Below are 43,690 nucleotides of genomic sequence, written 5' to 3'. Positions count from 1 at the left end.
GTGCGGCGCCCCAACTCCTACACGTGCTTGTGCGCACCGCGGCATAACGGGCTGCCGCACTCCGCTCTCACCTGCAAACCTACTCCGGTGGCAGACACAAGCGGCTTCAGCTGCGAAGCCAACGATGCTGGCGCTCGCGGTATCCACCATCGCCCGCTTCGCGGCTGAAGCGGCTCCTACAAGCGGGTGGTTTTACGGGGTTGTGCTGGCAATTAGTGATGCGTCACTTTAATGTGCACGCATTCGCAACAAGGGCAAATGTGATGGGTGACAAAAAACAGCCTCCTGCGCAGGAGGCCGTGGCCGATGCGCCACGCAAACGCGGGCGGCCGAAGATCTACAGCGAGCCGCTGACCCAGGCCGAGCGGGCACGTCGTTACCGGGCCAAGCGGGCCAATGACTTCAGCCCGCCGGGCGAGATGCGCGATACCGCGCTGATCGACGCGCTGCGCTGGTGCATCACCCATCAGCACGAGACGGTGGATTTGTATCTGGAAGAACTGGTGCGCCGTTACCACAGCAAGGGTGCCGAAGCCCTTAAGTAATCAGAGGCTGTTGCCTGATTGCGCCGGGCCGATTTGACCCGGCTCTCCTTCGGGAGCAAGCTCCTCCGGCAAGTTGTTGTTTCCACCTGACCCGGAGGATTCATGACTGTCGCCTCGTCCTTGCCCGCCTCGGGCAGCAAGCAGCCCCCATCCAGGCTTTGGCGTGTGTTCTGGCTGCAGGGCGTGATTCCCAGCAACATTCTCTGGGCAATCGCCTTGTGGGCCTTGTCGCAGGCCAATACGCCGCTGCTGCTGGCCATGTTCGCGCTGTTGCTGCTTTACACCGGCTGGATCATCCCGGCGGTGTGGCGGGCTGCGCCCTCCGCGCACAATCCAAACTTGGGCGTTGCCGCCCGCGGGCTCACCGTGGCCTGGGGGCTGAATACCGTATTGGTGGTGTTCTTCCTGACCTTGCAACTGGTCGCTCAGTAAAACTGGATGGGATTGCCATCGCGGTCAAAGGCCGCAAAGCGGCTGACCTGGCCGTCGTTGATGGCATTGACCATCAGTTGCAGCGGACGGGCGGCTTCATCACTGGAGGGGGCAAACCCGGCGCGGCCGTCCATTGCCGCGACGAACAGAACATCCCAGGTCATGCCGGTGTTGCTGGATTCATCGGCAAGTGCCGCAAACGAGGCGACCTCCTGCGGTGCCTTGTCCACGCACAGCACCGGGCTCAGGGTGCCGCCCTGGCCGCTGGCGTGGCGGTTGTGCTGGTCGGCGGTGGGGGATTCGGGCAGGTCGGCGCGGGCGAACACAAACAGCAGGCGCTGCGGTTCGGTTTGCTGGTGTGCCGCCTGCAACAGGCCATTGAAGTCATTGAGCATCATGATTGCTGTCACATGTCATAAGCATCTGAACAGGATGCTGACACAACACAGGGGAAGCTGGCAGGGCCGGCATTGATTTAAGTCATGCCACCCAAGGGTTGTCCCCCGTAGGCTGGCGGCCAGTTGATGCAGCGAGGGCCGTCCGGGGTGCCGGGTGATCGGGAAAACATGGAGTCAGAAGGTGGAACAGCCATGAGCCAACTCACCGACGGCTTCGGTCGCAGCTTTCCTTACCTGCGGCTGTCGCTCACCGAGGCCTGCAACTTCCGTTGCAGCTATTGCCTGCCTGATGGCTATCAAGCCGATGGCCGCCCGCAATTCATGGCAGTGGCCGAGATCGAACGGCTGGTGCGCGCGTTTGCCACCCTGGGCATGCACAAGATCCGCCTGACCGGGGGCGAGCCCAGCCTGCGCAAGGATCTGGACCAGATCATCGAAACCGTGGCGCGGGTGCCGGGCATCCGCAAGGTGGCCATCACCACCAACGGCTGCCTGTTGCCGCGCCGCCTGCCGGGCTGGCACCGGGCCGGCTTGACCGCCTTGAACGTAAGCATGGACAGCCTGCGCCGCGAGCGTTTCCATGCCATCACCGGCCACGACCGCCTGCCCGAAGTGCTGGAAGGCATCGCGCTGGCGCAACAGCTTGGCCTGCAGTCGATCAAGCTCAATGCGGTGCTGCTGCGCGGCCGCAATGACGATGAGCTGCAGGACTGGATGGCTTTCCTGCGCGAGCGGCCGATCAGCGTGCGCTTCATCGAGTTGATGCGCACCGGCGACAACCGCGAGTACTTCGAGCGCCATCACCTGGACGCGGACGTGGTGATCGACCAATTGCAGGCAGCCGGTTGGCAGCAGCGCCCGCGCGCGGCCGATGCGGGCCCGGCGCGGGAGTTCGGCCATCCGGACTACCGTGGCAGCATCGGCATCATTGCCCCGTATTCGCGGGATTTCTGCAAAGGCTGCAATCGCCTGCGGGTGACCGCCAAAGGCGACCTGCGCCTGTGCCTGTTCGGCGACTTTGGCGTGGCCCTGCGCCCGCTGCTGCAGTCCGACGATGACCATGACGCGCTGCTGGCGCGCATCACCACCCAGCTCGGCCTCAAGGCCGCCGGGCATGGATTACACCAGGGCCTGACCGGGCTTACGCCGCATCTGGCGTCAATTGGGGGATAGAGAACACGATGAGTGGTGAGATGAATGCGGCCTTCCATATGGCCGATGTCCGCAACAAGCGTGTCACCCGCCGCCGCGCGGTGGCCGTGGGTGAACTGCTGGCCGGGCCGGTGGCTTATCCGCTGATTGTCGAGCGGCGCCTGCCCAAGGGCGACGCCTTGGTGATGGCGGAAATCGCCGGCCTGCAGGGCGCCAAGATGGCCTCTGCATTGATGCCGCTGTGCCATCCGCTGCCACTGGAGCTGGTGCATGTTTATTGCGCCCCGGTGCCGGAACGGCACGCCATCCGCGTGTGGTGCGAATGCGCCAGTGAGGCGCGCACCGGCGTGGAGATGGAAGCCCTGGCCGGCGTCAATGCCGCCTTGTTGACGCTCTACGACCTGAGCAAGCCGGTGGAACCGGCACTGGAAATCAGCGCCATCCGTTTGTTGTTCAAGGAGGGCGGCAAAAGCGGCCTGTGGTTGCACCCGCAGGGCATGGACGATGCCGAGCGCGAACGTTTCCAGCCGCGCCCGCCGCGCGGATTGCAGGGGGCACGTTGCGCGGTGATCACCCTCAGCGACCGGGCTAGCCAGGGGGATTACGCCGACGAATCCGGCCCGCGCCTGATGCAGGGCCTGCAGGCATTGGGCGGTGATATCGCCAGTGCCGAAGTGCTGCCTGATGGTGTCGAACCGTTGGCCACGCGCCTGCATGCTCTGGCCAGCGAGGGCGTACGGCTTTGTCTGTGTACCGGCGGCACAGGATTGGGCCCGCGTGATCTCACGCCCGAGGCCCTGCAATCGCTGGGCGGCCGTCGCGTTGAAGGCCTGGCCGAAATGCTGCGCAGCCTGAGCGCGCAACACACGCAACACGCCTGGCTGAGTCGCGCCGAGGTAGTGCAACTGGGGCAGATGCTGGTGTTCGCCTTGCCCGGCAGCCCGCGTGCGGCCAGCCAATGCCTGGACATTCTGGCGCCGGTGCTGGGGCATGCGCTGGCGATGATCGACGGCCAAAGCCACGGCAAGGGCAGCCGCGCATGATCAGTTATGCGCAGGCACTGCAACAGTTGTTGGCCGCTGCCGAACCGCTGCCCGCACAGCGCGTGCCGGTGGCGCAGGCCGAAGGCCGCGTACTCGCTGCGGCCGTCGTCAGCGAGCAGGCCTTGCCGCCATTCGACAATTCGGCAATGGACGGTTTTGCGCTGCATGCCGGGGGCGAGGTGATCGCCGCTGGCAGCTTGTTTGATGTGCAGGGTTGGCAGGCCGCCGGTGACATCGCCGCCGATGGCGGGCAGGGCGCGTGGGAAATCATGACCGGCGCGCGCATGCCCAGCGGCTTGGACAGCGTGGTGCCGGTGGAACAGGTTGAAGTAGTGGAAGCGCAGAACGGCCGGCCGCTGCGCATTCGCCTGCGTGATGCACTCAAGCCCGGGCAGCATGTGCGTTTGCGCGGCCAGGACGTGGAGGATGGCGAAGAAGTGTTGGCTGCAGGCGCCACCTTGGATATCAATGCGATGACGTTGCTGCATGCCATCGGCACCGCCACGGTGCAGGTGCGGCCGCAGCCGAAGGTGGCCGTGATCGCCACCGGCAAAGAACTGGTGAGTGATCTGGCGCAATCGCTGGCGTCGGGGCAGATCCGCGACAGCAACCGGCCGTATCTTGTCCGTCGCCTGCAGGCCGCGGGCGCCGAGGTCGTGTGGCAGGGCGTGGTCGGCGATGACGTTGCAGCCTTCGACAAGGTGCTCGACACCGCATTGGCCGAAGGCGCGAACGTGCTGGTCAGCACCGGCGCGGTGTCGCAGGGGCGTTACGACTTCATTCCCGATGCGCTGCGTGCGCGTGGCGCTGAAATCATTTTCCACAAAGTTGCGATTCGTCCCGGCAAGCCGCTGCTGTTCGCGCGACTGCCAAATGGCGCGCTCTACTTCGGTTTGCCCGGCAATCCGATATCGGCGGCGGTCGGTCAGCGCTTCTTTGTCGAGCCGGTGCTGCGGCGCATGCTGGGCCTGGCCGAAGAGCCAGCGCTGCAGTTGCCGTTGCAGGCCGATGCACGCAAGCCGCCGGGCCTGCGCATGCATGCACGCGCGCGGGTGGAGCTGGATGGCAGCGGTCAGTTGTCGGTGCGCGTGCTTTCCGGGCAGGAATCCTTTCGTTTGAAGACCATGCTCAAGGCCAATGCCTGGGCGGTGCTGGACGGCGAGGGCGACCATGTCGCCGCCGGCAGCCGTATCCGCGTGCAGGGCTGGGGTCATCTGGACCCGGTGCAGCTGGCGCTACAGGAGTCACCATGAGACAGATAAATGTTCAGTTGTTCGGCGCCTTCTCGGAGCTGGATCCCCGTCGTGAGATCGCCGTGCAGACCAACGGCGAGCACATCGCCGACCTGCGCAGTGCCTTGCGCGAACTGATTGCCCAGCGCTGGCCGCAGTTCCGCGCCGGGCTGTTGGACTACTCGGCCTTTGCCGACGAACACCGCGTACTGCGTGACAACGAGCGACTGCCCGATGACGGCCGCGTTGCGATCCTGCCGCCGGTCAGTGGAGGTTGAGATGCCTGGTGCACACACCTGGAAAGTAGTGGATCGGGCCGAGGCAGCAATTGACCCGTCCGAAGGCATTCAATTTGTCTCTGACCCCGGTTTTGGCGGCATCGACGTCTTCATAGGCAAGGTCCGCGACCTCAACCAGGGCAGGCCGGTCCTGGGCATTACCTACGACCTGTTCGAGCCGCTGGTACTCAACGAAATCCAGCGCATGGTGGCCGAGGTGGAAGCCCAGTTCGGCCCCCGCATCAAACTGTATGTCGCCCACGCCAAGGGTCGCCTGGCCGTCGGCGATGTGGCCCTGGTGGTCGCTGCCGGCACCCCGCACCGTGATGAAGCCTTTCGCGCCTGCCGGCAGTTGATCGAAGACGTGAAGCACCGCTCGCCGATCTGGAAGCAGGAGCATTACCTGGACGGTGACAGCGAATGGAGTGAAGGCTGTGCGCTGTGTCATCACGAAGCAGAAGACGCTGGCGTGGCCCATGCGCACGATCACGCCCACCGCTGACGCGCCACGCATGGCCGGCATCGTGCTGGCCGGTGGCCTGTCCTCACGGATGGGCCGCGACAAGGCGTTGATGCCGTGGCAGGGCACAAGCTTGCTCGCCCACATGCATGGCCTGCTGCAGCAGGCGGGCGCCAGCCCCGTAAGAGTCAGTGGCAGCTATCCTGCATTTGATGGCGTCACCGACAGCGTTGCGCGCTGCGGCCCACTGGGCGGGCTGTTCAGCGTGGTGAGCACGCTGCCCGACGGCCTGGCCTGGGTCGTGCCGGTGGACATGCCACGGCTGGATGTTCCGCTGTTGCAGCGCCTGCATGACGCTCCAACCGCTGCCTGCGTGATCTTCACCGGGCAACCGTTGCCGATGCGGTTGAACATCGACGGGGCTTGCCGCAAGCTGCTGCAGTCCTTGATCGAAGACCCGGACGGCCCGCGTTCACTGCAGGCATTCCAGCGCAGGCTGGGCGTCCTTGAACTGCCTGTTTCGGCTGAAACCACCGCCTGTCTGGTCAACTGCAATACCCCCGCGCAATGGGAGGAACTTGCATCATGAAGATCCAGCTGCAACAGCAATCGGTACGCCTGAGGCTTGATGAAAGTGAATTGGCGCTGCTGCTGGAAGGCGAGCCACTTCACGCGTCCACTGGCTTTGGCACGGCCGGCCATTGGTCGCTGGTGCTGCAACTGCACGCTGGTGATAACGCAGCGCTGTCCAATGGCGCAGCTGCCGTGCAGATAAGGCTGCCGCGCGAGGCCGTGCTGGCCTTGGCCAGCCGGCTTCCCTGCCGCGAGGGGCTGGCCTGGGAGCTTGATGCAGGCGATGCCGTCGTGCATCTGCAGTTCGATGTGGATGTACGCGACAGCATGCGTGAGCGCGGCCCAAGGCGGCGTGCGGGGGCGGCCGCCATTTCAGCGGTTTGACATATGTCAGGAACACCGTTCTAAAGCCGTACGGATTGATCTAGATCAACCTCGTCAAGCAACACGCCGGGCTTAATAACGCCACGACGACGAGGCAATGCACAACGCGGAATTTCGTCGTCATTACATAGCCTGGAGCCATGCATGACCGTCGTTAGCGATGTCGCAAAAAACAAGAGTGGCCCTGGTCGTGTCATCACCGACTGGACACCAGAAGATCCCACCTACTGGGAGAAGACCGGGCATGGGGTGGCAACACGCAACCTGGTGATCTCGATCCCGGCGTTGTTGTTGGCGTTCTCGGTGTGGGTGCTGTTCTCGGCGGTATCCATCAGCCTGCCGCGCATTGGTTTCAACTTCACCACCGACCAGCTGTTCTGGCTGGTGGCCTTGCCCAGCCTGTCCGGCGCAACCCTGCGCATCTTCTATTCGTTCGTCATTCCCATCTTTGGCGGGCGGCGCTGGACGGCACTTTCCACCGCCTCGCTGTTGCTGCCGACGATCTGGCTTGGCTTTGCGGTACAGAACCCCAGCACGCCGTTCTGGATCTTTGTCTGCATCGCCATCCTGTGCGGTTTTGGTGGCGCCAACTTCTCTTCGTCGATGTCCAACATTTCCTTCTTCTATCCCAAGCAACGCCAGGGCATGGCATTGGGGTTGAACGCGGGGCTGGGCAACGTCGGCGTGTCGGTATCGCAGCTGGTGGTGCCGTTGGTCATCACGGTCGGCGTGTTCGGTGCGATGGGCGGTGCGCCGCAGCCGCTGGTGGAAGGCGGTGGCCAGCTGTTCCTGCAGAACGCGGGCTTCATCTGGGTTCCGGCCATTGCCGTTGCTGCCATCGCCGCATGGTTCGGCATGAATGACCTGACCAGTGCGCGTTCTTCATTCTCCGAGCAGGCCATCATTTTCCGCCGCAAACACAACTGGCTGATGTGCTGGTTGTACATCGGCACGTTCGGTTCCTACATCGGCTTTTCAGCGGGTTTCCCGATGCTGGTCAAGAGCCAGTTCCCCGACGTGAATCCGATGACGTATGCCTTCATCGGCCCGTTGCTGGGGGCGCTGATGCGCTCGGTCGGCGGAAGCATGGCCGACCGCTGGGGCGGGGCACGGCTGACCTTCTGGGTGTTCGCGCTGATGATCGCCGCGGTGTTCGGTGTGCTGCACTTCCTGCCGAACAACGGCACCGGCGGCAACTTCTACGCTTTCCTGGTGTCGTTCATGGCGCTGTTCGTGCTCAGCGGCATCGGCAATGGCACCACCTTCCGGATGATCCCGGTGATCTTCCGCACCCTGCATGAGCGCCTGTCGGCCAATGCCAATGCGCAGGGCAAGTCCGAGGCCGCGCACCAGGCCAGCATTGAATCGGCCGCGGTGGTTGGTTTCTCCGGCGCCATTGGTGCCTACGGCGGCTTCTTCATTCCGAAGAGTTACGGCTCTTCCATCACCTTGACCGGCAGCCCCGACATGGCGCTGTACGGCTTCATTGCGTTCTACATCACCTGCCTTGCCGTGACGTGGTGGTGGTACTACCGGCGCGGGGCCGAAACCCCCTGCTGACAACGCAGTGCACCGCAGCCAGATGACACACACAGCCACGATGCAGCAGTTTGCGAACGGAGATTCACCATGAGCTACTTCCTTGATCGCTTGCAGTTCTTCAAGCGCGATCCACAACCCTTCGCCGATGGCCATGGGTTCAGCAAAAGCGAAGGACGGGACTGGGAAAACAGTTACCGCGCACGCTGGCAGTACGACAAGATCGTACGCTCCACCCACGGCGTGAACTGCACCGGCTCCTGCAGTTGGAAGATCTACGTCAAGAACGGCCTGGTGACCTGGGAAACCCAGCAGACCGACTACCCGCGCACGCGCCCGGACCTGCCCAATCACGAGCCACGCGGTTGCCCACGCGGCGCCAGTTACTCCTGGTACCTGTACAGCGCCAACCGGCTGAAGTACCCGTTGATTCGCGGCACCTTGCTGCGCATGTGGCGGCAGGCACGCAAGACGATGGCGCCGGTGGATGCCTGGGCCAGCATTGTTGAGAACCCGGAGAAGTCGCGCGAGTACAAGCGCCGTCGCGGCATGGGCGGTTTCGTGCGATTGAGCTGGGACGAGGCCAACGAGATCATCGCCGCTTCCAACCTGCATACGGTGAAGGAATACGGCCCGGATCGCGTGGTCGGCTTCTCGCCGATCCCGGCGATGTCGATGGTGTCCTACGCCGCCGGTGCGCGCTATCTGTCACTGCTCGGTGGCGCCTGCCTGTCGTTCTACGACTGGTATTGCGATCTGCCGCCGGCCTCACCGCAGATCTGGGGCGAACAGACCGACGTGCCGGAATCGGCCGATTGGTACAACAGCCGTTACATCATCGCCTGGGGCTCGAACGTGCCGCAGACGCGCACGCCCGATGCGCACTTCTTCACCGAGGCGCGTTACAACGGCACCAAGACCGTGGCGGTCTGCCCGGATTACTCCGAGCTGGCCAAGCTCACCGACCATTGGCTACATCCCAAGCAGGGCACAGATGCCGCCTTGGCCTTTGCCTTCGGCCACGTGATCCTGCGCGAGTTCCATGTCGAAAAACCCTCGCAGTATTTCCAGGATTACTGCCGCCAGTATTCGGACATGCCGATGCTGGTGCGTATCGAACAACGTGAGGATGGCCGGCTGGTGCCGGGGCGTTTCCTGCGCGCCAGCGAGTTGGGCGGGCTGGGCGAAAGCAACAATCCGGAATGGAAGACGCTGGCACTGGACGAGATCAGTGGCGACATCACCGTGCCCAACGGTTCCATCGGCTTCCGCTGGGGCGAAAAGGGCAAGTGGAACATCGAGGAAAAGGCCAGCAATGGCAGCACCACGCGCCTGCGCCTGAGCCTGGCCGATGCCAACGACGGCATCGAAGGGGTGAGCTTCCCGTATTTCGGTGGCATTGAAACCGATGGTTGGACCTCCGCGCCGGTGGAAGACGTGTTGGAGCGCAACATCCCGGTGCGTCGCCTGCCGCTGGCGGACGGCAGCCAGGCAATGGTGGCCACGGTCTATGACCTGTTGCTGGCGCAGTACGGCGTTGACCGTGGTTTCGGTGGCAGCAACGTCGCCCGCAGCTTCGACGATTATGTGCCGGGTACGCCGGCATGGCAGGAGCGCATCACCGGCGTGCCGCGTGCGGAAGTGATCGAGATCGCCCGCGAGTTCGCGCGCACCGCCGACAAGACCCACGGTCGCAGCATGATCATTGTTGGCGCCGGCATGAACCACTGGTTCCACAACGACATGAATTACCGCGGCCTGATCAACATGCTGGTCATGTGCGGCTGCGTGGGCCAGACCGGCGGTGGCTGGGCGCATTACGTGGGCCAGGAAAAGCTGCGCCCGCAGACTGGCTGGCAACCGTTGGCGTTCGGCCTGGACTGGAGCCGTCCGCCGCGGCAGATGAACGGCACCTCGTTCTTCTATTTCAACACCGGGCAGTGGCGTTACGAAAAGCTGCAGGTGGACGAACTGCTGTCGCCGCTGGCCGATGCCTCCAAGTACAGCGGCAGCCTGGCTGACCTCAACCTGCGCGCGGTGCGCATGGGCTGGTTGCCGTGCGCGCCGCAGCTGGATCGCAATCCGCTGAAACTGGTGCGCGAGGCCGAACAGGCGGGCGTGGCACCGGCCGACTATGCGCTGGGCAAATTCAAGGATGGCTCGCTGGATTTTGCCTTCGCCGATCCCGATGCCAAGCAGAACCACCCGCGCATGATGTTCATCTGGCGCTCGAACCTGCTGGGCTCGTCGGGCAAGGGCCACGAGTACATGCTGCGCCACCTGCTGGGCACGCGGCATGGCCTGCAGGGCAAGGACCTGGGCGAGATGGGCGCGGTCAAGCCGGAAGAAGTGAAGTGGCGTGACGAAGCGCCGGAAGGCAAGCTCGACCTGCTGGTGACGCTGGACTTCCGCATGTGCACCACGGCGCTGTATTCGGACATCGTGCTGCCTACCGCAACCTGGTACGAGAAGGACGATCTCAACACCTCGGACATGCACCCGTTCATCCATCCGCTGTCCAAGGCGGTGGACCCGGCCTGGGAATCGCGCAGCGACTGGGAAATCTTCAAGGGTGTGGCACGCACCGTCAGCGACCTGGCGCCGGGCGTGCTGGGCGTGGAGAAGGACCTGGTGTTGGTCCCGACCCTGCACGACACGCCCAATGAACTGGGCATGCCGTTCGGCGTGACTGACTGGAAGAAGGGGCAGTGCGAGGCGATCCCCGGCCAGACCATGCCGACGATGGCGGTGGTCGAGCGCGACTATCCCAATCTCTACCGCAAGTTCACCTCGCTGGGCCCGCTTCTGGACAAGCTGGGCAACGGCGGCAAGGGCATGAGCTGGGATACCAAGCACGAGGTCGACTTCCTCTGCAAGCTCAACCACACCGTGCGCGATGTGGGTGTCAGCCAGGGCCGGCCGGCGATTGATTCGGCCATCGATGCCTGCGAAGTCATCCTGCACCTGGCGCCGGAAACCAATGGCCATGTCGCAGTGAAAGCCTGGGAGTCGCTGGGTACCTTCACCGGCCGCGAGCACACGCATCTTGCCGTGGGCAAGGAGCACGAAGCGATCCGCTTCCGCGACATCCAGGCGCAGCCGCGCAAGATCATTTCCTCGCCGATCTGGTCCGGCCTGGAAGACGACAACGTCAGCTACAACGCCGGCTACACCAACGTGCATGAGCTGATCCCGTGGCGCACGGTCACCGGCCGCCAGCAGTTCTACCAGGACCACGAGTGGATGATCGACTTCGGCGAGGCCTTCATGGGCTACCGCCCGCCGGTGGACACGCGCACCGTTGAACCGTTGCTCAACAAGCGCTCCAACGGCAACAAGGAGATCGTGCTGAACTGGATCACCCCGCACCAGAAGTGGGGCATTCACAGCACCTACAGCGACAACCTGATCATGCAGACGCTGTCGCGTGGTGGCCCGATCGTGTGGATCAGCGAGGACGACGCACGCAGCGCCGGCATCGAGGACAACGACTGGATCGAGCTGTTCAACGTCAACGGTGCGATTGCCGCGCGTGCAGTGGTGAGCCAGCGGGTGATGCCCGGCATGGCAATGATGTATCACGCGCAGGAACGCATCATCAATGTGCCGGGTTCGGAGGTTACGGGCACCCGTGGCGGCATCCACAACTCGGTGACGCGCATCGTGCTCAAACCCACCCACATGATTGGCGGTTACGCGCAGTTGTCGTACGGCTTCAACTACTACGGCACCTGCGGCACCAACCGCGATGAATTCGTGATCGTACGCAAGATGGACAAGATTGATTGGCTGGATGGTGAAGAGTCCGTTGTCGGCGCACGGGAGGTGGTGTGATGAAAGTACGTGCACAGATCGCGATGGTATTGAACCTGGACAAGTGCATCGGCTGCCACACCTGCTCGATCACCTGCAAGAACGTCTGGACCTCACGCGAAGGCGTGGAATATGCCTGGTTCAACAACGTGGAGACCAAGCCGGGCATTGGCTATCCCAAGGAATGGGAAAACCAGGACAAGTGGAACGGTGGCTGGGTACGCACCCGCGCCGGCAAATTGGTGCCGCGCGCCGGTGGCCGCTGGCGGATGTTGGCGAAGATCTTCGCCAACCCCGACCTGCCGCAGATTGACGATTACTACGAGCCGTTCGACTTCGACTACCAGCACCTGCATGACGCGCCGGAAGTGAAGCACCAGCCGACCGCGCGTCCGCGTTCGCTGCTGACCGGCGAGCGCATGCAGAAGATCGAGTGGGGCCCGAACTGGGAGGAAATTCTCGGCACCGAGTTCTCCAAGCGCGCGCGCGACTACAACTTCGACAAGGTGCAGAAGGAGATCTACGGCGCCTTCGAGAAGACCTTCATGATGTACCTGCCGCGCCTGTGCGAGCACTGCCTGAACCCGGCATGCGTCTCGGCCTGCCCGTCCGGTGCCATCTACAAGCGCGAGGAAGACGGCATTGTGCTGATCGACCAGGACAAGTGCCGTGGTTGGCGCATGTGTGTGTCGGCCTGCCCGTACAAAAAGATCTATTACAACTGGAAGAGCGGCAAATCCGAGAAGTGCATCTTCTGCTACCCGCGCATCGAGATGGGCGAGCCCACCGTGTGTTCGGAAACCTGCGTGGGCCGCATCCGCTACCTCGGCGTGATGTTGTACGACGCCGACCGCATTGCCGAAGCCGCATCGGTGGAAGCGGAGAAGGATTTGTACCAGGCGCATCTGGACATCTTCCTGGACCCTGAAGACCCGGCCGTCATTGCCGCCGCGCGGGCCGAAGGCATTCCGGACAGCTGGCTGGAAGCGGCCAGGCAGTCGCCAGTCTACAAGCTGGCCATCGACTGGAAGCTGGCGCTGCCGCTGCACCCGGAATACCGCACCTTGCCGATGGTCTGGTACGTGCCGCCGTTGTCGCCCATCCAGTCCGCGGCCGAGCGTGGTCATGTCGGCATGAACGGCGAGCTGCCGGATGTGGCTTCGCTGCGCATCCCGGTGCGTTACCTGGCCAACATGCTGTCGGCCGGCGATGAAGCCCCCGTGGTCCGTGCGCTGGAGCGGCTGATGGCCATGCGTGCCTGGCGCCGTGCCAAGAACGTGGATGGCGTGGAAGACCTCAGCGCACTGCAGCAGACCGGCTTGACCGTGGCCCAGGCCGAGGACATGTACCGCTATCTGGCCATTGCCAACTATGAGGATCGCTTCGTGATCCCCAGCAGTCATCGCGAGTACGCCAACGATGCGTACGGCGAACGTGGCGGCTGTGGCTTTACCTTCGGCAATGGCTGCAACGGCGACAGCCCGGCCGACCTGTTCGGCCAGCGCAAGAGCACCACTTACGCCGTGCATCCCAACCGCCAGCACCGCCACGAGGTGATCAAATGAGCCTGCTCAAACTGATTGGCGTGCTGCTGGACTACCCGCGCGAGGAACTGTGGCAGCACTGCGAGGAGCTGCTCGACGCCTGCGACGATCCGGCGCTTTCGCCGGCCCGTCGCAAACAGTTGCGCGCCTTCGTCCAGCAGTTGCTGGACAGCGATCCGCTGGATGCACAGTCGGCCTGGCTGGCGACGTTCGACCGGGGCAGGGCGATGAGCCTGCTGTTGTTCGAGCACATCCATGGCGAATCACGTGACCGCGGCCAGGCGATGGTTGATCTGATCGACGCCTACCGCCGCAATGGCTTCGAGCTGGACGCCCGCGAGCTGCCGGACTACCTGCCGCTGTTGCTGGAGTATCTCTCGCACCGGCCGCAGGACGAGGCCAAGGACTACCTGCATCACGTCGGCCATATTGCCGGCATGCTCGCCGCCCGTGCGGCGGAGCGCGAACTGCCGCATGCAGTGTTGCTGGAAATCCTGGTCGAAGCCGGCGAGGGCAAGGTCAACCTGGCCCTGCTGCGGCAACGGGCCAGCGAGGAAGTCCGCGACGATACCGTCGAAGTGATGGACCGCCTCTGGGAAGACGAAGCCGTGCGTTTTGGCAGTGAAGCGCCATCGCAGGATTGCAAACCGCCACAACGTTCACCGGCCCGCGCCGTGCGGCAGGAGGCACAGCCATGAGTTATTTCCTGAATCAGTTCGCCTTCCAGTTCTACCCGTACATCGCCGTGGCGGTGCTGCTGATCGGCAGCTGGGCGCGCTACGACAAGGCCATGTACAGCTGGCGCACCGGCTCCAGCCAGCTGTTGTCCGACCGCGGCATGCGGATTGGCAGCAACTGCTTCCATATCGGCATCCTGGCAATCCTGGGTGGCCATCTGGTGGGCTTGCTGACTCCGCATGCGGTGTACGAGCAGTTCATTACGTCCTCGCAGAAGCAGTTGCTGGCGATGGTGGTGGGCGGCTTCTTCGGCGCGCTGTGCTTCGTTGGCATCCTGATCCTGCTGGTGCGCCGGCTGACCAACCCGCGCGTGCGCGCCACCGGCAGTTTCGGTGACACGCTGGTGCTGGTGCTGCTGTTCGCGCAGCTGTGCCTGGGCCTGATCAGCATCAAGGTCTCGGCCGGTCACATGGATGGCGGTGTGATGGTGATGCTGGCCGAGTGGGCGCAGCACATCGTCACCTTCCGTGCCGGTGCCGCTGATTTCGTGGCCGACGTGCACTGGGTCTACAAGGCGCACATCTTCCTTGGCCTGACCTTGTTCCTGATCGCACCGTTCACCCGCCTGGTGCATGTGTGGAGCATCCCGATCAGCTACCTGTGGCGTCCGTACCAGGTGGTTCGTCGCCGCCAGGCCACGCTGCGCTACGGCCCGAAGGAGTAAGCCATGGGCAGCCTGCCAAGGATCCTGCCGATCACCGTCATCGACTCGGCACAGCCGGTGCCGGCCGAGGCCAGCCATCACCACGACGACGCGGACCAACTGGGGCCGCGCTCGCTGGGGCAACCCGCGCCATGCAGCCTGTTTGTTGACGACACGCCGATCAACGAAGCCGACATCGCCCGCGAGATGCAGTTCCACCGCGCCATGCGCCCGGAACAGGCGCGGGCCGATGCCGCCCGAGCGCTGGTGGTGCGGGAGTTGTTGCGCCGTGAAGCCCTGCGGCTGGGCATGGATGACGCCCAGGGCGACGGCCGCCACACCGATGAGGAAGTGCAGATCCAACGCCTGATCGAACACTTCATCGAGGACCGCGTCCCAACCGAGGACGATTGCCACCGCTATTTCATGCAGAACGAGGAACGCTTCCGTTCGCCTGACCGCGTGCGCGCGCGGCATATCCTGCTGGCTGCGCCGGCCGACGACGTTGCCGGCCGGCTCAAGGCCCGTACCCAGGCCGAGCAGTTGATCGTCGAATTGAAGGCGCAACCGCATCTGTTCGCCGACCTTGCCCTGCGTCATTCGCAATGTCCGTCAAGCAGCGACGGCGGCGAACTGGGCTGGCTGCAGAAGGGCCAGACCACGCCGGAGTTCGACCGCCAGGTGTTCCGCCTGCGACAGGGGTTGGCGGGCTTTCCGGTGGAGTCGCGCTGGGGCTATCACGTGGTGAGCATTGATGAACTTGAGGCCGGGCAGGCGCTCGGTTTTGAGCAGGTGCGCGCGCAGATCAGTGATTACCTGGAGCTGCAGGTGCGCCAGCGCGAGGTGCAGCACTTCCTGCTGGAGCTGCGCGAGCGTTATCCCGTACGTGGCCTGGACGAAATCGAAGCCCAGGCCGAGTGAGTGACCTTCTGAAGGATTAGCAATGAGCCAGAGTCTGCAAATGGCCTCCAACGGTGAGCAACAACGTGCGCTGTGGCTGAGCACGTTCGCGTTCACCATCTGTTTTGCGGTGTGGATGATCTTCTCGATCATCGGCATCCAGATCAGCGAGCAGCTGGGCCTGAACGACACCCAGTTCGGCCTGTTGATCGCCACCCCGGTATTGACCGGCTCGCTGAGCCGCGTGTTCCTGGGGATATGGTCCGACCAGTTCGGCGGCCGCAAGATCTTCACGGCGGTCATGCTGTGCGGCGCGGTTGCAACATGGATGCTTACCTACGCCAGCACCTACCCGCAGTTCCTGTTCGCCGCGCTGTGCGTGGGCATTGCCGGCGGCAGCTTCTCGGTGGGCGTGGCGTATGTGTCCAAGTGGTTCCCGACCAGCAAACAGGGCACGGCACTGGGCGTGTTTGGTGCCGGCAACATCGGTTCTGCAGTCACCAAGCTGCTGGCCCCGATGGTCATGGTGGCCGCCGGTTGGACCATGGTGGCCAAGGTGTGGGCAGTGGGCCTGGCAGTCACGGCGATCCTGTTCTTCCTGTTCAGCAAGGAAGACCCGCAGCTGGAGCAGCGCCGGCGGCAGGGCGTCAAGCCCGTGCCGTTCTCCGAGCAGATGGCGCCGTTGAAAAACCTGCAGGTGTGGCGTTTCTCGCTGTACTACTTCTTTGTGTTCGGCGGCTTTGTGGCGCTTGCGCTGTGGTTGCCGCGCTATCTGATTGGTGCCTACGGCATGGATGTGGCCACGGCCGGTGTGCTTGCCGCGTGCTACTCGATCCCGGCAAGCCTGTTCCGCGTGGTGGGGGGCTGGATGTCCGACAGGTACGGCGCCCGTCGGGTGATGTACTGGACGTTCAGCGTGTCGGTGCTGTGTACGTTCCTCCTGGCCTACCCGGATACCGAGTACGTGGTGAAGGGCATCCACGGCGAGCTGCGCTTCCATCTGGCCATCGGCGTGACCCTGTTCACCGTGCTGGTGTTCGTGCTGGGCTTCTTCATGTCGCTGGGCAAGGCGGCCGTATACAAGCACATTCCTGTGTACTACCCGCAGCACGTGGGTGCCGTGGGCGGCGTGGTGGGCATGATCGGTGGCCTGGGCGGCTTCATCCTGCCCATCGCCTTTGGCGCACTCAATGACATCGTGGGCATCTGGAGCAGCTGTTTCATGCTGTTGTTCGTGGTGGTCTCCGCCGCACTGGCGTGGATGCATTTCGCCATCCGCCGCATGGAGCGCAGGCACTTCCCGCAACTGGACAAGGAAACCGATCTGCCCGAAGCCATTGACGCTGGACGCGCTGCTCAACGCGGCCGGGCTTGATCCAGATCAGGGAACAGGACCGGATTCCGCGCGAGGATAAGGCCATGTCAGTCGAGGCTCGTCCGTTGGAAAGTACCTTGTTGCGCACAGCCGTGTTGCACCAACCGCGCCACGTCCTGTTCCCTTCTGTCAGCCAGTTCAGCCCCGGCTTCGGTGAAGCTGGCTGGCGGGCAGCGGTACGTGCCAGCAACGAGCACCTGATTCCCCGGGTGCTCACCCTGGGTTTCCACGCATTCCGCACGGGGCAATTGGATGACCCGGCGGCGTACCTGCAGGCGCTGTTGTCCAGCTTGCGCCTGCAGTCCGCCGAGTTGGCTGAAGACCGCGAGGTCGCGGCCGTGGTTCTCCAGCTGGGCCTGGCAGAAACCTTGCCCCCGGGCCTGCTCGCGCAATTGCTCGATGCGGTGCCCCAGCACCTGCGCACGGTTGCCCGGCCCCAGGTGGAGGTGCGGCTGGACGCCGGCAGCGGTATCGCCCCGGCAGCACTGCGTGAAGTGGGCTGCACACGGCTGAATGTCATCGACCGCGCCGGCGGGCATGGCCCGGAACTGCTGGCCGCCGGGCAACGGGCTGGCTTCACCGCCTGTTACTACCAGCTGCGGGTTCCCACCAGCGATGACGGTGGCTACCTGCAGCGCCTGCACGCGGTGCTGGCGCTGGCGCCGGAGCGCATCCTGCTGCCGTCGCCCTGCGCCGCGCCCGATTTCCCCTCGGCCGATCACTGGTGGCAGGCCTGGACTGACGTCACGGCTGCCGGCTATCTGCCACTGGGCGGTGACCACTACCAGCGCGGTGACTGCGCCATGCCCGAGCGGCGCGGTGACGGTGCCCGGCATTGCGACCTGGCTGGCGTTCCCCGCCGTGATCGCAGCGATTTCATCGGCATCGGGCTGGGTGCCTGCAGCCAGATCGGCGATGTCATCTGCCGCCAGGAGGGCGACATGGCGCGCTGGCAGGCCCGCCTGCAGGCGGGGCATTGCGGGGTGACTGCCGGGCTCATTCTTTCCGAGGACGAGCGTTTGGTTGATGAGGTCGTGCAGAGCATCGCCTGTGACCATGCGCTGGACGTGGAAGCGTTCGAGTGGCGCAACGGCGTGCCGTTCGATGAATGCTTCGCCGATGCCCTGACGGCCCTGCCGGCGCTGCTTGAACAGGGCTGGGTGGGTTGGGATGGCAAGGTGTTGCGCCTGCAACGCGAGGGGCAATTGTTGTGGCGTATCATCGCCGCGTGCTTCCGACCCACGGCCACAACTGCATGATTCTTCAATGATGTCCGCCTCACAGCCCCCGCGTGGCACACGCACCAGCACAACCCCCAACCCCGCAGCCGCCAACGATGGCGACGCGCTGCACTTCTGCAGCACCTGTGCTTTTTCCGACGCCTGCATGTCGCAGGGGTACGACAAGACGGCGCTGAATGAACTGCATGTACTGGTGGACCATGTCGGCCCGTATCACGCGGGCGATTACATCTTCCGCGCGGGTGAACCCTTCGATGCGATCGCGGCGGTACGCGCGGGCATGGTCAAGACCTTTGTCGATGACAGCCTGGGCAACGAGCAGATCCTCGGCTTCAGCCTGCCGGGTGAGGTGATCGGGCTCAACGCCATTCATGGTTCACGTTATCCCTGCAACGCGGTGGCGCTGGACACGGTGCATCTGTGCCGCATCTCATTTCCCAGGATCAGCACCCTGGCGGCGCGCATGCCCGGGTTGCAGACCAAGCTGTTCAGCCTGCTCAGTGCCGAGATCGGCAAGGCGGCGTTGCTGGCCGCCAACTACCGCACCGAAGAGCGCATGGCCGCATTTTTGCTCGACATGTCTGCGCGGTATGCACGGCGCGGGTTCTCGGCGACGCGCTTCAGCCTGACCATGAGCCGCACCGAGATCGCAAATTACCTCCGCATGGCCCCTGAAACCGCCAGCCGCGTGCTGCGCAGGCTCAGTGATGACGGCGTTATAGCGGTCAAACAACGCGAAATTATTTTGCTGCAGCCGGAACGTCTGGCACAAATGGCTGCCAGTGACGACGCTCCTTCCTGATTCCCCAATAGGACATGCCATGCACCGCCTGTGGATCTCCCTGCTGCTGTTGTTCGCCACCGGCGCATCACACGCGGCGGACCTCACGGTTTCGGCCGCATCCAGCCTGACGGAAAGCTTCCGCGACATTGCCGCAGCCTATGAGAAAGCAAACCCCGGGACGAAGGTTGACCTCAACTTCGCCGCCTCCGGTGTATTGCTGCAGCAGATTGCCCGTGGCGCGCCGGTGGATGTATTTGCATCGGCCGACCAGTCAACGATGGACCAGGCCGCAGCGCAGGGCTTGCTGGAACCGGGCAGCCGCCAGGTCTTTGCACAGAACTCACTGTGGGTGGTGGTGCCGCCGCAGGCGAAGCAGCGGCCTGCATCGCTGGCTGCGCTGGCGGCCCCCGGCATTGAGCGCGTTGCCATCGGCAACCCGGACAGCGTGCCGGTGGGGCGCTATGCACGCGGGGCCCTGCAGCAGGCAGGTGTGTGGCCGGCGGTGCAGGCCAAGACCATCAGCACCCAGAACGTGCGCCAGTCGCTGGACTATGTGGCGCGTGGCGAAGTGGACGCCGGTTTCGTCTACGCCACCGACGCCCAGGCCATGCCGGACCGGGTGCAACGCGCTTTCCAGGTGCCGGTGGCCGGCGGGATCACCTATCCGCTGGCGCAGGTGAAGGGCAGCAGCAATGCAGTACAGGCGCAGCGCTTCATTGCCTTCGTCCGCTCCGCGGCGGGGCAGGCCATCCTGCAACGTCACGGTTTCGGCAGCCCCTGATAGATGGATCTGGACTGGAGCGCCCTGTGGTTATCGCTGAAGGTGGCCGGTTGGGCTACTGCGATCAACCTGGTGGTGGGCGTGGCCCTGGGGGCCTTGCTCGCGCGCAAGCGCTTCCCCGGGCGTGAGCTGCTCGACACGCTGCTCACCTTGCCGATGGTGTTGCCGCCCACGGTGCTGGGCTATTACCTGCTGGTGGTGATTGGCCGCAACGGCCCGCTCGGTGCCTGGCTGCAAAGCACGTTTGGCATCAACCTGGTGTTTACCTGGCAGGCGGCGGTCATTGCCGCGGCCATCGCCTCGCTGCCGCTGGTGTTCAAGCCTGCGCGTGCGGCATTTGAAGGCGTGGATGCGCAACTGGAACAGGCCGCACGCACGCTTGGGGTGTCGGAGATTGCGCTGTTCTTCCGCGTCACCTTGCCCTTGGCATGGCGTGGAATTCTGGCCGGGCTGTTGCTGGCGTTCGCACGCGCCATGGGTGAGTTCGGCGCCACCATCATGGTCGCCGGCAGCATCCCCGGGCGTACCCAGACCTTGTCCATCGCCATCTACGAAGCCGTGCAGGCCGGCAACGACGGCCGGGCCAATGCCCTGGTGATGCTGTCCTCGGTGGTCTGCATTGCGGTTCTGCTGATTGCCGCGCGTTTGGTGGGCAGCAAGCGCGGAGGGTTGCGCGATGTGGCTTGAGCTTGACGTCTCGCGGCAGCTGCTCGCCGCTGGCCAGCGGTTTCATTTGCAGGTCGCATTGCGATGCACACAGCAGAACGTGGTGTTGTTTGGCCCCTCCGGTGCGGGCAAGAGCCTTACCCTGCGTACCATCGCCGGCCTGTTGAAGCCGGACAGCGGCCACATCCGCCTGCATGAGCAACTGTTGTTTGACGCTGCCAGTGGCGTCAATCTGCCCACGCAGCAGCGCCGGGTAGGCTATGTCTTCCAGGATTACGCGCTGTTTCCACATCTGAGCGTCCGCCAGAACGTGGCGTTCGGTCTGCACCGCGGATGGTTGAACCCGCGCCACGGCAGCCGTCACGCGCAGGTCGAGTACTGGCTGCAGGCGCTGCGTATCGATCACCTGGCGCAGATGTACCCGCACCAGATATCCGGAGGCCAGCGCCAACGGACCGCTTTGGCGCGTGCACTGGCACCCAGCCCGCAGGTTCTGCTTCTGGACGAGCCCTTCGCAGCACTGGACCACGACTTGCGGGCGCATCTGCGGCAGGAGTTGGAAGCAGTGCTGGATGCATCCAACATCCCGCTGCTGTTGATCACCCACGATCCGCAGGATGTGGACGTGTTTGGCCAGCAGGTTGTTCACCTTGCCGATGGAAAAGTCATCGGCTGAGTGACGGGGATGTCACCGTTGTTGCAACAGCGGGGTCGGCTTGATCGACCCTGCGAAGGATCGAATTGATCGCCGGCTTACCGTTGACGAAAGGCGCGTGACAACACCCGGCAGTCGCGCTTTGCAGAGAGCCGCCATGCCATCCGGTGATGGGATTTGTGAGCCCAATGGTGGCTGAGCACTGGGCTCGTGACTATTTGCCAGGGTTCGTCGTCGCGTCCAGTGCTTCCAGATGCGAATCCACCTTTCCTACCCAGGCATCAATGCCTGCCGCAACGGCAACCTCGCGCGCCGCTGTGAATGAGCGGCGAGCCCCCGCAATATCCTGCGCTTCCTGCTGCAGGCCGGCCTTCCCCATGTTTGCCTCGTACTCGGTCGCGCGCGCATACAGCGAATCGACCTTGCGGGCATCGGCGATGAGCTGATCTATCTCGGCATACAACCCATCCAGTTTGCCGGCCCCCATCCTGATGTCGATATCGGTGCTGCGAAGGTGCAGCATCTCCTCGCTTTCCTGCCCGTACTGGCGGGCGGCATCTGCTTTGGCCAGTGCGATCTGTTGGCTTGCTTCATCATGGCGGTTGGACTCGGCAAGCAGGTCCGCATAGGCAATGCGGTGCAGTGCGGGAACCTCGCCATTTCGCCTCTGATACAGGGTGATGGATTCGTCCATCAGCGTCATCGCTTTGGCCAACATGGCGGGATCAACCCGCGATTTCCACCAGTACTGGTTGGCCAGCAGGAAACGCGCCTCCAGCGCCAATTCATGGGACTTTCCATAGTTTTTCTCGACGATGGAAAGCGCCCGCTGTGTGTGGTCCCTGGCCTCGTCCAGCCGGGAAGCAAAGGTCAGCAGGTGTGACTTGGCGACCAGAATCCGCGCGTAAGCGGGGTGTTCGGTGCCCAGGCTCAATCGCAGAATGCGTTCGGCGTTGTCGGTTGATGTCTGAGCGGCGTCGAGCTTTTGGTCGAGCATCTGCATGAAGGCCAGCTCGCCCCATGCCACGCCAGTCAACGGGTGCTCCGCGCCAAGCGTCGTGCTGCGACTTTCCAGCAATGTGTTGGCCACGGCCAAGGCGCGCGCATCCCGCTGGGGGAGTTTGGAGGCGCGGACGGCACGAATAAGCGACTCGCGTGCGTCATCGACGATGCCTGGTTCGGTTTGGCTGGCCAGGGCAATGGCGCGTTCGAGATCCTGCATCGCTGCGTCCACCTGCAGACGCCGACGGTGCCAATTTCCACGCACGATGAGCATCTGCGCCAGGGTCTGGTCCGCTGCCGGCGTTTTCAGCGCCGAAGCCTGCTCGATTGCATCATTGAGCGTGGCCATTGCCAGCCTTGGCTTGTCCTGGCCTTCCTGGGCAACGGCCAGCTGCATGTGCAACTGCAGCTGTGCCGCCTTCTCCTGGTTGGTGAAGGGAAAACGGAGTTTCTGCATGCCGAGGCGAGTCTCTCGCTCGGCGATGCCATGTTGTGCACGGAGATTTTGCAGCCGCGCAATCGTGACCTGGTTGAACGCAAATTGTAGTGATGCATCGGAACCCAGGCGCAGTGACTCGGCCGCAAGCGCCTCGGCCGTACCGTAGTTGCCAGCATCGGTCTGGCTACGGGCGAGAATGGAAAGCCCGCGCGCCAGTACATCGGACGGATCCTTGGCGGCAAACCGGCGCAGGTTGGATTCGGTACGCTCCAGCAGCGCACTTGCCGTGAGCGGATGTTGCGAGGTTTGTGACATCGCCGCGGCAGCCAGTGACTGGCTGAAGATGTGATCCGCCCGCGTGGACACTTCCTGTTCCTGCCCGGCCGCATGCCGTTGCCACAACGCCGCGCCGCCAAGCAGCGCGACGCTTGCCACTGCCAGCAGCACGAAGGTGGTCTGCAGGATGTTGCGCCTGAAGAACAGCCTCAGGCGGTAGAGCATGCCGTTGCGGATCGAAATGGGACGGCCTTGCAGCCATTGCAGCAGATCCCCGTGCAGGGCCTGCAGGGTGGGATAGCGCTCGTCCGGATTGGCCGCAGTGCAGCGCTGGACGATGGCATCCAGATCACCCTGCAATTGGCGGCGCAGGGCGCGAATTGATCTGCAGTCCCTTTGCTTCACAGCGGCGATGCTGGCATCCACTGCAAACTCGCTGGGCATGCGCGCGCCCGTCGACAGGAATGAAGCAGCGCCGGACGCGTTGGCGGGAGTGCGGCCACAAAGCAGGAAGCACATCAGCGCACCCATGCCAAACACATCGATTGCCACGGATGGGCGCGCGCCGGCCATCAGTTCGGGGGCGCCAAAACCGGGGCTGTAAGCATGCGGGCGGGGGGCGTCGGCTGGTGATGTGCTGCCACTGATGTCCGCAAGCCCGAAATCCAGCAGCTTCGGCGTACCGTCACTGTCGATCAGCACCGCCGATGGCTTGATGTCCTGGTGCAGGACACCCCGGGAATGTGCATGGGCCAATGCCTGGCAGACAGTGGCGAGCAGTTCGACCCTGGCTTTGATGCTCTTTCGGTTCTGGTCGCACCACTGGTCAATTGCGCTCCCATCGACCAAGGGCATGACGAACCATGGCATGCCATCGACATCGACGCCGGCATCCAGGATCGGGACGATGTCGCGGTGATTCAGTCGTGCCAGTGCATTGCGCTCGGTCATGAAGGCGTTGAGCGCGGCTGGGGTTGTCAGTGCATGCTGGATGAACTTCAGGGCCACGTCGCGTTCGTAGCTGCCGTCGTTGCGGCTCGCGCGATAGACCGCGCCCATTCCTCCCATTCCGATCAGCGCGGTGAGCGACCACGGGCCGATGTGCTGACCAATGCGCCGCTCTGCACTGGCTCTCCTGCCGGCATCAGTGGCCGGAGAGTGCAGGGCCATCAGTGCCTGGGGCGGATGATCGAGCAGGGCAAATGGTGTATTGCCGGAGTGCAGCATGGCACGCGCCTGGTCAGCTGCAGGCCTGTTGCGAAGCGCCAGCAGGAGCAGCAGGCCGCTGCGCAGCGGTGCCGGCATGCCGAGCAGTTGTCGAACCCAGCGAAGCGCCAGCAGTTCGTTGTGGGTCGAGCTCACGCTGCGCTACCTCCGTCAGCATCCAGCCGTTGCAGCAGGAAGCTGCGTGCGGCCTGCCAGTCCCGGCGAACCGTGCGGATATGCACATCGAGCAAGCCGGCGATCTCTTCTTCGGAAAGCCCGCCGAAGTAGCGCCATTCGACCACCCGTGCCAGGCGTGGCTGGTGCTGGGAAAGATCGGTAAGAGCCGCATCCAGGCTTACCAGTTGTTCCAGTTGATCGGCCTGGCCCGGATCCCATCCATCGGACAGGGACAGTACCTGCACACCGGCGCCGCGCTTCTCGGCCATTTTGCTTTTGGCTTCATCGAGGATCACCGAACGCATTGCAGTGACGAACAGTGCGATGAGCTGGCGCCGACTGGCGGCATTGATGCCGGTGCGTGACAGCTTGAGCCAGGTCTCGCTGACAAGGGCGGTCGGTGAGAGCGTCTGGTCAGGTTTGCGCCAGAGCCGGGAGCGGGCAAGGCCATGCAGGTCGTTGTAGAGCAGGGTGTAGATTTTGTCCCATGCCTTCGTCTCCCCCGAATGCACATCCATCAGCAAGCGTGTAACCGCGCCTGCGGTTTCCTGTGCAGGCAGCCCTCCGGCGTCGATGGCCTCCATCTGGTTCCCTTTGCTGCGTGTTCAATTGGTCAGGACAACGGTGACCTGACGACCCCGCCTTAGTTCGGCACAGCAGCGGCGGGGAAGTCAATCAATGTGGCCCGTAGACGGGGTTCGGCGGGCCCTGCGGCAGCCCTTGCGGCGATCCGTGCGTTGCCGTGTCCTGTTCTGTCCCTATTTTTCGTCTGAACTTCTTCAGCCTTTGGTCTTTGAGCGACGGGCAGGGGGCAATGTCCTGTCCCGCACCCGAACTTCGTCCGAATTGGTAGGCATACCCGGACTGGCTGGGAGCATCGGGGCCAATCCCTGAAGCGGGGGAGAAGGGGATTCAATCGATCTGCGCTCCAGCATGTGGCTGCGCCCGGGAAACGGCATGATCCTGGGCGCGCGGCTGCAGCGTGCTGCCTGTCCGTCCGGGATGCCTGCCGCTTTCGATCCGCCATCTGCGCATCGGTGATGCTTCACCGGCCGAAGGTGAGCAACCGTCCTGAACTCAACTGGCCTATCTCAGATGCTTCACCCACAACTTATTGCACTGACCGAACTCGTTGAATCCCTGGAGAGGGAGATTCCGTCCCTTTCATATCGACAGCGCCATGACCGGCTCGCGGCCCTGCTTCAAGCCACCGCACGCCTGCAATGCAGCGTGGATACCGCAGAAGATATTGATGTTGATCGGCTGGTGCTGCGCGCCTGCAACATCGCGCTTTCTGCCATGCAGCCGGCCCCTGTTCCGCTTGCCGTGGAGATGGCGGCCAGCGACGAAGACGCCGAGAGCGAGAGGGTATAGGTCATGAGGCTTCATGTTGCATGGCCAACAACCACTACCTTCAATGGAGAGTGCGGGTTGCTCCGCACGGGTACTTGAAATGTTCAGATACGCAGTGCGGACAAAATTCGACCACGGGGCAGTCATCGTTTCACTGGTCGACTGGCCTGAGGTATCGACCGTGGTAAGGAAGAACCCCGGAACGGAGCTGAGAACCACGCTGTTGCGTGCAATCGAGGGCCGGTTCCGATCATTGCAGCCGGTGCCCTTGCCGAAGGCGAAACCGTGTTCGGATTTCTGCGTTCGACTCTCCTCGAATGAGGCCATGAAGGTGATGACGTTCAATGAGATGCTTCAGGCCGAGCTGGGGATGAAGGACGCCGCAATCAAGCTGGCCATCAGTGATCTGTTGATGAGCCAGATGCTGGATCTCGGCCAGCCCGCGGACCTGGACCTTATCGAGAAGATCATGGGCCTGGTTGGGAAGCGCATTGTTGCGTACTCGGTCAGCGCATGAGTGATGGCGGCGTATGCCTTTCGACCAACGTCACTTCGATAACCCGTTCCTGATCGCGTGGTGTTCCAGCGGGGGCCAGACCATCGGTTCTTCGTCGGAACTCGGATTCCCCCATGCAGAGCTCCCGGGAGAGGAGCTCTGCTTTCACATGGAACGGCTTGACGAGGACATTTCACCGTAACGCCACGACGCCTGAATCGCTGGGATTCCATTCAACCGTCCCGGCGCCCTGGGTTGTTGCCAATTGGCCGCGGGAGTCAGCTCAACAGTTCACGACGGACTATTTCAGCACCGGCGCTGAGCGCATTGAGCTTTCCTCTGGCAGTCGAGCGGGACAAGGGCGCCATGCCGCAGTTGGTGCTGGGGTAGAGCTTGTCGGCGTCCACGAACTGCAATGCCTTGCGCAACGTATTGGCTACATCCTCGGCCGTTTCGATGACGTTGCTGGCAACATCGATTGCGCCGACCATTACCTTCTTGCCGCGCACCAGTTCGATCAAGTCGATCGGCACGTGTGAGTTCTGGCATTCCAGCGAGATGATGTCGAGCTTGGACTGCTGGAGCTTGGGGAAGGATTCCTCGTACTGGCGCCATTCCGAACCCAGCGTCTTCTTCCAGTCGGTGTTGGCCTTGATGCCGTAGCCGTAGCAGATGTGCACGGCGGTTTCGCACTTCAGGCCTTCGATGGCGCGCTCCAGGGTGGCGACGCCCCAGTCATTGACCTCGTCGAAGAACACGTTGAAGGCAGGTTCGTCGAACTGGATGATGTCCACACCCGCTGCTTCCAGTTCCCTGGCTTCCTGGTTGAGGATCGTGGCGAACTCCCAGGCCAGCTTTTCGCGGCTGCGGTAGTGCGCATCGTAGAGCGTGTCGATCATCGTCATCGGGCCGGGCAGGGCCCACTTGATGGGTTGCCGGGTCTGCTGCCGCAGGAACTTGGCGTCCTCGACGAAGACGGCTTTCTGGCGGCTCACGGCACCGACCACGGTGGGCACGCTTGCGTCGTAGCGGTCGCGGATCCTCACCGTCTCGCGCTTGGCGAAATCGACGCCTTCCAGGTGCTCGATGAAGGTGGTGACAAAGTGCTGGCGGGTCTGCTCGCCGTCACTGACGATGTCGATACCGGCGTGCTGCTGTTCGTGCAGGGACAAACGCAGTGCGTCCTGCTTCGCTTCGATCAGCTCGTCGCCCTGCAGTTTCCAGGGGGACCAGAGTTTTTCCGGCTCGGCCAGCCACACGGGCTTGGGCAAGCTGCCGGCGGTGGACGTGGGCAGTAGTTTTTTCATGGCGGGTTGTTCGATGTGATGGGGTTGATCAGGCGGCGCAGTTGGCGGCCCATTGCGTCAGCACGTCCCGGTACGGGGTGATGAAGTGTGCTTCGGTGTAGCGGCCCTGCTTGACCGCCAGCTGGCTGCGTTCTTCCCGGTCGTAGACGATCTTGGTCAGCGAGTAGTCCTGGTGCTTGAGGCTGGGCTGGTAGACGCTGCCGGCGGCAGAGTTGGCGTTGTAGATCTCGGGCCGGTAGATCTTCTGGAAGGTCTCCATGGTACTGATGGTGCTGATCAGTTCCAGGTCGCTGTAGTCACCCAGCAGGTCGCCGCAGAAGTAGAACGCCAGCGGTGCTGTGCCATTGGCGGGCATGAAGAAACGCACCTGCATGCCCATCTTGGCGAAGTACTGGTCGGTGGAGGAAAGCGCGTTCTGCAGGTACTCCACGCCCAGCACCGGGTGCTCATTGCCGGTGCGGTGGTAGGTCTTGCTGCTGGACGCACTGATGCAGATCACCGGCGGCTTGCGGAAGCGCTCCCTGTAGGCCTGCGAGCCCATGAAGTGCTTGAACAGCTTGCCGTGCAGGTCACCAAAATCTTCCGGCGCGGCAAAGCTGGTGCGGCTGTCGTTGTAGGCCGGCAGCAGCACGCTGAAGTCGTAATCACGCACGTAGGAAGAGAAGTTGTTGCCAACGATGCCGTCGATGCGGGTGTTGCTGGGGTGGTCGACGATGGTGGTTTTCAGGATCTCGATCAGCGGGAAAACCACTGCGTCAGCCTGCGCTCCAAAGGACATCTCGGCCGAGATGATCTCAAGCTCGACCGAGTAGCGGTCAGCGGTGGGGTTGTCCCAGTGCGCGAGATTGTTGAAGCGGTTGTCGATCATCTTCAGGGTATTGCGCAGGTTCTGCTGACGGCTGCTGCCGCGCGCAAGATTGGCAAAGTTGGTGGTCAGGCGGGTGCTGTCCGATGGCTGGTAGTTCTCATCAAAGCGGAGGCTTTTTATGTGGAATTCGAAGGTGTCGTTCATCGTGGGCGGCTACCGTAGGTTCTGCGGAGGGGGGAGCCGGCAGGGCGCGGGCTCGGTGTGTGGCCGGGTCTATCAGGCGGCGGCAACGGCGTTGGCCGTGGCTTGTGCGTGGCGCTTGAGTTCCAGCAGTGGCAGGGCGCGCTGGATTGCCAGGCGGCTTCGCTGGAGCAGCGCTTCGTCATGCAGCTGGTAGTCCACGAAATCCTTGTCGGTCGCATAGACACCCAGCGGCAACGTGCGTGCCTGGAAGAAACTGAAGAGCGGCCGCAGCTGGTGGTCGATCATCAGCGCGTGGCGTTCGCTGCCGCCGGTGGCAGCGAGCAATACCGGGGTGTCGATCAGGGCGTCCTGGTCGATGAAATCGAAGAAGTGCTTGAACAACCCGGTGTACGAACCGCGGTACACCGGCGTGGACACAATCAGGATGTCGGCGTGCTCCACGGCCGCAAGTTCCCGCTCCACCGCCTCGGGCAACTGCGAACGCCACAGCGCACCGGCCAGCCGTGGGGCCAGCTGGCCCAGCTCTATCAGGCGCTGCTCGCAGGGCAGCTGTTCACCGACAAGGGCCAGCAGGTGCTCGGCCAACGACACCGCCCTTGAGGGGCGCTGCATGCCGCCGGAAACCGCGACGACGCGCAGTGGGGGATTCAATTGAAGCTTCATTGGATGTGATTTGCCCGTTCCCGGATCTACCAGACTGGGCCTGATGCTAGCGAGCGTGTTCCATGAGGTAAAATGGTGTTATTTCAACAATCAATGAAAATTATTCATTTATATGCTTGAGCGCATCCATCTCAGCATCATTCAACAGGTCGAAAAGCAGGGCTCGCTGACTGCGGCGGCGAGCGTACTGAACCTGACCCAATCGGCGTTGAGCCACAGCATCCGGAAGCTGGAGCAGCAGCTGGGCACGGACATCTGGCTGCGCGAAGGGCGGAGCCTTCGATTGACCCAGGCTGGCCAGTACCTGCTGGCAGTGGCGAACCGGGTACTGCCGCAACTGGAGCTGGCCGAAGAACGGCTGGATCAGTTCGCCCAGGGCGAGCGTGGCGCGCTGCGCATCGGCATGGAATGCCACCCGTGCTATCAGTGGCTGTTGAAGGTGGTATCCCCCTATCTGACGGCCTGGCCTGACGTGGATGTGGATGTCAGGCAGAAGTTCCAGTTCGGCGGGATCGGTGCGCTTTTTGGTTATGAGATCGACCTGCTGGTGACGCCTGACCCGCTGTACAAGCCGGGGCTGAGGTTCGAGCCGGTGTTTGATTACGAACAGGTGCTGGTCGTGACCAAGGGCCATGCGTTGGCATCGCAGGCCTACGTCAAGCCGCGGCAACTGACCCGTGAAGTACTCATCAGCTACCCGGTGGACATCGAGCGCCTGGACATCTACAGCCAGTTCCTGTTGCCCGCAGGTGTGACCCCGCGCCGCCACAAGACCATCGAGACCACCGACATCATGCTGCAGATGGTGGCCAGTGGACGCGGCGTGGCTGCGTTGCCGCGCTGGCTGGTGGAGGAATACGCCACCCGCATGGATGTGGTGCCGGTACGGCTGGGCCCGCGCGGGGTGGCCAAGCAGATATTCCTGGGCTCGCGCGAAGCAGACGCCGGCATCGACTACGTGCGGGCTTTCATCGAGCTGGCCCGCAAGTCAGCCACCGCCATCGCCCAGGAAGTGCGCGCGCCGTGATGGTCAAGGGAAATGACGCGGCCTGGCGGCCGGGAAAGCGCGCGGATGACAGCTCGCATGGAAGCTCCCACGCGGCCCTGATGAAGGATGGAGCAGTTCGCGCACCGCGGCGGGGTTACCGCAGGATGCGTGATGCCTCCTGATCCGACGATGTTCCCCCGTGCCCTTGCTGACGACTATTCGCTGGAAGTGAGTGGCAATGCCCTTGCCGCGCTGAAGGGCGTTGCGTCGCGACTGGCACCGCGCACAAGCCTCTTCATCCCGTATCTGGCGAGCGAAGACGACGCCACGCGGCTGGCTGCTGCGGTGGCCATCCGTGGACTTGGCTTTGTCCCCACGCCGCATCTTTCGGCACGCCGTATCGTCTCGCGTGCCGCACTGGCGTCATTCATCGAGCGCGCGGTGGGGGAGGCCGGCGTGGACAGCTGCCTGCTGATTGCAGGTGATCCGTCCCGGCCCCTGGGGCCGTTTCACGACAGTAGCGCGCTCATTGAATCGGGGATTCTTGAGCGGTCCGGCATCAAGTTGATCGGCGTGGGCGGGCATCCCGACGGTCATCCGGCAATGCGTGCGGCGCAGTGCTGGGAGGTGCTGGAGCACAAGTGCAGGCGCATCCAGGTTCATGGCATGACGCCGCTGATCGTCACGCAGTTCGCGTTTGACGCCGACATCGTGCTGCGGTGGCTGGAAACGCTGCGCGCACGCGGCATCGACTGCCCCGTGCGCGTGGGCGTGCCGGGCCCGGCCAGTGTCGCGGTGCTGGCGCGTTACGCAGCGCTGTGTGGTGTCGCCGCCAGCGCATCGATGCTGGCCAGGTATGGCCTGTCAATCGGCAAGTTGCTCGGCACGGCGGGGCCCGATCTATTTGTCGATCGCCTTGCCGACCGCCTGACCGAGGCACATGGGGAAGTGCACCTTCATTTCTACCCCTTCGGCGGCGTCGCCCAGTCGGTGAAATGGATCGAGGACTACCGGAACCGCAATCCGACGCAGGACAGGAGCGGCTGAGGATCAAGCAGCCAATCCCGGGCCCGAAACGCCCGCGATGATCGCTTCGAGAATGGGCCGGCACAGTTGGAGCGGGGAAGGGGAATGTTGCTATTGCGCAAGACCAGCGTCGCTGCGGTACGGCGCCTGGGCGCCGGTGGTGTTGGTGCTTGGACGTATCGCATTCCCGGTGTTCGCCGTGGTGTTGATTTACGTTGGAAAGCAGATCACTCAGTACGGTACAGGCTGTCGCCGCCATTAGCTTGCGCAGGCACGTCATCGGCGCAACCCGGCATTGGCAGGCCCTGTCCCCATCCGGCGGCCAAGAGCTGCACATCACGCACAGGATTGGACGCCTTGGCCCGTTCGTTGCGGATGCGACAGGACTCGGGATCGGTGGCAAACAAACCGCGTGCGAAGCCCCGGCCTTGTTCCGCCAGCCTTCTGGTCTTGGGGGCACGGATTCTCGAAAACGCCTGAAAAACGCCGTCCAGGCCAGCACTTGCACCCTCCAGACACCGCGCCAGATGCCACGCATCTTCCAGCGCCTGGCACGCGCCTTGGCCGGACGTCGGCAACGGTGCATGCGCGGCATCACCCACCAGCAGGACGTTCGCCCGGTTCCACGTCTGCAGCGGCTCCAGGTCATGCACCGCAATCAATCCGATGGCATTCGCCGGCGTGGCCTGGATGATTTTTGCGACCGGCTCCGGCCATTCGGCGAACAGGTCTTCAACTTCCCTGCGCATATCTGCGCTGGCTACAGCCTCGGATAGAGGGCGAGCCTGCGCTGCAGCCCAATACACCAGCCCGGGCCGAATCGGCACGCAACCAAAGCGCTCGCCGGCACCCCAGAAATCCTGGATCGCACTGCCGTCTACCAGCGCATGCTGGCTCTGCGCCACACCGATCCAGTTCACGAAGCCCTGATAGATGGGCGTGTTGTCACCTGCGACAAACTTGCGCGCGACCGAATTCATGCGCCCGTCGGCACCAATGAGCAGATCCGGGCGGATGCTCACACCGTTGTCGAATTGCGCCACGGCCCTGCCATCCGCATCCAGCTCAATGGCTGCCGCCCGATGCCCGAATTCCACGGGAATCCCTGCCCGTGCCGCGTGGTCCAGCAGCACCTGCTGCAAGTGCCTGCGCAACACGGTGTAGGTTGGGTATCCCATTGTCCGGTCCAGCAGGCCAATATCCAGGCCGCCCAATGCATTTCCGGCAGCATCCTGGCGACACATTGTCAGTGGCCGTCCGCCGATGGCGTCGATGTCCTGCAGCAGCCCAAGTTCGTCCAGCACAAAGCTGGCGTTGGGCCAGAGTGTGACGCCGGCCCCCATGGTTGCCGGCGTCGCGCGGCGCTCGTAGACCCGAGGGCTGTAACCCTGCTTGCGCAATGCCAGTGCCACGCTCAGGCCCGCAATGCCGCCACCGAGTATTCCAATTTCCACGCTGAGACTCTCCTGCTCATGGGGGCGCGGCGTACATTCCACCGCGTCACATCTGTCGAAAGGGCATGTTAGATTTCGCCATTCAAGGGAACTAGCTTGTGAAAATTGGATGCTTTCATGTCAGAAACGGGACAATAAATGCGCGATGCACTCGATCTGAATGCCGTCCGTGTCTATGCGGCAGTTGTTGATGAGCAGAGCTTTGCCGGTGCATCGCGGCTATTGGCCATGCCTTCGTCCAACGTCAGCCGCCACGTCGCCGCGCTGGAGCGCAAGCTCGGCACACGCCTGCTGGAACGAAGCACCCGCCATCTGCGCATGACCGAAGCGGGGCGGCTGCTCTACGAACGTGCCAAGCCGCTGCTGGACACTCTGCTCTCCACGCAGGAGGAGCTTGGTGCGGTACAGCGCGAACTACGCGGTCCTCTGAAGATGTGCATGCCGGGGGAGGCGCCACGGCTGCTTGGTCCGATCCTTGCCGAATTCTGCAGCCTTCATCCGGGGATCGAGCTCGAATGCGACACCCGGGTGACCGGGCTGGAAGTGCTTCGAGAGGATGTTGACCTTTCCATCGTCTTCCACCGGGGCCATCAGGAAGACAGCGCCTTCATCACCCGCGAACTCGCCGTTCTGCCCAGCATCGTGGTTGCCGCGCCCTCACTGCTGGCCAGGACCGGCATTCCCCGCCATGTGCGTGAGCTGAAGTCGCTGCCCTGCATCACCACCCTGAGCGCATTGAAGGGCCAACCGTGGCAGTTCCAGAACATTGCGGGCGAGATCGTCAAGGTGCCGGTCCGCAGCCGCTATCGCGTCAACAGTGGGGAACTGGCCGTGGCTGGCGCACGGCAAGGCATCGGTTTCGCGATCGTGGCCGCCTATCCCTGCCAGGAAGACCTTGCTGCGGGCCGATTGCAGGAGGTGCCACTGGACCTTGCTCCTGCCTCTTTGCAGTTACTGGGGGCCTACAGCCACCGTCATTCCGTGACTGCGCGTGTACGGGCACTGCTGGAATTGATACAGGTGCGCTTGGCCGGACTGGCAAACTCTCCCTTGGATCCCGGACCGCGTGGCGCGGTTTAGGGTCGAAGTGATTTACCGGGCTCAAAGTGGAATGCTTTGCGGCACTGTCTTCCCTGCCAGGGCAGGGATGGAGACGGGTTTTTGGATTGGGGATGTCCATCGGGGCTAGGACGTTTCGCTTGTGGCCCACTGGATGAACGCCCAGCGGCGCGTCGGCGCCATGCCGAAGCGATGCTGCGGCGAGCGTGCATGCCATTGGCGCACGCGTGCTTCTTCATCGGCATCCAATGCGCCGAACAGTTCCACCGCCTGGCGCACCAGGCCATCGGCATCCTGGGCGAGGTCACGTACCGATTCGGGCAGGTAGTCGACCTGCGGCTCGCGGCCCATGTCCAGCAGCATGTTGATCGGGTAGCGGTGGTCGGGCATCGGCACCCAGTCGCGCCCGAGCAGTTCCGCCAGCTCGGGTACGCCGGCGCGCGGGCCGGTGGCGAAGGTGATGCAGGCACGTTGGCGGGCGTGCGCGTCCAGCCTGTGCAGCGCCGCCTCAAGGTCCGGCACCATCAGCGAGCGCGAGGCAATGGCCAGGTCGCAGTGCGGCACCGCGTGCCAGTCATCGGTCCATGACAGCGCCCACGGCGTAATGTTGGCGACTTCGTCGCGGGTGATCGCAGTATGCAGGCCGTCGAGCATGCCGGTGCTGTAATCGAGTGCGTGTACGTGGCCGACCTGCGTGGCGATTGGCAGGCTGAGCAGGCCGGGGCCGCAGCCAACATCCAGCACGGTGGCCACGCCGTCGAGGTTGAGCCTGGCGAGGAACGCTTCGCTGTAGTCGTCGTGACGGCGCTTCCAGCTGGATTGCACGGCCCGCGCATCCCAGGCACTGGCTGGCTTGGCCTGGAATCCGCAGGCCTGCAGGTGCTGGCGGTAGCGTGCGGTGTGGTCGATCGGGGTCGGTAGCGAGTGATTCATGTTGAAGTTCCAAAGACGGGCAGGGCGGCAGCGACGCGGGCAGCATCGACGCCATACAGCATGGCGAGGCGTTCGGGCGTTGCGATCTCGCGGGCCGGTCCCAGTGCCTGCAGGCTGCCGGCGGACATCAAGGCAATGCGGTCGGCTACCTGCAGCGCGTGCTGTGGTTGATGGGTGGACAGCAGCACGCCAATGCCACGTTCGGCCAGGCGCCGCACGGTATCGTGGATTCGCAGCTGTGTGACGAAGTCGAGACTGGCGGTGGGTTCGTCCATCACCAGCAATCGCGCCTGCTGGGCCAGCGCACGCGCGATCAGCACCAACTGGCGCTCGCCGCCGCTGAGCGTGGTGACGGTGCGTTCGGCCAGAGCCTGCAGGCCCAGTTCGCGCAGGCAGTCCTCCGCGATGGCTTCGTCGGCATGGCCGGGGGCCGCCAGCAGGCCCAGATGTGCTGCGCGGCCCATTGCCACCACTTCGCGCACGCGCCAGGCAAAGGGCAGGGGGGCGGCCTGCGGGACATAGCCCACGCGGCGGGCGCGGGCAGCGCGGTCATGCATGTGCAGTGGCGTGCCCTGCAGATCCACCTCGCCGCGCACGGCAGGCAGCAGGCCGAGCAAGGTGCGGAACAAGGTGGTCTTGCCGCAGCCGTTCGGGCCGAGCAGACACAGCACCTCGCCGGGGTGCACCGACAGCGCGAACTGCGCGCCGAGCGCCACACCGGCATGGCCGATGGACAGACCTCGTGCTTCCAGCAACGGTGCGGCGGCGGTCATGGGCGACGCTCGCTGCGGGCCAGCACCAGCAGGAAGCAGGGCACACCGACGAAGGCGGTGAGAATGCCGAGTGGCAGTTCGATAGGTGCCAGTGTGCGCGCCAGCGTATCGGCAGCGAGCAGGAAGCTGGCGCCGAGCAACAGGCTGGCCGGCAGCAGGCGACGGAAATCGGCACCGACCAGCAGCCGCGCGATATGCGGAACGACCAGCCCGACCCAGCCGATGATGCCGGCCAGTGACACTGCCGCGGCGGTGCACAGCGTGGCGGCTGCAATCAGCGTCCAGCGCAACGGGGTGACCGCCACGCCCAGCGCACTGGCCTCCTCGTCGCCCAGAGCAAGCAGGTTCACCCGCCAGCGCAGCAGCACCAGCGGCAACAGCCCGACCAGCAGCAGCGGTGCAGTGACCTTGAGGTCATCGATGACCACGGCGTTCAAGCCGCCCAGCAGCCAGAAGGTGATCGATGGCAATTGCGTATACGGATCGGCCAATAGCTTCAGCAGTGAGATGCCGGCGCCGAGCAGCGCCGACACCGCGACGCCGGCCAATACCAGGACCAGTACCGGATCGTGCCGCCGCACCAGTGCTGCCACCAAACACACCAGGCCCACGGCACCCAGCCCGCCCGCAAAGGCGATGCCCTGCACCAGCAGCATCGGCAGGCCGAGGAACAGCCCCAGCGAAGCGCCAAGGCCGGCTCCGGCGGAGACACCGAGGATGTCCGGCGACACCAGTGGATTGCGGAACATGGCCTGGTAGGCCGCACCGGCCGCCGACAACACCGCGCCGATCAGCACGGCGGCCAATACACGCGGCAGGCGGACGTGCCAGAGCGCGGCCTGCAGCGCAGGCGCGCTGGGTTCACCGATGCCGAACAGTTGCCAGCCGATGGCGTGCATCAGCGCCGCCGGCCGCACCGGGAATTGGCCGACCGAAAACGCCAGCAACAGCATCACCAGCAGCAGGCTCCAGCCGCCGGCATGCCATGCCCAACGAGGAAGCGCGCGCATCTCAGGCACTCGCATCCAGGGTGCGGGCAAGCTCGGCCGGCAGTGGCTGGCCCCACAGCAGCTGATGCAGTGCACTGACGCGGGCGCGCAATGCGGCCGGCGCCAACGCGGGAGTTGTGCCCGGGTGCAGCTTCGACAGCAGCCAGGGCAGGCCGGGCAGACGATTGACGCCGGGCGGGCCGTCCAGCCATCCAAAGGGCAGTACAGGTGCGCAATGCAATCGCCGTTCGCGTACGGCACGCAGGGCGCGCCAGCGCGGATCCTGGTGTGCGCGTGCGGCGAAGCCGGCGTCCTGGGTCAGGATCACGTCGGGGTCCCAGGCCAGCAGTTGTTCGAACGACACCCGGGCGAGACCTCCAGCGCCGGCGCTGGCAGCCACGTTGCGGCCGCCGCAGAACTCGATGACTTCGGTATTGATCGAACCGGACAGGCCGCTTTCCAGGCCGTCGCTGCCACGCCCGTAATACACGGTGGGGCGCGTCGCTGCCGGGCGCGCCGCCAGCACCTCGCGCACCATCGCCAATTGCGTCTCTGCCGCCTGCGCCAGTGCTTCGCCGCGCGTGGCAACGCCTAGCAGCCTACCAACATGGCGCAACTGCGTGGGATGGTCGGGCAGGCGGCCGGCAATCAACTCGAAGGGAATGGCGGTCTGCTTCCAGACCCGCTCGGCCGAGTCGCGGTAGTTGGCATCGAAATCACCGGCATCCAGCACCAGGTCCGGCTGCATTGCGAGCAGGCGTTCGAGGCTGACCGTGCTGCCGCGCCCGGCAAGACGGCCGACCACCGGCAGTGTGCGCACCGATGCCGGCAATTGCGCCAGCGCGTCGGGCGACACCTTCATCGGCCAACCCAGCAGGCATTCGGGTGCCACTGCGGCGAGCAGCACCGCGGCCGGCGGGCCGGCCGCAAAAACACGCCTGGGTGTGGCCTTGGGCGCACCCAGCCGCAGCACGCGCTGGGCCGGCATCGCCAGCAGCTTTGCATTGGCGGCCAGAAGAGGTGCCAGCGCGAATGCCTGCAGCAGGGCGCGCCGCCTCATGCAATGACCTCCGGCGCAGTGCGGCAGGCATCCCACCAGGTCTGCAACGCTGCGTCCTCGGCGGGCAGCTCGATGGCCATGCCGCCGGTGAACTGGCGCCACGCGTCGAGGTAGGGCAGCTTCACCGCGGTCAGCAACGGGATGCCGACCAGCATCAGCGCCAGCAGCTCGTCGGCCATGCCGCCACCTTCTGATTCCAGCGTGCCGAAGCGGTTGGCGATGGCCAGCTCGGCGTGGTCCTGCAACGCGCGGCGCAACACCACGCTGGCGTCGGCGATGCCGCCCGGGTCCAGGTTGCATCCGCAGGAAGCCTGGCCCAGTGCCTGGCTGATCGGATAGCGCGAGGCGGGATCGGTCACGTCCATCAGCGTCATGCGCTTGCCGTTGGCCGTGGGTTCGTGCGGCAGGTGCACCAACCCGCGTACGCGGTGACCGGCAGCCAGCTGGCGCGCGGCGAACGCGGCCAGCAGGGCATCAGGGTCGCCGCTGTGGTCATGCACGATCGCCGCGATGCGTGGTGGCGAGGATGGGGTCATGTTCAGAACCTCCAGTTGGCATTGGCGAACCAGGTACGGCCCGGCATTGGGTAGCCGTCGGCCAGCTCGTACCATTTGTCACCGACATTGCGCACGCCAAGGTCGAAATCCCAGGCATCGCGCGGGCTCCAGCTGGCCTTGACGCTGGTGATGCCATGCCCGGGCAGATCGCGTACCGGCCGTGTCGCATCGGCATAACTGACCTTGCGGCCCTGTTCTGCTTCCAGCGTGGCCTGCAGCTTCAACTGCGGCAGCAGTTGCCAGCCCACTGCCATGAACAGGCGCTGGCGCGGACTGTCGAGCAGGGCGACGCTGCGGTTCTGCAGATTGGTACGGCGCAACCAGGTGTAGCTGGTCTGCAGGTCCCAGTCATCGCCGATGCGCTGGCGCAGGCCCAGTTCGACGCCCTGGTGGCGGGCCTTGCCGATGTTCTGCGCCTGGTTGCAGGTGCTGCCGCCACACTCGGGCGAAGCCACCACCGCGTTCTGGATCAGGTCGTCGATGCGGCTTTGGAAGAGTGCCGCCTGCAGTTGGCCACCTTCCCACCAGCGGCCACGCAGGCCGACTTCAAAGTGCGTGGCATGTTCGGCCTTCAGGTCAGGGTTGGGCAGGGCGGCGCCCATGCGTGCCGAATAGCGGTCCTTGATGGTCGGGAAGCGCGTGCGCCGGGCGGCGCTGGCATACCACTGCTGGTCCGGCGCCAACTGCTGCACATACTCCAGCACCGCATTGGTGGCATCGGTACTGCCGGTTGGCCAGAAGTACACGCGCTTGGCGTCGCGACGGTCATGGCCGATGCCCACGCGCAGGTGCGAGGTATCGGTCAGCGCAACGCGGTCTTCGATCGCCACCGAGGTGGTGACATCACGGAAGTCCTTGTTCGGCGAGTGCGGGTTGCGCTCGCTGTGCTGGTCTTCCTTGTAGTGGATGGCGAACTGCAGTTCCTGGCGGGGCAGGGCTGTGGTGGCCAGGGTCACCGAGCCGCCGACGGTGCGGTCGTCGTAGATGCTGGGGAAGTTGCTGTTGTCCATTGCCACCTGATAGCTGCCATCGGTATAGGCGTTCAGGCCGTTGCCATAGGTGTCGCGGTAGACACGGGTGCGCAGCGTGGTGTGTTCGCCCAGGCGTGTGTTGCCGATGAAGTACAGGTTGTCCTTGTCCCACCACGGCCAGCGCCAGTAGCGGATGCCGCTGCGCGCGGTGCCGGTGTAGACCGGGTTGTCCTTTTCGCCATCCTGGCGTGCGTAGCCGATCGCGTACTCGTCGCCCTCGCGCGGGGTATAGCCCAATTTGAACGACAGGCGGCGGTCGTCGCGCGAGGCGTTGCGGCGATCCTTGCCGGTGTCGGTGGGTACGCGCTTGTAGTCGACGAAACCATCCGGCAGCGGGAACTCATCGGCTTTCAGGATCGATGCGCCAAGCTGGTAGTACCAGTCGCCACGGCGGCCGCCGAGGTTGATGGCCGCTTTGCGTTCGCCGCCATCGGCGATGCCCAGCCGCACGTCGCCTTCCAGCGGGCGTTCCGGCCGGCGACTGACCAGGTTGATCGCACCGCCCAGGATATTCGGCCCGTACAGCAGCGACGCCCCGCCGCTGGCGACCTGAATCTCGGCGAGATCAAAGGTAGTGAAGCGGCCGAAATCCACGTAGCCGTCGTAGGGCACGTACAGCGGAATGCCATCAAGAAACACCGGCACCTGGCGTGCATCGAAGCCGCGCAGGTAGACCATGTCCTCGTTGCGCGAGTTGCGCGCCAGGCTGACCCCCGGCAGCACACTGACCGCATCGCCGACCGTGTTGCGGTCCAACTGCTGGATGCGGTCGGCGTCGAGACTGCGCTCGGCCACGGTGGGCGAGGTGCCGCGCTCGGCATGCACATCGATCGTGCCCAGCGTGAACACCGGCGGTGGCGAGGCGGCGTCGGCCGCAGCGGCGGTCAGCGGCAACAGCAGGGCCGACAGGGGTAGAACGAAACGGCAGGTACGCATCCTCGCGAGTCCTCGGGTTCGTTATATCCAAAATGATATAACGGTTGGCAGGGGTCAACTTGATGACCGACCCGGGGATTCTCGGCGCTGGCCTGCGCGGCAACCTTGACCGATATCAAGCCCGGGGCAGGATGGCTACGCCGTACACTGGCCGCTCGCGCGAACGCAGGGACACAAGCACGATGAGCGAGGCCGGGGCGCCGTTGGAACTGCAGGGAAACCTGTCGCTGAGCATTGCCGGGCAGAGCCTGGGCGGCCGCGGCCGTTTCGCTCTACTGGGCCTGATCGATGCGTGTGGTTCGATCAGCCAGGCCGCCAAGCGCATGGGCATGACCTACAAGAACGCCTGGGACGCAGTGGATGCAATGAACAGCGCCGCTGGCGAGCCACTGGTCGCGCGCAGCGTGGGCGGTCGTGGCGGTGGCGGCGCGCGTCTGACCGAGCGCGGTCGCCAGCTGATCACCCGTTTCGAGGAGGTCGAGCGCGCACACCGTACTTTCCTGCAGTCGCTGCAGGCCACCCCGGGGCTGGACGAGGATCTGGCCCTGATCCGGAGAATCGGCATGATCACCAGTGCACGCAACCAGTTCCATGGCCGGGTCAGCGCGTTGGCCACCGGCGCGGTCAATGACGAAGTGCAGATCGAAGTGGCGCCGGGCCTGGCGGTGGTCGCGACGATCACCCATGGCAGTGTGGAATCGCTGGGACTGGGGGTGGGTGTGCCGGCCTATGCGCTGGTAAAGGCCTCGTCGGTGATCGTGGCGCAAGGCGATGGTGCGCGCTATTCGGCGCGCAACCAGTTCACCGGAACGGTGGAGCGGATCACCGAAGGGGCGGTGAACGATGAAGTGGTGGTGGACATCGGCCATGGCTGCAGCGTGGTGGCGGTAATCACCCGGGCCAGCACTGCGACGCTGGAACTGCGCGAAGGCTGCACGGCAACGGTGCTGTTCAAAGCATCGTCTGTCATCGTGGGCATCGCCCCCTGATTGAGGCGGAAAGATGGGTACTCCCTGTCAATTAGCGGACCTTGGAAGTGGAACTCTCTCGTAATCTGACCCGAGGAGGTTCCATGAAAAGTCCCGCTTTCGCGATAGCAAGACCATTACCGTGCTCAAACAGGCCGAGGCGGGCATTCATGTACCAGGACTGCACTTTCGGCGATTTGGTATATCTCAGGTAGTCGAGCAGATGTGTTCCCGTGCAATCTGGAGAGGAAAATCGGCGGGTGGACACCGCCAACCTCGACACTAATGATGTCGGCACACATTCGGCATGGAGCGGGGAATGTTCAGGGGGATCGTCGGTATCGCGTTGCTGGCTGTGGCCGGCGCGCTGGCAGCACAGCAGATCCACAGTGGCGCTGGTCGTGGCGCGCCGCGCGTGGGAGAGCCTCAGCGCAATGTTGTTCAAGTTCCCAAGTTGGATTGTCGGAAGTTGGTCCACTCTTGGGAGCCGTGGATGCAGGTCTACTGCAACAACGTAGATTTCGACCTGCAGCGTGAGTGGTCAGCGCACCTGGGGCGTCCGACACCATCCAGGACGGTGATTGAGGTTCCGGCTCTTGGAACACCTGAGGCGAAGGCTTCGGGCGTTTCCTGCTCGGAAGGTCGCGTGGGGTTCACCCCCGTTTTCACGGACATTTACGAGAAGGCCGACCAAGGTCTTGAGAAGTGTTCATGTTGAAGCGAAGGAAGTTTCAGCGCAGAGTTCAAGCGTGGTGCGGTTGAGCAGGCCAACCAGGCGGGCGTCGGCTGCGCTCAGGTGGCCCGAGAGCTGGGGATTCGGGCCTCCCTGCTGACTCGCTGGAGGCGAGAGGCCAGAAGCCAAGCCTCAGTGGCCTTTGCAGGCACGGGTACACCCCGCGACGAAGAGCTGGCTCATCTCAAGCGCGAGCTGGCGCGGGTGAAGAAGGAACGGGATTTCTGCGAGAAGCGGCGACGTTCTTTGCCAAGGGATCAGCCTGAAATACCAGGTGATCGAACGTTGCCGCGATGCGTTTCCGGTTCGGCTGATGTGCCGATGCCTGCGGGTATCGGCCAGCGGCTATTACGACTGGAGCAAGCGCCTGGCCAGCCCTCGCCAACTCGACAACGAGCGCTTGCTCGGTCGCATCCGCGAACTGCACGAAGACAGCCGCGGCGTGCTGGGCGCAGGCCGGATGCGGGAAGACTTGGTGGATGAAGGTGACACCGTCAGCCTTAATCGCGTGGCTCGATTGATAGCGGCAGATAGCTTGCAGGGCTGGCCCCGGCCCAAACGTCGCGGCCCGCGCGGCCGGCCTGCGCTGGCCGCCTTGGCGTGCGTAACTGGCTGCAGCGGGACTTCACTGCGCTTGAGCCAGAGACCAAGAGGGTCACCGACATCACCGAGATCAAGACGCAACAGAGCAAGCTGTATCTATGTATTGTCCTGGACCTGTTTGCCCCGCGTGTCGTGGGCTGGTCAATGCATCATCGACAAGACCGGCAGATGGTGATTCGAGCGGTGCAGATGGCGGTCTGGCAGCGTCAAGGCCACCGTCCGGTAATCCTACATTCCGATCGTGGCAGTCAGTTTCGGAGTGGCGATTATCAGCGCTATCTGAAAGCCAACGGATGGGTCTGTTCGATGGGTGCGGTGGGACATTGCGGGGACAGCACTGCATGCGAAGGCTTCTTCGGGATGCTCAAGCGCGAGCGGATATACCGGATGAGCTACCCAACACTCGATGCGGCAAAGGCCGATGTGTTCGAATACATCGAGCGGTTCCACAACCGTCCGTGATTTCGGGGTAGAACCCCTTTTGGCTACGAAGTGCCTACGGCCTCTCCGGCTAATTACTGACATGTGCAGCCGGATTGACTTCTCAAAAACATCAATCGAGGATTGACAAGGGAAATCACGAAGCCTTGGCACCCATGCACTGGTTCCATTTGAAAGCATCGCAAGAATCCCGGTAGTGTCGACTGAATTACCCTGTCAACGAACTGGAACAGCCAGGAGTCGCCCCTTTTAAATCTATTAATTGCGCTAATGCCAAGAATGTGCCTTTAGTCATGGAGGGTAGATATGAAAAGGATTATTAATGCTCGCACTTTCGCAACTATATGCATAGCAATAGCGGCTTTCTTTGGAGCTGCCTCAGCAGAAACCCGCCCCGGAACGCTAGATACAGTACAGGTTCGAGGGTATCGACTTCAGAGCCCCGATCCGCTTCTTATGACTGCTGGCTCTATCTCAGTGGTCGTCGGCTTTAACCCATCCAATATATCCAGGCCGTACCTGCCCCAGTTGATTCGCGCGCCGCGTTTGTCGGGGATGGGGGTTGTGATGACGCGCTCGGGGTAGCAACTGCGGGAAATCCAGTTGTTATAGCAACTGCCAATAAGACTGAGAAACTAGAAGTATTTTCCACTCCAGGCGAGAAGCCGCTTGGGATCGAGTTGAACTGGAATTCAAACTTCGGACTTCGAGGGCACTTTGGATACAACTGGCTTACTGCTTCCGATAAGCGCCTCTATTTCGTTTACGAAAATGGGGAGCAGTGCAGCGTCAATCCTGGCGGATATGAGTGCGGATTAAACGGAGCCGCACGAGCGGTTCAGATATTCGGCCTGCGTCCGGACGGCTCAAAAGTAAAACTTTGGCAATGGGGACAGCCGCCAAATCCAAATAGCATGTATGTGTCGACTTCCCGTATTTCAATGCCAGGCTAAATTAGAGGTTTCCGGTTCGTGGTATTGGCGGAATTCGGCGGGCGTCAGCCCGCCAAGGCTGTCGTGAGGGATCTCGGTG

General features: G+C 63.7%; 41 protein-coding genes and 1 pseudogene. 28 read left to right on the top strand and 14 right to left on the bottom strand.

Features of this window, described 5'->3' with window-relative positions; translation table 11 throughout:
- Window positions 1-263: 263 nt before the first annotated feature.
- Together ACVOLO_RS15460 and ACVOLO_RS15455 are read left to right on the top strand one after the other, a co-directional pair.
- Window positions 264-545 (top strand): hypothetical protein, encoded by a 282-nt coding sequence (locus ACVOLO_RS15460; protein ID WP_481571205.1) that lies wholly within the window; start codon window positions 264-266, stop codon window positions 543-545.
- Between the two features lie 102 nt (window positions 546-647).
- Window positions 648-977 carry a hypothetical protein gene (locus ACVOLO_RS15455; RefSeq protein ID WP_481571204.1) on the top strand — a complete coding sequence of 110 codons (330 nt, stop codon included), beginning with the start codon at window positions 648-650 and terminating at the stop codon, window positions 975-977.
- On the opposite strand, the gene ACVOLO_RS15450 is transcribed toward ACVOLO_RS15455, so the two are convergent.
- Entirely contained in the window at window positions 971-1,375 is a 405-nt protein-coding gene (locus ACVOLO_RS15450; RefSeq protein WP_481571203.1) for a ribonucleotide reductase subunit alpha, read from the bottom strand. The two genes, ACVOLO_RS15455 and ACVOLO_RS15450, sit on opposite strands and share 7 nt — an antisense overlap.
- 192 nt (window positions 1,376-1,567) lie before the next feature.
- Here ACVOLO_RS15450 and moaA point away from each other — a divergent pair, with 192 nt between their 5' ends.
- The 19 genes from moaA (at window position 1,568) to ACVOLO_RS15355 (ending at window position 21,197) form a co-directional block, all read left to right on the top strand.
- A complete protein-coding gene (moaA, locus tag ACVOLO_RS15445) occupies window positions 1,568-2,548 on the top strand; it encodes a GTP 3',8-cyclase MoaA (protein ID WP_481571202.1) in 981 nt (326 codons plus the stop codon).
- Window positions 2,549-2,556: 8 nt separating this feature from the next.
- Window positions 2,557-3,570 (top strand): bifunctional molybdenum cofactor biosynthesis protein MoaC/MoaB, encoded by a 1,014-nt coding sequence (moaCB, locus tag ACVOLO_RS15440; protein WP_481571201.1) that lies wholly within the window; start codon window positions 2,557-2,559, stop codon window positions 3,568-3,570.
- The gene (locus ACVOLO_RS15435; protein ID WP_481571200.1) at window positions 3,567-4,823 is read left to right on the top strand and encodes a molybdopterin molybdotransferase MoeA; all 1,257 of its coding nucleotides are present in this window, start codon (window positions 3,567-3,569) and stop codon (window positions 4,821-4,823) included. Before moaCB ends, ACVOLO_RS15435 begins: the two co-directional genes overlap by 4 nt.
- A complete protein-coding gene (locus ACVOLO_RS15430) occupies window positions 4,820-5,080 on the top strand; it encodes a MoaD/ThiS family protein (protein ID WP_481571199.1) in 261 nt (86 codons plus the stop codon). The genes ACVOLO_RS15435 and ACVOLO_RS15430 overlap by 4 nt, the downstream gene beginning before the upstream one ends.
- Window position 5,081: 1 nt before the next feature.
- Window positions 5,082-5,582, top strand: coding sequence for a molybdenum cofactor biosynthesis protein MoaE (locus ACVOLO_RS15425; protein WP_481571198.1), 501 nt, complete (start codon window positions 5,082-5,084; stop codon window positions 5,580-5,582).
- Window positions 5,557-6,129: a molybdenum cofactor guanylyltransferase gene (gene mobA, locus ACVOLO_RS15420; RefSeq protein ID WP_481571197.1), complete on the top strand. Its 573-nt coding sequence runs from the start codon at window positions 5,557-5,559 to the stop codon at window positions 6,127-6,129. Before ACVOLO_RS15425 ends, mobA begins: the two co-directional genes overlap by 26 nt.
- Window positions 6,126-6,497: a DUF7009 family protein gene (locus ACVOLO_RS15415; RefSeq protein ID WP_481571196.1), complete on the top strand. Its 372-nt coding sequence runs from the start codon at window positions 6,126-6,128 to the stop codon at window positions 6,495-6,497. The genes mobA and ACVOLO_RS15415 overlap by 4 nt, the downstream gene beginning before the upstream one ends.
- Before the next feature lie 144 nt (window positions 6,498-6,641).
- Window positions 6,642-8,057, top strand: coding sequence for a NarK family nitrate/nitrite MFS transporter (locus ACVOLO_RS15410; protein WP_481571195.1), 1,416 nt, complete (start codon window positions 6,642-6,644; stop codon window positions 8,055-8,057).
- A gap of 69 nt (window positions 8,058-8,126) precedes the next feature.
- Window positions 8,127-11,870, top strand: a complete 3,744-nt coding sequence (locus tag ACVOLO_RS15405) for a nitrate reductase subunit alpha (protein WP_481571194.1) — start codon at window positions 8,127-8,129, stop codon at window positions 11,868-11,870.
- Window positions 11,870-13,414 carry a nitrate reductase subunit beta gene (gene narH, locus ACVOLO_RS15400; RefSeq protein WP_481571193.1) on the top strand — a complete coding sequence of 515 codons (1,545 nt, stop codon included), beginning with the start codon at window positions 11,870-11,872 and terminating at the stop codon, window positions 13,412-13,414. The genes ACVOLO_RS15405 and narH overlap by 1 nt, the downstream gene beginning before the upstream one ends.
- Window positions 13,411-14,091 carry a nitrate reductase molybdenum cofactor assembly chaperone gene (gene narJ / locus ACVOLO_RS15395; RefSeq protein WP_481571192.1) on the top strand — a complete coding sequence of 227 codons (681 nt, stop codon included), beginning with the start codon at window positions 13,411-13,413 and terminating at the stop codon, window positions 14,089-14,091. Before narH ends, narJ begins: the two co-directional genes overlap by 4 nt.
- Window positions 14,088-14,795 (top strand): respiratory nitrate reductase subunit gamma, encoded by a 708-nt coding sequence (gene narI / locus ACVOLO_RS15390; RefSeq protein ID WP_481571191.1) that lies wholly within the window; start codon window positions 14,088-14,090, stop codon window positions 14,793-14,795. The genes narJ and narI overlap by 4 nt, the downstream gene beginning before the upstream one ends.
- Window positions 14,796-14,798: 3 nt before the next feature.
- Window positions 14,799-15,695: a peptidylprolyl isomerase gene (locus ACVOLO_RS15385; RefSeq protein ID WP_481571190.1), complete on the top strand. Its 897-nt coding sequence runs from the start codon at window positions 14,799-14,801 to the stop codon at window positions 15,693-15,695.
- Between the two features lie 22 nt (window positions 15,696-15,717).
- The gene (locus ACVOLO_RS15380) at window positions 15,718-17,049 is read left to right on the top strand and encodes an MFS transporter (RefSeq protein WP_481571189.1); all 1,332 of its coding nucleotides are present in this window, start codon (window positions 15,718-15,720) and stop codon (window positions 17,047-17,049) included.
- A gap of 44 nt (window positions 17,050-17,093) precedes the next feature.
- On the top strand, window positions 17,094-18,308 hold the full coding sequence (locus ACVOLO_RS15375) for an oxygen-independent coproporphyrinogen III oxidase (RefSeq protein ID WP_481571188.1): 1,215 nt from the start codon (window positions 17,094-17,096) through the stop codon (window positions 18,306-18,308).
- 10 nt (window positions 18,309-18,318) lie between these two features.
- A complete protein-coding gene (locus tag ACVOLO_RS15370; RefSeq protein WP_481571187.1) occupies window positions 18,319-19,092 on the top strand; it encodes a helix-turn-helix domain-containing protein in 774 nt (257 codons plus the stop codon).
- Window positions 19,093-19,111: 19 nt separating this feature from the next.
- Complete coding sequence (gene modA, locus ACVOLO_RS15365) at window positions 19,112-19,855, top strand: molybdate ABC transporter substrate-binding protein (RefSeq protein WP_481571186.1); 744 nt, start codon at window positions 19,112-19,114, stop codon at window positions 19,853-19,855.
- 3 nt (window positions 19,856-19,858) lie between these two features.
- Complete coding sequence (modB, locus tag ACVOLO_RS15360) at window positions 19,859-20,542, top strand: molybdate ABC transporter permease subunit (protein ID WP_481571185.1); 684 nt, start codon at window positions 19,859-19,861, stop codon at window positions 20,540-20,542.
- Window positions 20,532-21,197 (top strand): sulfate/molybdate ABC transporter ATP-binding protein, encoded by a 666-nt coding sequence (locus tag ACVOLO_RS15355; RefSeq protein WP_481571184.1) that lies wholly within the window; start codon window positions 20,532-20,534, stop codon window positions 21,195-21,197. Before modB ends, ACVOLO_RS15355 begins: the two co-directional genes overlap by 11 nt.
- Before the next feature lie 193 nt (window positions 21,198-21,390).
- Here the strand turns inward: ACVOLO_RS15355 and ACVOLO_RS15350 are convergent, their stop codons facing one another.
- The 3 genes from ACVOLO_RS15350 to ACVOLO_RS15340 form a co-directional block, all read right to left on the bottom strand.
- The gene (locus ACVOLO_RS15350; RefSeq protein WP_481571183.1) at window positions 21,391-24,255 is read right to left on the bottom strand and encodes a serine/threonine-protein kinase; all 2,865 of its coding nucleotides are present in this window, start codon (window positions 24,253-24,255) and stop codon (window positions 21,391-21,393) included.
- Window positions 24,252-24,860, bottom strand: a complete 609-nt coding sequence (locus tag ACVOLO_RS15345; protein WP_481571182.1) for an ECF-type sigma factor — start codon at window positions 24,858-24,860, stop codon at window positions 24,252-24,254. The genes ACVOLO_RS15350 and ACVOLO_RS15345 overlap by 4 nt, the downstream gene beginning before the upstream one ends.
- A 580-nt stretch (window positions 24,861-25,440) precedes the next feature.
- On the bottom strand, window positions 25,441-25,974 hold the full coding sequence (locus tag ACVOLO_RS15340) for a hypothetical protein (RefSeq protein ID WP_481571181.1): 534 nt from the start codon (window positions 25,972-25,974) through the stop codon (window positions 25,441-25,443).
- Here ACVOLO_RS15340 and ACVOLO_RS15335 point away from each other — a divergent pair.
- Window positions 25,964-26,146 (top strand): hypothetical protein, encoded by a 183-nt coding sequence (locus tag ACVOLO_RS15335; protein ID WP_481571180.1) that lies wholly within the window; start codon window positions 25,964-25,966, stop codon window positions 26,144-26,146. The genes ACVOLO_RS15340 and ACVOLO_RS15335 overlap by 11 nt on opposite strands.
- 257 nt (window positions 26,147-26,403) lie before the next feature.
- Here ACVOLO_RS15335 and ACVOLO_RS15330 read toward each other — a convergent pair whose 3' ends face one another.
- From ACVOLO_RS15330 to msuE, 3 genes are all read right to left on the bottom strand, one after another.
- Window positions 26,404-27,432 (bottom strand): methionine synthase, encoded by a 1,029-nt coding sequence (locus tag ACVOLO_RS15330; RefSeq protein WP_481571179.1) that lies wholly within the window; start codon window positions 27,430-27,432, stop codon window positions 26,404-26,406.
- Window positions 27,433-27,460: 28 nt separating this feature from the next.
- Window positions 27,461-28,444 carry a DUF1852 domain-containing protein gene (locus ACVOLO_RS15325; protein ID WP_481571178.1) on the bottom strand — a complete coding sequence of 328 codons (984 nt, stop codon included), beginning with the start codon at window positions 28,442-28,444 and terminating at the stop codon, window positions 27,461-27,463.
- Between the two features lie 72 nt (window positions 28,445-28,516).
- Window positions 28,517-29,107: an FMN reductase gene (gene msuE, locus ACVOLO_RS15320; RefSeq protein WP_481571177.1), complete on the bottom strand. Its 591-nt coding sequence runs from the start codon at window positions 29,105-29,107 to the stop codon at window positions 28,517-28,519.
- Between the two features lie 112 nt (window positions 29,108-29,219).
- On the opposite strand from msuE, the gene ACVOLO_RS15315 reads away from it, so the two are divergent.
- Both ACVOLO_RS15315 and ACVOLO_RS15310 read left to right on the top strand, forming a co-directional pair.
- Window positions 29,220-30,134 carry a LysR family transcriptional regulator gene (locus ACVOLO_RS15315; RefSeq protein ID WP_481571176.1) on the top strand — a complete coding sequence of 305 codons (915 nt, stop codon included), beginning with the start codon at window positions 29,220-29,222 and terminating at the stop codon, window positions 30,132-30,134.
- 132 nt (window positions 30,135-30,266) lie between these two features.
- A complete protein-coding gene (locus ACVOLO_RS15310) occupies window positions 30,267-31,142 on the top strand; it encodes a methylenetetrahydrofolate reductase (RefSeq protein WP_481571208.1) in 876 nt (291 codons plus the stop codon).
- Window positions 31,143-31,348: 206 nt separating this feature from the next.
- Here ACVOLO_RS15310 and ACVOLO_RS15305 read toward each other — a convergent pair whose 3' ends face one another.
- Window positions 31,349-32,575, bottom strand: coding sequence for an FAD-dependent monooxygenase (locus ACVOLO_RS15305; protein ID WP_481571207.1), 1,227 nt, complete (start codon window positions 32,573-32,575; stop codon window positions 31,349-31,351).
- A gap of 138 nt (window positions 32,576-32,713) precedes the next feature.
- Here ACVOLO_RS15305 and ACVOLO_RS15300 point away from each other — a divergent pair, with 138 nt between their 5' ends.
- Window positions 32,714-33,655: a LysR family transcriptional regulator gene (locus tag ACVOLO_RS15300; protein ID WP_481571175.1), complete on the top strand. Its 942-nt coding sequence runs from the start codon at window positions 32,714-32,716 to the stop codon at window positions 33,653-33,655.
- A 105-nt stretch (window positions 33,656-33,760) separates the two neighbouring features.
- On the opposite strand, the gene ACVOLO_RS15295 is transcribed toward ACVOLO_RS15300, so the two are convergent.
- From ACVOLO_RS15295 to ACVOLO_RS15270, 6 genes are read right to left on the bottom strand one after another with little or no spacing between them, the layout of a single operon-like run.
- Entirely contained in the window at window positions 33,761-34,567 is an 807-nt protein-coding gene (locus ACVOLO_RS15295) for a class I SAM-dependent DNA methyltransferase (protein WP_481571174.1), read from the bottom strand.
- Window positions 34,564-35,340, bottom strand: coding sequence for an ABC transporter ATP-binding protein (locus ACVOLO_RS15290; RefSeq protein ID WP_481571173.1), 777 nt, complete (start codon window positions 35,338-35,340; stop codon window positions 34,564-34,566). Before ACVOLO_RS15290 ends, ACVOLO_RS15295 begins: the two co-directional genes overlap by 4 nt.
- Window positions 35,337-36,350, bottom strand: coding sequence for a FecCD family ABC transporter permease (locus ACVOLO_RS15285; protein ID WP_481571172.1), 1,014 nt, complete (start codon window positions 36,348-36,350; stop codon window positions 35,337-35,339). Before ACVOLO_RS15285 ends, ACVOLO_RS15290 begins: the two co-directional genes overlap by 4 nt.
- Window position 36,351: 1 nt before the next feature.
- The gene (locus ACVOLO_RS15280; protein WP_481571171.1) at window positions 36,352-37,389 is read right to left on the bottom strand and encodes an ABC transporter substrate-binding protein; all 1,038 of its coding nucleotides are present in this window, start codon (window positions 37,387-37,389) and stop codon (window positions 36,352-36,354) included.
- Entirely contained in the window at window positions 37,386-37,925 is a 540-nt protein-coding gene (locus ACVOLO_RS15275; RefSeq protein WP_481571170.1) for a DUF2478 domain-containing protein, read from the bottom strand. Before ACVOLO_RS15275 ends, ACVOLO_RS15280 begins: the two co-directional genes overlap by 4 nt.
- Window positions 37,926-37,927: 2 nt before the next feature.
- On the bottom strand, window positions 37,928-39,913 hold the full coding sequence (locus ACVOLO_RS15270; RefSeq protein WP_481571169.1) for a TonB-dependent receptor plug domain-containing protein: 1,986 nt from the start codon (window positions 39,911-39,913) through the stop codon (window positions 37,928-37,930).
- A gap of 182 nt (window positions 39,914-40,095) precedes the next feature.
- On the opposite strand from ACVOLO_RS15270, the gene ACVOLO_RS15265 reads away from it, so the two are divergent.
- The 3 genes and pseudogenes from ACVOLO_RS15265 (at window position 40,096) to ACVOLO_RS15255 (ending at window position 43,611) form a co-directional block, all read left to right on the top strand.
- A complete protein-coding gene (locus tag ACVOLO_RS15265) occupies window positions 40,096-40,902 on the top strand; it encodes a TOBE domain-containing protein (RefSeq protein ID WP_481571168.1) in 807 nt (268 codons plus the stop codon).
- Window positions 40,903-41,592: 690 nt separating this feature from the next.
- Window positions 41,593-42,670, top strand: a pseudogene (locus ACVOLO_RS15260) (IS3 family transposase); the annotation flags it as partial.
- A gap of 485 nt (window positions 42,671-43,155) precedes the next feature.
- Window positions 43,156-43,611, top strand: a complete 456-nt coding sequence (locus ACVOLO_RS15255) for a DUF6531 domain-containing protein (RefSeq protein ID WP_481571206.1) — start codon at window positions 43,156-43,158, stop codon at window positions 43,609-43,611.
- Window positions 43,612-43,690 lie beyond the last annotated feature (79 nt).

The sequence above is a fragment of the Stenotrophomonas sp. STEN056 genome (genome assembly GCF_056759635.1).
This window is presented reverse-complemented; position numbering and strand designations above follow the sequence as displayed.

Coding starts and splice junctions, on each gene's coding strand:
- ACVOLO_RS15450 (WP_481571203.1), bottom strand. CDS start 1,375: ATGATGCTCAATGACTTCAATGGCCTGTTGCAGGCGGCACACCAGCAA.
- ACVOLO_RS15310 (WP_481571208.1), top strand. CDS start 30,267: ATGCCTCCTGATCCGACGATGTTCCCCCGTGCCCTTGCTGACGACTAT.
- narH (WP_481571193.1), top strand. CDS start 11,870: ATGAAAGTACGTGCACAGATCGCGATGGTATTGAACCTGGACAAGTGC.
- ACVOLO_RS15295 (WP_481571174.1), bottom strand. CDS start 34,567: ATGAATCACTCGCTACCGACCCCGATCGACCACACCGCACGCTACCGC.
- ACVOLO_RS15355 (WP_481571184.1), top strand. CDS start 20,532: ATGTGGCTTGAGCTTGACGTCTCGCGGCAGCTGCTCGCCGCTGGCCAG.
- ACVOLO_RS15265 (WP_481571168.1), top strand. CDS start 40,096: ATGAGCGAGGCCGGGGCGCCGTTGGAACTGCAGGGAAACCTGTCGCTG.
- ACVOLO_RS15315 (WP_481571176.1), top strand. CDS start 29,220: ATGCTTGAGCGCATCCATCTCAGCATCATTCAACAGGTCGAAAAGCAG.
- ACVOLO_RS15460 (WP_481571205.1), top strand. CDS start 264: ATGGGTGACAAAAAACAGCCTCCTGCGCAGGAGGCCGTGGCCGATGCG.
- ACVOLO_RS15275 (WP_481571170.1), bottom strand. CDS start 37,925: ATGACCCCATCCTCGCCACCACGCATCGCGGCGATCGTGCATGACCAC.
- ACVOLO_RS15300 (WP_481571175.1), top strand. CDS start 32,714: ATGCGCGATGCACTCGATCTGAATGCCGTCCGTGTCTATGCGGCAGTT.
- modB (WP_481571185.1), top strand. CDS start 19,859: ATGGATCTGGACTGGAGCGCCCTGTGGTTATCGCTGAAGGTGGCCGGT.
- ACVOLO_RS15410 (WP_481571195.1), top strand. CDS start 6,642: ATGACCGTCGTTAGCGATGTCGCAAAAAACAAGAGTGGCCCTGGTCGT.
- ACVOLO_RS15380 (WP_481571189.1), top strand. CDS start 15,718: ATGAGCCAGAGTCTGCAAATGGCCTCCAACGGTGAGCAACAACGTGCG.
- ACVOLO_RS15430 (WP_481571199.1), top strand. CDS start 4,820: ATGAGACAGATAAATGTTCAGTTGTTCGGCGCCTTCTCGGAGCTGGAT.
- ACVOLO_RS15325 (WP_481571178.1), bottom strand. CDS start 28,444: ATGAACGACACCTTCGAATTCCACATAAAAAGCCTCCGCTTTGATGAG.
- ACVOLO_RS15270 (WP_481571169.1), bottom strand. CDS start 39,913: ATGCGTACCTGCCGTTTCGTTCTACCCCTGTCGGCCCTGCTGTTGCCG.
- ACVOLO_RS15345 (WP_481571182.1), bottom strand. CDS start 24,860: ATGGAGGCCATCGACGCCGGAGGGCTGCCTGCACAGGAAACCGCAGGC.
- ACVOLO_RS15455 (WP_481571204.1), top strand. CDS start 648: ATGACTGTCGCCTCGTCCTTGCCCGCCTCGGGCAGCAAGCAGCCCCCA.
- narJ (WP_481571192.1), top strand. CDS start 13,411: ATGAGCCTGCTCAAACTGATTGGCGTGCTGCTGGACTACCCGCGCGAG.
- mobA (WP_481571197.1), top strand. CDS start 5,557: ATGCGCACGATCACGCCCACCGCTGACGCGCCACGCATGGCCGGCATC.
- ACVOLO_RS15370 (WP_481571187.1), top strand. CDS start 18,319: ATGTCCGCCTCACAGCCCCCGCGTGGCACACGCACCAGCACAACCCCC.
- msuE (WP_481571177.1), bottom strand. CDS start 29,107: ATGAAGCTTCAATTGAATCCCCCACTGCGCGTCGTCGCGGTTTCCGGC.
- modA (WP_481571186.1), top strand. CDS start 19,112: ATGCACCGCCTGTGGATCTCCCTGCTGCTGTTGTTCGCCACCGGCGCA.
- ACVOLO_RS15435 (WP_481571200.1), top strand. CDS start 3,567: ATGATCAGTTATGCGCAGGCACTGCAACAGTTGTTGGCCGCTGCCGAA.
- ACVOLO_RS15285 (WP_481571172.1), bottom strand. CDS start 36,350: ATGCGCGCGCTTCCTCGTTGGGCATGGCATGCCGGCGGCTGGAGCCTG.
- ACVOLO_RS15335 (WP_481571180.1), top strand. CDS start 25,964: ATGACGTTCAATGAGATGCTTCAGGCCGAGCTGGGGATGAAGGACGCC.
- ACVOLO_RS15290 (WP_481571173.1), bottom strand. CDS start 35,340: ATGACCGCCGCCGCACCGTTGCTGGAAGCACGAGGTCTGTCCATCGGC.
- ACVOLO_RS15375 (WP_481571188.1), top strand. CDS start 17,094: ATGTCAGTCGAGGCTCGTCCGTTGGAAAGTACCTTGTTGCGCACAGCC.
- ACVOLO_RS15415 (WP_481571196.1), top strand. CDS start 6,126: ATGAAGATCCAGCTGCAACAGCAATCGGTACGCCTGAGGCTTGATGAA.
- ACVOLO_RS15280 (WP_481571171.1), bottom strand. CDS start 37,389: ATGAGGCGGCGCGCCCTGCTGCAGGCATTCGCGCTGGCACCTCTTCTG.
- ACVOLO_RS15385 (WP_481571190.1), top strand. CDS start 14,799: ATGGGCAGCCTGCCAAGGATCCTGCCGATCACCGTCATCGACTCGGCA.
- ACVOLO_RS15330 (WP_481571179.1), bottom strand. CDS start 27,432: ATGAAAAAACTACTGCCCACGTCCACCGCCGGCAGCTTGCCCAAGCCC.
- moaCB (WP_481571201.1), top strand. CDS start 2,557: ATGAGTGGTGAGATGAATGCGGCCTTCCATATGGCCGATGTCCGCAAC.
- moaA (WP_481571202.1), top strand. CDS start 1,568: ATGAGCCAACTCACCGACGGCTTCGGTCGCAGCTTTCCTTACCTGCGG.
- ACVOLO_RS15405 (WP_481571194.1), top strand. CDS start 8,127: ATGAGCTACTTCCTTGATCGCTTGCAGTTCTTCAAGCGCGATCCACAA.
- narI (WP_481571191.1), top strand. CDS start 14,088: ATGAGTTATTTCCTGAATCAGTTCGCCTTCCAGTTCTACCCGTACATC.
- ACVOLO_RS15425 (WP_481571198.1), top strand. CDS start 5,082: ATGCCTGGTGCACACACCTGGAAAGTAGTGGATCGGGCCGAGGCAGCA.